47 protein-coding genes and 3 pseudogenes (2 of these 50 running past the window's edge) are annotated in these 57298 nt (G+C 73.7%); 25 read left to right on the top strand and 25 right to left on the bottom strand.

Translation table 11 applies throughout. The features are described 5' to 3' along the window. The 9 genes from ACFYY6_RS07800 to ACFYY6_RS07760 all read right to left on the bottom strand — a co-directional run. Positions 1-1236: the 5' end (the start) of an alpha-mannosidase gene (locus ACFYY6_RS07800; RefSeq protein ID WP_389192119.1), read on the bottom strand. The gene continues 1800 nt to the left of window position 1, outside the view; 1236 of the gene's 3036 nt are visible here — the first part of the coding sequence; its start codon is at positions 1234-1236; its stop codon lies off the left edge, out of view. Between the two features lie 44 nt (positions 1237-1280). Beyond that, entirely contained in the window at positions 1281-2006 is a 726-nt protein-coding gene (locus ACFYY6_RS07795) for a polysaccharide deacetylase family protein (protein WP_351524867.1), read from the bottom strand. Continuing rightward, a complete protein-coding gene (locus ACFYY6_RS07790; protein ID WP_386607698.1) occupies positions 2003-3112 on the bottom strand; it encodes a Gfo/Idh/MocA family protein in 1110 nt (369 codons plus the stop codon). Before ACFYY6_RS07790 ends, ACFYY6_RS07795 begins: the two co-directional genes overlap by 4 nt. Positions 3113-3251: 139 nt before the next feature. Beyond that, entirely contained in the window at positions 3252-4886 is a 1635-nt protein-coding gene (locus ACFYY6_RS07785; RefSeq protein WP_389192114.1) for an FAD-dependent oxidoreductase, read from the bottom strand. A 14-nt stretch (positions 4887-4900) separates the two neighbouring features. Next, positions 4901-6076, bottom strand: a complete 1176-nt coding sequence (locus tag ACFYY6_RS07780; protein WP_351624724.1) for a GntR family transcriptional regulator — start codon at positions 6074-6076, stop codon at positions 4901-4903. 244 nt (positions 6077-6320) lie between these two features. Beyond that, positions 6321-7382 (bottom strand): LacI family DNA-binding transcriptional regulator, encoded by a 1062-nt coding sequence (locus ACFYY6_RS07775; protein WP_351524863.1) that lies wholly within the window; start codon positions 7380-7382, stop codon positions 6321-6323. A gap of 88 nt (positions 7383-7470) precedes the next feature. Then, positions 7471-7686 (bottom strand): hypothetical protein, encoded by a 216-nt coding sequence (locus ACFYY6_RS07770; RefSeq protein ID WP_389192111.1) that lies wholly within the window; start codon positions 7684-7686, stop codon positions 7471-7473. A 145-nt stretch (positions 7687-7831) separates the two neighbouring features. Further along, positions 7832-8815 (bottom strand): PmoA family protein, encoded by a 984-nt coding sequence (locus ACFYY6_RS07765; RefSeq protein ID WP_351524861.1) that lies wholly within the window; start codon positions 8813-8815, stop codon positions 7832-7834. A 208-nt stretch (positions 8816-9023) separates the two neighbouring features. After that, positions 9024-9215 (bottom strand): DUF6381 family protein, encoded by a 192-nt coding sequence (locus ACFYY6_RS07760; RefSeq protein ID WP_073785874.1) that lies wholly within the window; start codon positions 9213-9215, stop codon positions 9024-9026. Positions 9216-9373: 158 nt separating this feature from the next. Here ACFYY6_RS07760 and ACFYY6_RS07755 point away from each other — a divergent pair, with 158 nt between their 5' ends. Together ACFYY6_RS07755 and ACFYY6_RS07750 are read left to right on the top strand one after the other, a co-directional pair. Next, on the top strand, positions 9374-10069 hold the full coding sequence (locus tag ACFYY6_RS07755; protein WP_351524860.1) for a ribonuclease H: 696 nt from the start codon (positions 9374-9376) through the stop codon (positions 10067-10069). A 452-nt stretch (positions 10070-10521) separates the two neighbouring features. Beyond that, on the top strand, positions 10522-11259 hold the full coding sequence (locus ACFYY6_RS07750; RefSeq protein WP_351522289.1) for a CDP-alcohol phosphatidyltransferase family protein: 738 nt from the start codon (positions 10522-10524) through the stop codon (positions 11257-11259). On the opposite strand, the gene ACFYY6_RS07745 is transcribed toward ACFYY6_RS07750, so the two are convergent. Then, positions 11225-11674, bottom strand: a complete 450-nt coding sequence (locus ACFYY6_RS07745; protein WP_351522291.1) for an adenylyltransferase/cytidyltransferase family protein — start codon at positions 11672-11674, stop codon at positions 11225-11227. The two genes, ACFYY6_RS07750 and ACFYY6_RS07745, sit on opposite strands and share 35 nt — an antisense overlap. A 205-nt stretch (positions 11675-11879) precedes the next feature. On the opposite strand from ACFYY6_RS07745, the gene ACFYY6_RS07740 reads away from it, so the two are divergent. From ACFYY6_RS07740 to ACFYY6_RS07730, 3 genes are read left to right on the top strand one after another with little or no spacing between them, the layout of a single operon-like run. Further along, positions 11880-13145 (top strand): glycosyltransferase, encoded by a 1266-nt coding sequence (locus ACFYY6_RS07740; RefSeq protein WP_351624718.1) that lies wholly within the window; start codon positions 11880-11882, stop codon positions 13143-13145. Next, entirely contained in the window at positions 13142-14833 is a 1692-nt protein-coding gene (locus ACFYY6_RS07735) for a lipopolysaccharide biosynthesis protein (protein WP_351522293.1), read from the top strand. Before ACFYY6_RS07740 ends, ACFYY6_RS07735 begins: the two co-directional genes overlap by 4 nt. After that, positions 14830-16083 carry a hypothetical protein gene (locus ACFYY6_RS07730; protein WP_351624716.1) on the top strand — a complete coding sequence of 418 codons (1254 nt, stop codon included), beginning with the start codon at positions 14830-14832 and terminating at the stop codon, positions 16081-16083. The genes ACFYY6_RS07735 and ACFYY6_RS07730 overlap by 4 nt, the downstream gene beginning before the upstream one ends. On the opposite strand, the gene ACFYY6_RS07725 is transcribed toward ACFYY6_RS07730, so the two are convergent. After that, positions 16043-17545 carry a hypothetical protein gene (locus tag ACFYY6_RS07725; RefSeq protein ID WP_389192107.1) on the bottom strand — a complete coding sequence of 501 codons (1503 nt, stop codon included), beginning with the start codon at positions 17543-17545 and terminating at the stop codon, positions 16043-16045. The genes ACFYY6_RS07730 and ACFYY6_RS07725 overlap by 41 nt on opposite strands. A gap of 267 nt (positions 17546-17812) precedes the next feature. Here ACFYY6_RS07725 and ACFYY6_RS07720 point away from each other — a divergent pair, with 267 nt between their 5' ends. Continuing rightward, positions 17813-18973 (top strand): glycosyltransferase, encoded by a 1161-nt coding sequence (locus ACFYY6_RS07720; protein ID WP_351522340.1) that lies wholly within the window; start codon positions 17813-17815, stop codon positions 18971-18973. A gap of 1 nt (position 18974) precedes the next feature. Here the strand turns inward: ACFYY6_RS07720 and ACFYY6_RS07715 are convergent, their stop codons facing one another. The 4 genes from ACFYY6_RS07715 to gmd form a co-directional block, all read right to left on the bottom strand. Then, positions 18975-19802, bottom strand: coding sequence for a glycosyltransferase family 2 protein (locus ACFYY6_RS07715; protein ID WP_351522297.1), 828 nt, complete (start codon positions 19800-19802; stop codon positions 18975-18977). Then, positions 19799-20494 carry a hypothetical protein gene (locus ACFYY6_RS07710; RefSeq protein WP_351624711.1) on the bottom strand — a complete coding sequence of 232 codons (696 nt, stop codon included), beginning with the start codon at positions 20492-20494 and terminating at the stop codon, positions 19799-19801. Before ACFYY6_RS07710 ends, ACFYY6_RS07715 begins: the two co-directional genes overlap by 4 nt. Then, entirely contained in the window at positions 20494-22755 is a 2262-nt protein-coding gene (locus ACFYY6_RS07705) for a LamG-like jellyroll fold domain-containing protein (protein WP_388650531.1), read from the bottom strand. The genes ACFYY6_RS07710 and ACFYY6_RS07705 overlap by 1 nt, the downstream gene beginning before the upstream one ends. Positions 22756-22906: 151 nt before the next feature. After that, positions 22907-23920, bottom strand: a complete 1014-nt coding sequence (gene gmd / locus ACFYY6_RS07700; protein ID WP_351522302.1) for a GDP-mannose 4,6-dehydratase — start codon at positions 23918-23920, stop codon at positions 22907-22909. Between the two features lie 148 nt (positions 23921-24068). On the opposite strand from gmd, the gene ACFYY6_RS07695 reads away from it, so the two are divergent. Continuing rightward, on the top strand, positions 24069-25061 hold the full coding sequence (locus ACFYY6_RS07695; RefSeq protein ID WP_388650533.1) for a GDP-L-fucose synthase family protein: 993 nt from the start codon (positions 24069-24071) through the stop codon (positions 25059-25061). A gap of 21 nt (positions 25062-25082) precedes the next feature. On the opposite strand, the gene ACFYY6_RS07690 is transcribed toward ACFYY6_RS07695, so the two are convergent. The 3 genes from ACFYY6_RS07690 to ACFYY6_RS07680 form a co-directional block, all read right to left on the bottom strand. Beyond that, entirely contained in the window at positions 25083-26627 is a 1545-nt protein-coding gene (locus tag ACFYY6_RS07690; protein WP_389192104.1) for an exopolysaccharide biosynthesis polyprenyl glycosylphosphotransferase, read from the bottom strand. Positions 26628-27020: 393 nt separating this feature from the next. Beyond that, entirely contained in the window at positions 27021-28016 is a 996-nt protein-coding gene (locus ACFYY6_RS07685; protein WP_351522308.1) for an MASE1 domain-containing protein, read from the bottom strand. Between the two features lie 66 nt (positions 28017-28082). Next, positions 28083-28913, bottom strand: coding sequence for a PP2C family protein-serine/threonine phosphatase (locus ACFYY6_RS07680; protein WP_351522310.1), 831 nt, complete (start codon positions 28911-28913; stop codon positions 28083-28085). 232 nt (positions 28914-29145) lie between these two features. Here ACFYY6_RS07680 and ACFYY6_RS07675 point away from each other — a divergent pair, with 232 nt between their 5' ends. Beyond that, complete coding sequence (locus ACFYY6_RS07675; protein WP_351522312.1) at positions 29146-29445, top strand: DUF1876 domain-containing protein; 300 nt, start codon at positions 29146-29148, stop codon at positions 29443-29445. A gap of 340 nt (positions 29446-29785) precedes the next feature. Here ACFYY6_RS07675 and ACFYY6_RS07670 read toward each other — a convergent pair whose 3' ends face one another. From ACFYY6_RS07670 to pgm, 4 genes are all read right to left on the bottom strand, one after another. Beyond that, positions 29786-31486 (bottom strand): acyl-CoA dehydrogenase family protein, encoded by a 1701-nt coding sequence (locus ACFYY6_RS07670; RefSeq protein ID WP_351624701.1) that lies wholly within the window; start codon positions 31484-31486, stop codon positions 29786-29788. A 183-nt stretch (positions 31487-31669) separates the two neighbouring features. Next, positions 31670-32296 carry a TetR/AcrR family transcriptional regulator gene (locus ACFYY6_RS07665; protein WP_351522316.1) on the bottom strand — a complete coding sequence of 209 codons (627 nt, stop codon included), beginning with the start codon at positions 32294-32296 and terminating at the stop codon, positions 31670-31672. A gap of 37 nt (positions 32297-32333) precedes the next feature. After that, positions 32334-34400 (bottom strand): SpoIIE family protein phosphatase, encoded by a 2067-nt coding sequence (locus ACFYY6_RS07660; RefSeq protein WP_389192101.1) that lies wholly within the window; start codon positions 34398-34400, stop codon positions 32334-32336. A gap of 191 nt (positions 34401-34591) precedes the next feature. After that, complete coding sequence (pgm, locus tag ACFYY6_RS07655; RefSeq protein ID WP_351624696.1) at positions 34592-36232, bottom strand: phosphoglucomutase (alpha-D-glucose-1,6-bisphosphate-dependent); 1641 nt, start codon at positions 36230-36232, stop codon at positions 34592-34594. Positions 36233-36413: 181 nt separating this feature from the next. Between pgm and ACFYY6_RS07650 the strand changes: the two genes are divergently transcribed. After that, positions 36414-36731, top strand: a complete 318-nt coding sequence (locus ACFYY6_RS07650; RefSeq protein WP_351522322.1) for a cupin — start codon at positions 36414-36416, stop codon at positions 36729-36731. Here ACFYY6_RS07650 and ACFYY6_RS07645 read toward each other — a convergent pair. Continuing rightward, the gene (locus tag ACFYY6_RS07645; RefSeq protein WP_351624694.1) at positions 36721-37995 is read right to left on the bottom strand and encodes an MFS transporter; all 1275 of its coding nucleotides are present in this window, start codon (positions 37993-37995) and stop codon (positions 36721-36723) included. The two genes, ACFYY6_RS07650 and ACFYY6_RS07645, sit on opposite strands and share 11 nt — an antisense overlap. 79 nt (positions 37996-38074) lie before the next feature. Between ACFYY6_RS07645 and ACFYY6_RS07640 the strand changes: the two genes are divergently transcribed. The 7 genes and pseudogenes from ACFYY6_RS07640 (at position 38075) to ACFYY6_RS07610 (ending at position 46761) form a co-directional block, all read left to right on the top strand. Further along, positions 38075-39004, top strand: coding sequence for a LysR family transcriptional regulator (locus ACFYY6_RS07640; RefSeq protein ID WP_351624692.1), 930 nt, complete (start codon positions 38075-38077; stop codon positions 39002-39004). A gap of 160 nt (positions 39005-39164) precedes the next feature. Further along, entirely contained in the window at positions 39165-40049 is an 885-nt protein-coding gene (locus ACFYY6_RS07635) for an ABC transporter substrate-binding protein (RefSeq protein ID WP_389192098.1), read from the top strand. Between the two features lie 92 nt (positions 40050-40141). Beyond that, positions 40142-41119: a carbohydrate kinase gene (locus ACFYY6_RS07630; RefSeq protein WP_351522330.1), complete on the top strand. Its 978-nt coding sequence runs from the start codon at positions 40142-40144 to the stop codon at positions 41117-41119. Between the two features lie 161 nt (positions 41120-41280). Next, positions 41281-42504: pseudogene (locus ACFYY6_RS07625) on the top strand (beta-ketoacyl-[acyl-carrier-protein] synthase family protein); the annotation flags it as partial. Positions 42505-43072: 568 nt separating this feature from the next. Then, positions 43073-45174, top strand: a pseudogene (locus ACFYY6_RS07620) (acyl-CoA dehydrogenase). Between the two features lie 88 nt (positions 45175-45262). Continuing rightward, entirely contained in the window at positions 45263-45541 is a 279-nt protein-coding gene (locus tag ACFYY6_RS07615; protein WP_351522336.1) for an acyl carrier protein, read from the top strand. Further along, complete coding sequence (locus ACFYY6_RS07610; protein ID WP_351522338.1) at positions 45538-46761, top strand: beta-ketoacyl-[acyl-carrier-protein] synthase family protein; 1224 nt, start codon at positions 45538-45540, stop codon at positions 46759-46761. The genes ACFYY6_RS07615 and ACFYY6_RS07610 overlap by 4 nt, the downstream gene beginning before the upstream one ends. A gap of 448 nt (positions 46762-47209) precedes the next feature. Here the strand turns inward: ACFYY6_RS07610 and ACFYY6_RS07605 are convergent, their stop codons facing one another. Next, entirely contained in the window at positions 47210-48202 is a 993-nt protein-coding gene (locus ACFYY6_RS07605; protein WP_351521786.1) for a PRC and DUF2382 domain-containing protein, read from the bottom strand. A 427-nt stretch (positions 48203-48629) separates the two neighbouring features. Between ACFYY6_RS07605 and ACFYY6_RS07600 the strand changes: the two genes are divergently transcribed. Together ACFYY6_RS07600 and ACFYY6_RS07595 are read left to right on the top strand one after the other, a co-directional pair. Then, complete coding sequence (locus ACFYY6_RS07600) at positions 48630-49340, top strand: adenosylcobinamide amidohydrolase (protein WP_386607712.1); 711 nt, start codon at positions 48630-48632, stop codon at positions 49338-49340. 5 nt (positions 49341-49345) lie between these two features. Continuing rightward, on the top strand, positions 49346-49786 hold the full coding sequence (locus ACFYY6_RS07595; protein WP_389192095.1) for an NAD(P)-binding domain-containing protein: 441 nt from the start codon (positions 49346-49348) through the stop codon (positions 49784-49786). 168 nt (positions 49787-49954) lie between these two features. Here the strand turns inward: ACFYY6_RS07595 and ACFYY6_RS07590 are convergent, their stop codons facing one another. Beyond that, positions 49955-50863, bottom strand: coding sequence for an RNA polymerase sigma factor SigF (locus tag ACFYY6_RS07590; RefSeq protein WP_389192092.1), 909 nt, complete (start codon positions 50861-50863; stop codon positions 49955-49957). Positions 50864-51339: 476 nt separating this feature from the next. Between ACFYY6_RS07590 and ACFYY6_RS07585 the strand changes: the two genes are divergently transcribed. From ACFYY6_RS07585 to ACFYY6_RS07555, 7 genes and pseudogenes are all read left to right on the top strand, one after another. Continuing rightward, positions 51340-52065, top strand: coding sequence for an HNH endonuclease family protein (locus ACFYY6_RS07585; protein WP_351624829.1), 726 nt, complete (start codon positions 51340-51342; stop codon positions 52063-52065). Then, positions 52062-52349: a hypothetical protein gene (locus ACFYY6_RS07580; RefSeq protein ID WP_351521790.1), complete on the top strand. Its 288-nt coding sequence runs from the start codon at positions 52062-52064 to the stop codon at positions 52347-52349. Before ACFYY6_RS07585 ends, ACFYY6_RS07580 begins: the two co-directional genes overlap by 4 nt. 777 nt (positions 52350-53126) lie before the next feature. Next, complete coding sequence (locus tag ACFYY6_RS07575; protein ID WP_351521792.1) at positions 53127-54044, top strand: NADP-dependent oxidoreductase; 918 nt, start codon at positions 53127-53129, stop codon at positions 54042-54044. Then, the gene (locus tag ACFYY6_RS07570; protein WP_351624676.1) at positions 54041-54787 is read left to right on the top strand and encodes a GNAT family N-acetyltransferase; all 747 of its coding nucleotides are present in this window, start codon (positions 54041-54043) and stop codon (positions 54785-54787) included. The genes ACFYY6_RS07575 and ACFYY6_RS07570 overlap by 4 nt, the downstream gene beginning before the upstream one ends. A 16-nt stretch (positions 54788-54803) precedes the next feature. After that, positions 54804-55861, top strand: a pseudogene (locus tag ACFYY6_RS07565) (PP2C family protein-serine/threonine phosphatase); the annotation flags it as partial. A 122-nt stretch (positions 55862-55983) separates the two neighbouring features. Further along, the gene (locus ACFYY6_RS07560; RefSeq protein ID WP_351521796.1) at positions 55984-56640 is read left to right on the top strand and encodes a TetR family transcriptional regulator; all 657 of its coding nucleotides are present in this window, start codon (positions 55984-55986) and stop codon (positions 56638-56640) included. Then, positions 56637-57298: the 5' portion of an SDR family NAD(P)-dependent oxidoreductase gene (locus ACFYY6_RS07555; RefSeq protein ID WP_351521798.1), read on the top strand. 112 nt of this gene lie beyond the right edge of the window; the window shows 662 of its 774 coding nt (coding positions 1-662); the start codon lies at positions 56637-56639; its stop codon lies off the right edge, out of view. The genes ACFYY6_RS07560 and ACFYY6_RS07555 overlap by 4 nt, the downstream gene beginning before the upstream one ends.

Raw genomic sequence — 57298 nt, 5'->3', positions numbered from 1 at the left:
CCCCTCCCAGAGGAACGAGTGGTGGGGAAACCGGTTCGTAGTGTTCCACGAGATCTTCTGGGTGAGGAACCAGCGTGAACCGGAGAGCGCGACCAGCTGCGGCAGCGCCGCCGAGTAACCGAACGAGTCGGGCAGCCACACCTCCTCGGTCTCGATCCCGAACTCCTCCAGGAAGAACCGCTTGCCGTGCACGAACTGCCGGGCCAGCGCCTCCGACCCCGGCATGTTGGTGTCCGACTCCACCCACATCCCGCCCACCGGGACGAACTGCCCGGACGCGACCTTCTCCTTCACCCGCGCGTACAGCTCCGGGTGGTGTTCCCGCAGCCAGTCCAGCTGCTGCGCCTGCGACATCGCGAAGACGAACTCCGGATGGTCGTCCATCAGCGCCAGCACGTTGGAGGTGGTGCGGGCGACCTTGCGGACCGTCTCGCGCAGCGGCCACAGCCATGCCGAGTCGATGTGCGCGTGGCCCACCGCCGAGATCCGGTGTGCGGAGGCGTGCGCGGGGGAGGAGAGCACCGGCCGCAGGACCTCCCGGGCGGCCGGGGCGCTCGCGCCGACGGCGTCCAGGTCCAACGCGTCCAGCGCGCCTTCCACCGCGCGCAGGATCTCCCAGCGGCGCGCCGAACCGACCGGCAGCTGTCGCATCAACTGGTCCAGCACCTCCAGGTCCTGGACGAGTTCCCAGACCTGCCGGTCGAACACGGCGAGGTCCATCCGCTCGACGCGGTACAGCGGCTCGTCGCCCGCGGTCTCCCGGTCGCCGAGCGCGCTGACGCCGTCCAGGATCTCCGGATTGGCGGCCGCCTCCAGGTAGTACGTGAACTCCTCGCCGCCCGTGACCCGTTCGCCGATCCGCAGCCAGGTGTTGCGCGGGTTGAGCGCCTTGACGACACTGCCGTCCGGCCGGTGGGCCAGTGCCTCGGCGGAGAATCCCGGCCGGTCCCGGGCGAAGCCGAGGTCGATCACGGCCTCGACGGTCTCGCCCGCCCAGTCCTTCGGGACGCGGCCGGTCACCCGGAACCAGCTGGTGCCCCAGGCGGGCCCCCAGGCGTCGCCGACCGCGCCCGGCCCGTAGACGGCGCCCACGGCCTCGTCGAAGGGCACGGGCTCGCCGGGCGCGTGCCAGACCTCGAAGCGCAGGGGGACGGAGCGGGGGTGGACGGCGGGGCGGACGCGCTCGCGCAGGACGCGGTCGAGGCGTTCCTCGGTCAGTGTGCGGTCGTCATGCATGAAGGCAGGGTCTCTCTGATGGGTGGGTGCGGCGGGGAGGCGGTTCACGGCAGTTCGTCGAAGCCCACGCAGGGCAGCGACAGCTCCCCGGCCAGGGCCAGAAGTCGCTCCAGCCGGGCCGGGGTCACATGGTTGGCCTCGTGGGCCTCGGCGACGCAGTGGGCGTAGAGCGTGGTGACGCCGCCGACGTCGGCGGTCCGGCGCAGCGCCGCGACCACGCCGGTCAGATCGTCCTCGTACGCCACGGCTCCGCGTCCGGAGTCCACCGAGCAGCCCGGCAGCACCCGCCGGGCGGACAGTTCGGCGGCGGGGACGCGCAGTTCGTCGGCGAGGGTCGGATCGGCGCGGCGGTCCACCGGAACACCGCCGCGCAGCCGCTCGAACAGCGCGAGCAGCAGCCAGTCGGTGGTCTCGTCGCGGGCACTGCACGGATAGGCGAAGCTCCGGGCCGGGAATCCGAGGCGGCGCAGCGACTCCAGGGCGGGCACCACCTCCCGTTCCAGGTAGGCGCCCGCGCCGTGCGCGGCGACGAAGTCCGGCGCCCGCTCGTGCCGCAGACCGTGGCATCCGACGGTGTGGCCGTCGTCCGCGAGGCGGCGCAGCAGCCGCGTCTCGTCCCGGTCGAGCCGGTCGGGTTCGCAGACGAAGAACGTGACACGGGCGTCGTACCGCGCGAACAGCGGTGCGGTGGCGGCCCATTCGCGCACGTGCCGGTCGTCGAAGGTGAGCAGGAGAGCGCGGTCGGTCCGCCGGTCCGCCCTGCCGGTCACCGCCGGGACCCCTCGGGCGCCCAGCCGGGCACGGAGCCGTGCAGCGCCGTGTAGAACGGATCGCCCGGGGCGATCTCACCGGCCAGGACGGGACGTCCGGTGAGCGCGGACTTGTACATCGCGCTGATCAGCTCCAGGGCGCGGCGGCCGTCCCCGGCGCTCGCCCGGGGCCGTCGGCCCGCCCGCATGTCGGCCAGCAGCGAACGGAGCTGTGCGGCGTGCGAGCTGGGGACGTTCTCGGCCGGGCGGGCCCAGGCCGCGGCCCGTGCGGCTTCGATCCCCGGCGCCGGGGTGTAGGTCCAGTCGTCGTTGCCGTGGCCGTACAGGTGGTTCAGCTCGATCGTCGCATCCCGCAGGTCGATCCGCAGATGGCTGGACTGGCGCGGTGAAAGGGCGCTGTTGACGACGGTGGCCAGCGCGCCCGAGGCGAACCGGACGGTGGCGGTGGTGACGTCGTCGGTCTCCACGTCGCGGGCCAGCCGGCCCGCCATGGCCCGGATCTCCGCCCATTCCCCGAGCAGGTCGAGCAGCAGGTCGATCTGGTGGATGCCGAGCCCCAGGGCGGGGCCCGCGCCCTCCGTCGCCCACGTCCCGCGCCAGGGCACCGCGTAGTACGCGTCGTCGCGGTACCAGGTCGTCTGGCAGTGGGCGACCAGCGGCGGCCCGAGTTCTCCGGAGGCGATGAGGGCCCTGGCGTGTTCGGCACCCGATCCGAACCGGTGCTGGAAGACGATCGGCGCGTACGGGCCCTGTTCGCCCTCCGCCGCGGTCATGGCGTCGTACTCGGCGAGACTGAGCGCGGGCGGTTTCTCGCACCAGACCCACGCCCCGGCCCGCAGCGCGGCGACGACCTGTTCCCGGTGGGCGACGGGTGGTGAGGCGACGACGACGAGATCGGGCCGGACCTCGCCCAGCGAGGCGGGGAGGTCGGCGGAGTGGTGCGGGATCGAGAAGTCGGCGGCGAGGGAGCGGGCCGCGGCCGGATCGGTGTCGACGACACCGGCCACACGGAAGTCCGCGGGCAGTTCGAGGAACGCCGGCAGGTGGACGGCGCGGGCGATGTTGCCCGCGCCGACGAGCAGGACACGGTAGGGGGTCACAGTCACGGGGGCCGTCCAGGCTGAGTGCGTGTTTCGGAAGGGAGCGCATGTCGGGAAGAGGGCGGAAAACGCTTTCCATGTCATCGGGGAGGTGCCCTTCCCGAAGGAGGGGCGGGGCGGAGCCCTCCTCGGAAGGGGTGAGGAGTCAGAGCGTGGCGTAGAGCGGCCCGGCACTGGTCACGGGGCCGGTGCGGAGCCGGTCGGGCCAGTCGAGGGCCAGCCCGAGCGTGTCGCCGAGCCTGCCCTGGAAGGAGGCCAGCCGGTGCTCCTCCGCGCGGACCGCGCGCGGCGGCAGCCGGTGTTCCAGGCAGTACGAGACGAGCGCGCCGACGGCCTCCCCGATGCTCCACTGCCCGGCGTGCCCGCCGACGGCGGACGCGCTGACGTGCGTGGCGCCGATGTTCCGCCCGGCCGGGAGCAGATTCTCCACCCGTACGGGCAGCAGCGCGCCGAGCGGCAGCTGGAAGGGCAGGCACTCCAGATCGAGCCCCGCGCCGCCCCCGGTCCCGGGGCCCAGGGTGATCCGGGACCGCAGGGTGCCCACGCTGTCCGTGAAGGTCTCGGCGCCCGCCGTCCCGGCCCGCGCGGACACCGTCAGATGGTGTTCCAGCAGGGTGAACTCGGCCCGGATGCGCCTGGATTCGCGGACGTGCGGACTCTTCGCGAACCCGTCGGGCGTGCCCGTCGCGTCGGGGCGCGGGCGCAGCTCGGGGTATCCGTGGCCGCCGTCGTGACGGGGCGCCCGCGTCTGCATCCAGTACAGGAAGGACCGTGCCTGTTCCCGGGCCTCCCGCTCGGCCAGCGCCCGGGCCTCGTCCCCGGCGCCGACGAGCGGCAGACGGGTGTAGGCCGTCTGTTCCCAGTCGACCAGGGTGATGTCGCTGTCGAAGGTGCCGGGCAGGTAGCGGCTGCGGGCCAGGGCCCTTCGCCGGTGCCAGCGGTCGTTGGGCGGTGCGGCCCAGGGCGGCAGCTCGTCCGGCGCGTGCAGGAAGAGCGGCACCGGACGGACCGGTCCGCCCCCGGGCTCCGCGGTCTCCCACGAGAACGCGTCGGCCCACCGGGCGTAACCCGCCGGCCGGTCGATGGTGTGGTCCTCGCCGGGACGGTGGTCGAGGGCGAAGACCCAGGAGAAGGCCTGCTGGTCCAGTGGATCGGCGACGGCGGCGGCGTGCGGCTCGCCGGTCTCCTCGCGGGACTCGGCGCCGATGACGTGCTCCACGCCCGCCAGGTCGAGCAGATCGCCCAGGTCCGTCGCGTCGACGACATACGGTGCCACGACCGTCACCGGCTCGCCGTCCGGCGCCTCCAGCGTCACCGCGGTCACCCGGTCGCCGTCCGTGCGGGCCGCGACCGGCCGGTGGCCGGGCAGCAGCGTGAGCCGGCCCGCGGCGAGGTGCGGGGCGAGGAGTTCGTGGACGACGGCGAGCGCGGCGCGCGGTTCGTGGCTGAGGTGGCCGGTGGTGCTCAGGCCGGGATCGAGCAGCGGGTCGGCGAACGGCTCGGGGCGCAGCGGGTAGTTGCGCCGGTAGAAGTCGCGTATGCGTTCCCGCAGATCGCGGTAGCCGGGGGAGACCGGGTCCAGTTCGATGCGGTGGCCGTCGGCGAGCGGCACCGCCTGCGCGGTGAGCAGACCACCGGGCCAGTCGGTCGCCTCGGTGAGTACGACACGGTGTCCGAACCGGGCGCTGGTCAGCGCGGCGGCGAGGCCGCCGAGACCTGCGCCGACCACCAGGACGTCGGTCCCGAGTTCGCGGGTACGGGGAGCGGGGGCGACGGACACTGGAGTCTCCTCCCTCAGGGCCGGCGGGCGGCGACGGTACGGAGCCGGACCGGCACGGAATGGCGTGTCCTGATCCGGACGGGGAGCACGATCTGCTCGGCGCTGCGGTACGGGTCCTCGCCCGCCGCGCGCTCCGCGATCCGGGTGACCAGCTGCTCGACCGCGCGGCCGCCGATCTCCCTGGCGGGCAGCCGGGCGGCGAAACTGGTGAGCGGCAGCAGGTCGTAGGGGCCCGCGTCGTCCATGCCGGCCAGCACGATCTCGTCGGGCACCGCGATGCCCAGCGCGGCCAGGTCGGAGGCGGCGGTGGCGACCGCGAAACCGTGCGCGCACAGCAGCGCGGTCGGCGGCTCGGGCGCGGCGAGCAGGTCGCTCAGCAGCCGTCGGCGGTCGCTCTCGGGCAGCGCCGTGTACGAGCGCAGGGCGGTCAACTGCGGGAGCAGGGGCCGGCCGTGGGCGCGCAGCGCCTGTTTGTGCCCGGTCATCCGGTCGTGGACGCTGGTGCACTGCGTCTCGCCCCAGAGTGTGGCGATGCGCTCGTGACCGTCGGCCAGGAGGTGCTCGGTGAGCCGGTGGCCGACGTCGTAGTTGTCGGCGGTGACCGCGTCGATGGCATGGCCGGGGAAATACCGGTCGACCAGGACCATGGGGATGCGCAGCCGTCGGATCTCCTCCAGTACGTCGAGGTCGGGAACCCCCTGGACGGGATACAGGATGATTCCGTCCACGCGGTCCTCGACGGCCTGCCGCAGCGCCTGGTCCTGGCGGGCCAGGGACCCGGCGTGATCGGCGTGGCCCGTGTCCGTCACGTGGACGGCGGAGTCCGAGAAGAACAGCCGCAGACCGCGCTCCGAGCAGCCGGACTCGATCCCGCGCAGCACCTCGGACTGGTAGGGGCCCTGACCGCTGATGACGCAGGCGACCACCCCGGACCTGGGGGCGGAGGAGGCCCCGGCGGCGGCCCGTTCCTCCGGACCGGCGACGAACGTCCCCCGGCCCCGGCGGCGTACCAGCAGTCCTTCCGCGACGAGGTCGTTGAGCGCGCGGACGGCGGTGGTGGAACTGACCCCGAAGCGCTCGCGCAGTTGGTTCTGCGTGATGAACGGGGCGCCGGCCTCGTACTCGTCCCGGGCCACCTCCGCCCGCAACTCGTCCTTGATGCGCTGGTACTTGGGTCCGGACGTGCCCATCCAGCCACCACCCTCTCGGCTTTGACGCGTCAAACCTGCGTTGAATGCAGTGTGGCGGTGATTGACGCGTCATTTCAAGGGGGTTGCGGGGAAAGGGTGGGAAGCTTGATGCGTCAAACCTGGCGGTTGACGGTTCGACGCATCAAGCGGGCAGGAGGCGGGCCGGGGCAGCCGGAAGGGCCCCGACGGCGTGGGGCGGTCCGGGCGGTGGCGGTCCGTTCGGGCGGTGGTGGCGCGCCGCTGGTCAGGCGGGCGGGGGCGCCGTGCTGGCCCGTACCACCAGGCGCGAGGGCACGGCGAGCGTGCGCGGCGAGGGCGTCGCGTCGCCGAGGGCCAGCAGCAGTGCCCGGCGGCCGATCTCCTCCAGCGGCAGCCGCACGGTGGTCAGCGCGGGCGTGACGTCACCGGCCACCGGAAGGTCGTCGAAGCCGACCACCGAGACATCGGTGGGCACGATCCGGCCCAGATCGTCGCGGAGTGCCGCGAGCGCGCCGAGGGCCATCGCGTCGTTGAGCGCGAACAGTGCGGTGACCCCCGGGGCCGCGCGGAACAGCCGGACCGCGGCGGCCCGTCCGCCGTCCCGGGTGAAGTCGGCCTCGACACGGTGGCGTTCATCCACCACCACCCCCAGTTCGGCCGCGCGCTCCAGGAAGCCGTGCAGCCGCTCCTGCACCGAGACCAGCGTGAGAGGTCCGCAGATGACACCGATCTCCGTGTGCCCCAGCCGGGCGAGGTGCTCGGCGACGGCCCGCCCGCCCTCGCGGTTCCCGGGCGCGATCGTGTCCACCGGCAGGTCCTGGTGCGCGACCGCCGTCACCCGGCCGCCCTGTGCCGCGAACGCCTCCACCTCCTGGACGAGCGCCGGATCCGGACCGGTGAAACCCGATCCCGCGAGGACGACGGCACGGGCCCGCTGCGCCCGCAGCCGTGCCACGTACTCCGCCTGGAGCCCGGGCTCGTGGAAGGTGCCCGCGAGCATCACGAGAAGCTTGTGGTCGCGGGCGACCTCCATGACGCCGGAGGCGATCGCGGAGTAGTGGGCGTCGTTCACGTCGTGCACGACCAGGCCGACGATGGAGGTCGTGGACTGCACGAGAGCGCGGGCCGGCGCGTTGGACACGTAGCGAAGCCGGGCGGCGGCCTCCAGGACGCGCTCCTGGAGCTCCCGGGTGACGTTGCGGTCGCTGTCGCTGAGCACGCGCGAAGCCGTGGCGAGAGAGACCCCGGCGTCCTGCGCGACCTGCTGGAGCGTCACGGCGGACGACGGGCGGGGGCGGGCGGAACGTCGATTGACCTGGCTCTGCATAGGGCTACGATAGCCGCACTGAAAGCGTTTTCCCATTGCGCACGCAAGCGGATCCGGCGCTCGGCGGTACTCTCCTCCTGTCCCTCGCTCAGTCCGTCCCCCACCGGCCCGGCTCGGCCGGCGGCATCATGGCCAGGCAGCGGTAGACGGCATCACCGCGGAAGGCGAACCGCCGTTCGGTCTCCGGAGCGAGCCGGACACCGAGTCCCGGCGCACGCGGAGCGAGCAGACGGCCCGACTCGACGCGGAACGGCTCGACCAGCAGCTCGGACCGCCCCGGGGTTGCCGAGCGCGATGTCGGCATCGGCGAGGGCACGGAGCGTCGGCCGCGGAGACCGTCCCCGGCTCGGCGAACCACACGGGCCCGGAACCGAGTTCGCGCAGGCGGGCGCGGCCGGACTCGTCGAGCGGCAGCTCCACGTACAGGGCGGGGCGGTGGCTGCTCGCGTTCACCACGGGTGCTCCGCGAGGTACGCGGCGATCCGCTCCCGGTCCCACTCCCCGTCCGCGACGGTGACCCGGTAGCGGCGGGACAGGGTGTCGCCGGGGGCCAGCACGAGTTCCTCGTGGAACGCGTAGGAGGGGGCGACGGCCGCGAACGGCTCGTTGCGGACGAACCAGTGGGCGGGGTGCGTGCCGCGCGCCCCCGTGTGGTCGTTCTCCGGTGCGTGCCGGAAGATCAGGGTGGCGTGGCCGTCGACGCCGTCCAGTTCGCCGCTGTAGGCCAGCCAGGGGGCCTGCGTCCCCATCAGGCCGGGGCCCTCGCCGTCCGGGCCGAGGATCCGGCCGCCGCGGAAGGCCCGCGGCCCGCGCCAGAAGAGGCCGGTGTAGCCCGCCGCCTCGCGGCCGTGCGTCGTGGGGCTGCCGAAGCGCAACGGCTCGGCGCGGCGGTTGGTGATCGCACTCGACCAGGTCAGTGTCCAGCTGCCGCCGGTGTCCGCCGCACCGGCCCCGTCCCCGTCCGCCCGGTCGGTGCCCGGAGCCGCGTGCTCGACGTCGTGCAGCTCGATGCGACGCAGTTCGTCGGCCCAGTGCGTGCCGTCGTGGTGGTGCCAGCTCAGCCGCTCGGCGATGACCGCGTGTCCGGCGTCCGCCGCCACCTCGTCGAAGCCGAGGTGCGCCATCGACCCGACGCGTTCGGGCAGGGGCTGGTAGTCCTGGCCGTGCACATAGGTGTGGCCGCCCCAGAGGTTCTGTCCGGACAGATGGGAGGCCGTCATCTGGAGGCCCTTGTGCCAGCGGTGATCGTTGGGCCGATAGTCGGTGACAACGTTGTCAGCCAGCGTGCGCAGGGGATGGGCGTAAGGCTTGGGGGCCTCCCAGGCCGCTTCCGGGCGGTAGACGTAGCTGATCAGGTCGACGCCGCAGTGCTCCTCGGTGACCGTGATCCGGTCTCCGAGGGCGTGTGTGACGCGCAGTGCAGGGCTGCTCATGTCCGAAGTCTCCCCGGCTCGGCTGGAAAGCGCTTACCGCAAACTAGGTCCTGAAGCGGGGGACGTCAACACGGGGAGGGTGTGCGACGCGAGGGAGACGCGGGTGAGAGGCGCGGGAGGAGTGTGCGGGCGGGGGCGGACGCGGGAGAGCGGCCGACGCCGCCGCTCGCTCGGAGAGGAGTGGCGTGCGCCGGCCGTTCGCGTGGTACTACCGCTGGGGCGGGCGGTTGCCACCGCCCATGCCGCTCTGCTGTTCGCTCTGTTCCTGAAGCTTCCGGGCCTTCTCCTGGAGCCGCTGACGCTGCTCAGGGTCGGTGGTGCGCTCGGCGGCCTCGGTCATGTGCCGGGCCTTCTCGCGCAGCTGCTGCGCACGGTCACCGGATTCACGTGCAGCGCTCATCATCGCTCCTTGTGCGGTCGGGGAAGAGCGGGCTCCATCAGAGAACCAGTGCGGCCGGGCCACCGCACCTCGAAGGGTCACTCAGCGTGATGGCATAGCGGGGAGGTGGCGCCGGGGTGTGTGCGGGAGGGGCGGTGGGGCGCTGGCATGATCGAGGGATGAACGAGAGCATCATCGCCGCGTGTGACGGCGCATCGAAGGGCAATCCCGGACCCGCGGCCTGGGCCTGGGTCGTGGCCGATGCGCAGGGGCGGCCGCAGCGCTGGGAGGCGGGCCCGCTGGGGACCGCCACCAACAACGTCGCCGAACTCACCGCGCTGCGGGAGCTGTTGGAGTCCACGGACCCGTCCGCGGCGATCGAGGTGCGGATGGATTCGCAGTACGCGATGAACGCGGTGACCACATGGCTTCCCGGATGGAAGCGCAACGGCTGGAAGACGTCGGCCGGCAAGCCGGTGGCCAACCGTGAGCTGGTGGTCCGCATCGACTCCCTGCTCCAGGACCGGTCCGTGAGGTTCGTCCACGTCGCCGCGCACCGGGTGGGCGGCGACCCGCTGAACGCCCTCGCCGACCAGGCGGCGAGCGAGGCCGCGGCGACCCAGCGGCCGGACGGCACGGCGCACGGCGCCACGGGGTTCCCGACTCCCGCCGCCTCGCGCGCGACCGAGGGGCGGAGCGGAAGCGCCCCGGCGAGGAAGACGTCCGGCCCGTCCCGCTCCGGGCGTTCCGGCGGCACCATCCGGGCCAGATATGCCGGCCGGTGCCACTGCGGAAAGCCGTACGCCGCACAGGAGATGATCGCGAAGTCCCCGAGCGGCTGGGGCCACCCGGAGTGCCGCACCGTGTCCTCCTGACGACCTGGGGACCGATAGGGAGTGGGCTCGCGCCGTCATGCGACTCCGCTTGCGGTGTTGTCGTCGGTTGTCGATGCGCCGCATCGACTCCCTCCTCCGCCTTGCAATCGAAGCCGCATGACGACGCTCCCTGATCCACTCCCCATCGCTCCCCAGGTCGTAAGCGCCGCTCACGACGGACCGGGCGCTCCCGGCCGGGCACCGGGGCGCGGGGTCCGTCCGGCGCCCGGGCCCGGCGCGGGCGGCGCCGGACGGACCCGGTGGGCAGGGGTGTCGGCCGGCCACCACCGGGCGCCGCACGCGGGCCGCGTTTGCCGGCCCTTGCCCCCGGACGCCGGACGGTCCCGTCGGGCGGCCTCGTCGAGTACCCCGCGCGAGCGGCGCCCGGCGTGCCATGATGCGGCGGGGCGGCGGTGCCCCGCCGGTGCCGGCACGGACACGCTGGGGGGCGTATGGGAGGCACGGGTACGGTCCTTCGCGAGCTGCGAGGCGCGCAGAAGACGGCCAAGGGGGTGTCGCTGTACTCGCGTCACGTGAACCGGCCGCTGGGTCGGCTGTTCGCGGCAGGCGCGTACCACATCGGACTGACACCCAATCAAGTCACCTTGCTCAGTGCTCTGTTCACCTTCGGTTCGCTCGCGTCGGTGGCGCTCGTACGGCCCTCGTGGGGGCTTGCGGTGGCGGTGTACGCGGGTCTCGTGACCGGCTTCGCACTCGACTCGGCCGACGGCCAGCTGGCCAGACTGACCGGACGGGGCGGCCCGGACGGCGAGTGGCTGGACCATGTCGTGGACTGCGCCAAGATGATCCTGGCGCACACCGCGGTGCTGATCTCCTTCCGGCGGTTCTTCGAGCTGCCGTCCGAGGGATGGCTGCTTCTGCCGCTGGGCTTCCTGTTCGCGGCCGTGCTGACCTTCTGCGCCGGGCTGCTGCGCGAACAACTGGGCAGGGCTGCGGCGTTCGGCCGGACCGCGGCGGGCGGGGGCGCCCCGGCCCGGGCCTCCCGGGCACGGGCCGTCGCGCTCCTGCCCGCCGACTACGGAGTGTTCTGCCTGGTGTTCCTGCTGCTGGGCGAGCCGACCGCGTTCCGTCTCGGCTACGCGGCGCTGGCCGCCGTGCACGCGCTGTTCCTGGTGCTGTTCCTCGTCAAGTGGTTCAGGGAGCTGAGAGCGTTCCGGACTCCGGACTGACCAGCGTGTCCAGCACCCGGCGCAGCTGGGTGCTGGACGTGTGCACGGTGTACGGGAAGTAGACGACGTCGACGCCGACCTCGGCGAATTCCCGCTCCAGCCGTCTGCCCCGCTCCGTGTCCCGCCAGTCGTCCCCCTTGAAGATGACGTCGAACCTGACCTGCTGCCAGGTCTCGACCTTGTCGGGCACGGTCTCGACGAACGCGGCGTCCACGTAGCGGACACTGCGCACGATCTCCAGCCGCTCCGGCAGCGGGATCACCGGCGCGTGGCCCTTGGCCAGCGCGGCCATCTCGTCCGATACGACGCCCGCGACGAGGTAGTCGCAGCGGTCGCGGGCGTGCCGCAGGATGTTGAGGTGCCCTATGTGGAAGAGGTCGTAGACCCCCGGCGCGTAGCCGACCCTGTACACCATCCGTTCTCTCCCCCCACGGTGGACGTGATCCCCCGTTCCCGCGGCGGCCGTCCGGACGAGACGTCCGGTGCCGCGGGACTCCGGCGGTCGGTGCTGATGGTGCAACGACCTTACTGCGGGGACAAGTTGCTCATCTCGTGAACGGATAAGCTCGCTTTTGGGGCCGTTCCGCAGGGGACCGTTCTCCAGGGGGAGGCGAACAACCATGTCCGAAGCCGGCCGTCACCATCCGCTCGAGGGCCGCACCCTGTTGGTCGTCTCGACGAACTACGCGCCGGAGGTGACGGGCATCGGCCCCTACGCCGCGCAGCTCGCCGAGCACTGGGCCGCGTCCGGCGCCGAGACCCATGTGCTGACCGGGATGCCGCACTACCCGTCGTGGCGGACCGAGGAGGACTACCGCGGCGTGTGGCGGGTCACCGAGCGGCGGGCCGGGGTCGTCGTCCATCGGCGCAGACACTATGTGCCGCCCCGCCAGACCGCCCTGCGCAGAGGCGCTTTCGAGGCGTCGGTGCTGGCCCACGGCCTGCTGCCGCCGTCCGTCCCGCGCCCGCCGGACGCGGTGGTCTCCCAGATGCCCAGCCTCGCGGGCGGCGTCCTCGGGGCCCGGCTGGCCCGCCGCCACCGCGTCCCGTACCTGCCGGTCGTGCAGGACCTGATGGGGGCCGCGGCCGAACAGAGCGGGATCAGGGGCGGGGGCCGGGCTGCGGCCGTCGCCTCGGCGGCCGAACGCCACGCGCTGCGCCACGCCGCCCTCGTCGGGGTCATCCACGAGAGCTTCGTCCCGCGCGTCGCCGGGTACGGCGTCGACACCGGACGCATCCGCGTCGTCCCCAACTGGTCGCACGTACCGGCGCCCACGGCCGAGCGCCGGGCCACCCGGGCGCGGCTCGGCTGGGACGAGGGCACCCCCGTCGTCCTGCACTCCGGCAACATGGGGCTCAAACAGGGCCTGGAGGTCCTCGTCGACGCGGCGCGCGTCGCCCCGGACGTCCGCGTCGTCCTCATGGGCGACGGGAGCAGGCGCGAGGCGCTGCGACGGCGCGCGGCGGGCCTGCGCAACATCGACTTCCTGCCGCCCGCCGACGCCCGCGAGTTCACCGACGTCCTCGCCGCCGCCGACGTCCTCGCCGTGACCCAGCGGGCGTCCGTGCTCGACATGAGCGTCCCGTCCAAGCTCACCTCCTACTTCGTCTCCGGCCGCCCGGTCGTCGCCTCGGTGGCCGACGGGGGAGGCACCGCGCAGGAGATCCAGCGGTCGGGCGCGGGCGTCCTCGTCGCCCCCGAGGACCCCGGCGCGCTGCTCTCGGCCGTACGCAAACTCGTCGAGGCGCCCGCCGAGGCCGCCGCCCTCGGCGCGAACGGGCCGCGGTACGTCGCCCGGCACCTGGGCCGGGAGGCCGCCCTGGCCCGCTTCGACGCCCTGCTCGCCGAGGCCCTCGCGGACGCACAAGGGAGAGAGCACCGATGACCCATCCGATCCGCGCCCTGGAGGACCAGGACGAACCCGCGCTGCTGAGGGACCAGTTCCGGCAGCTCCTGCGCTACCGGGCACTGCTGGCCACCGGGGTGGCCACCGGACTGCTCGGCGGCGGATGGCTCGCCCTGAGCGGCGAGAAGAGCTACACCTCGACCGGCGAGGTGGTCGTGCGCTCCGCCACCTCGGACCCCTTCGCGGCGGGCGCCTCCGCCGACAAGGGGATCAACATCGGCTCCGAACGGCAGACCGCGGTCAGCGACACCGTGGGCACCCTGGCCGCCAAGACCCTCGCCCGGAGCGGCGACCCGGTCGAGGTCGGGCCGCTGCTGAAGGGCCTCCAGGTCACCAACCCGCCGAACACCCTCGTGCTCCGCTTCGCCTACACCGGCCGCACCCCCGCCCTGGCCCGGGGACGGGCCCAGGCGCTCGCCGACGCCTATCTGGAGATCCGCCGGCAGCGCACCGAGAACAGCATCGCCAACATGGTCGACGGCTACCGCGCCCAGCTCGAACCGCTCACCGAACAGCGCGACCAGCTCGCCGGGCAGGCCGGCGGCAGCGGCGAGGCGGCCAACGCCCGGGCCGGCCTCCTGGTGACGATCTCCGAACTCAACCGGAAGATCTCCGAGTTGCGCGCCCTGGACACCACCCCCGGCTATCTGACGAAGAAGCCCGCCGAGCCCACCGGGCCCAGCGGTGCCGGGCTGCCCCTGCTGCTCGGACTCGGCGGCGTCGTCGGGCTCGCCCTCGGACTGCTGCTGTCCTGGGTGCGCCTGGTCTTCGACCCGGCCGTGCGCTCCACCCGGGAACTCGTCCGCTCCCTCGGCGCCCCCCTGCTCGGCACCCTGCCCAGGGAACGGACCTCGTCCGGCACCCCGCTCGCCATCGGCAGCGGCGGGAGCCGGCTCGCCGAGGAGTACCGGGCGGTCGCCTTCCGGCTCGCCTACGACCCCTCGTTCGCCCAGCGCCGCAGGCTCCTGGTCACGGCACCGCGCGGGGACGGCGGCGCGGCGGCGGCCGCCGCGGCCAACCTGGCGGCCGCCTTCGCCGAGATGGGCCGGGACGTCATCCTGCTCGAAGCCGATCTGCGCACCCCCTCCCTGGCCGCGGCCCTGGGCCCGGCCGTGCGGGGCCCGGGCAGCGGCCGGATGACACGGGGCCCGCTGCCCTGGCCGTCGGACAGCCGGATGAACGTGGACGTGCCGGGGTCGGGCGCCTTCACCCTGGTGGCGGGCCGACGCACGGACAATGTGGCGCGCGCCCTGACCTCCGTGCCGGTGGGCCGGATCGCCGACGAGGCGGACCGGCCGGGCGCCGTCGTCATCGTGTCGGCCCCGCCCGTGTTGTCCTACGCCGACGCCGTCGCCCTGATCGACCGGGTGCCGGGCGTCCTGGCGGTCTGCGACGCGCGGGAGGTCCACCGCAGCGACCTGGAACGGATCCGCGAGATCGTCGAAGCGGCCGGCGGCACCGTCCTCGGTGCCCTGCTGCACCCCGCCCGGGGCCGCCGCGACCGCCGGACCCGGGAGAAGGCCGCCCGGCGCCGCACGACGGGCGAACGGTACGGCACCTCACCGGGCCGGGGCGAGCACCACGGCCGCGGCGGCCCCGAGCACACCGGCGACCCGGCCGAGACGCTCGGACTGCGCGCCGTCGACCCCACCGCGGGACGGGGATGAGGGCACGCACCGCGATCGTCTGCTCGGTCGCGGACCAGGGCGTGGCGGCACTCACCAACATCCTGGTACTGGTCGCGGCCGCCCGGCTCTCCACCGCCGCCGAGTTCGCCCGCTTCTCGGCGGTCTACCTCGTCTTCACGGTGCTGCTCGGCGTGTCCGGCGCCCACACCGGACAGCCGCTGGTGCTGCGGCGCGGCGAGGGCGACGAGGCGCGCGGCGCGTGCCGGTCGGCCGTCGCCTTCACCCTGCTCGCCGCCGCCGCGCTCGGTCTCCCGCTCGCCGCCGTCTGCCTGGCGCTGCCGGGCGCCACCCCCCGGGCCCTGGCGGTGCTGGGGCTGGTCCTGCCGGTGGTGCTCGGACAGGACGCGGCGCGCTACGCCTTCTCCACCCTGCACCTGCCGCATCTCGCGCTCGTCGGCGACGCCCTCCGACTGGCCGGGGTGCTCGGCGCGCTGGCGGTACAGCCGCCCGGCACCCCGGCCGGTCGGCTCGTCCTGGTCTGGGGCCTGTCCGCACTGCCCGCCCTGCTGCTCTCGGCCGCGCTGCTGCACCGCGCGACGGCCGGAACGCCGCTGCACCCGGGCGACCTGCTGCGGCGCGGCCACCTCGGGCGGCGCTTCGTGGTGGAGTTCGGGGTGGGCAACGCCACGAGCCAGCTGTCCGTGCTCGGACTCGGCGCGGTCGGCGACCCGCTGGTCGTCGGCGCCCTGCGCGGCGCCACCACCCTCTTCGGACCGTTGAACGTGCTGTTCACCTCCGCCACCGGTTTCGGCCCGCCCCTCCTCGGGCGGCTCCCCTCCGCGCGCCACCGGGTCCGCGCCACGGCGACGCTTGCCGTCATGCTCGCCGCGACGGCCGCGCTCTGGGCCACCGGGCTCGCCCTGCTGCCCGAAGGGGCGGGCCGCTCGCTGCTCGGCGACACCTGGCCCACGGCGGCCGCGCTGCTCCCGGCGACCGGCAGCCAGTACGCGGCGATGGCCGTCGGCACCTGCGGGCTGCTGGCCCTGCGGACGCTCGACCCCCGCACCACCCTTCCCGTCCAGGTGGTGTTCTCGCTCGTCTCCGTCGTGCTCCTGGCCGTCGGCTACGCGCTCGGCGGGATACCGGGCGCGGCCTGGGGCCTGTGCCTGGGATCCGTCTGCAAGGCGACGGCCGCCTGGACCGGGGTGGCGCGCCTGCGGCGCCGTGCCGCCGCGCCCCCGGTGAACCTCAGTGCGGACGGCGCCCGGCCCGGCCACCGAGAGCGGTGACCAGCAGCAGACAGAGCACCGCGATCGCCGGTTTGCCCATGGCCTGCAGCAGCGGGCCGCGCAACAGGATGAACGTGTACCCGGCGACCAGCGGCACGACGACGGCCGTCACACTGCCGGGCCCGGCCCGGGAGACCGCGCGCGCGTACCGCCGGTCGGTGCGCGCCGCGGCGTACCCGATCAGCGCGAACGCCCCGGCCATGCCCGGGACGCCGAAATCGACCCAGAGCTCGGCCCAGAGCGGCGCCGACAGGTTGGTCATGTTCATCCCCATCCACTGACCGACCCGCACCCCGGTGTCCTCGGGCTTGCCGCTCCACACCGAGCGGGGCACGAAGAACAGCGCGGAGCCCGCCAGTTGCCGCCCGTAGGTGTGACCCCGGGTACCGACCCAGGTGACGGTGTTGGCGACCATCACCGTCTGGTCGTAGTCCTTCGTCGCCAGCGGCTCGAACGCCGACGACGACTCGACCGGCCGGTATCCCGCGCCCTCGTAGCGGAACCGGTCCGCGTACGGGAACAGCACCAGCGCCCCGGCCACCCCCAGCGCCAGCACCGTCCGGTACATCGCCGCGCTCCTGGGGAACGCGGTGAACAACAGCGAGACCAGCACGGTCAGGAACCAGTAACGGGCATTGGACACCGGGTTGTTGACGATCACGTTGAGAACCGCCAGCGCCCCCCACACCAGTACCGTCGACGGGGTGCGCCGGGCCCGGCGCGAGGTCACCAGGCGACGGGTGTACAGGAGCAGCGCGAGCAGCGCGGGCACCGTGCCGAAGCCCTTGAGGAACGCCGAACCCACGTTGGATCCCTCGGACCCGACACCGCTGACCGCGACCGACGCGCTGATTTCCTGCCGGCTGGTGAAGAAGATCGCGGGCCCGCCCAGTTTCACGACGTAGTACCCGCTCGCCGCGAAGGCCAGCAGCACCAGCAGCCAGAGCCGCGCCCGGTGCGCGGAGGACGGGCCCCGGCCGGGACGGCCCGGGGCCCGCTCGCGCAGCGGACGCCGGGACGCCAGCAGTGCCCCGAGGTCGAACGCGGCACAGCCGACCAGGACCAGGGCGATGGCCGTCACCAGATCGGAGCGCGGGCCGACCAGCGGTGTGGGGGTCTGCCCGATGACCGCCTGCGCGAACGGTGCCACCCCCATCGCGATGTACACGAACATCCAGAACACGCCCTGCAGCAGCCGCCGCCGGGTGGACAGGATCATGGTGGCGAGCCGGATGCCCGCGTAACACGTCAGCACGAGCTGCAACCAGTACGCGGTGTCCCGGACACCGCTGCCCGGCTGGGCGGCGATCACCGCCGGCAGGAAGCACGCCAGGGCGAGGATGAGCGGGACGGCCAGGGCGCGCGACAGCATCGCCCACGACAGGGGACTCGCCCGAGGCCGGTTCCGGGGACCGCTCCCCGGCACGGGTGCGGACGGCGCCGTCCCGCGCACCGACGTCATGGGCTCCCCGTTCCACCGACCTGTGAACACTCTAACGAATCAACCCACTTGGGAAGTCCTGGCGACCAACGACCTCGCCCACGATGGGCCGTGGGAGAAGGAGCGGCGTCTGGGGCCTTCGAATCCAAGGCGGAGGAGGGAGTCGACGCGGAGCGTCGGCAACTGACGACAACGCCGGAGGCGGAGGTCCCGGGCGCCGCGACGCCGCTGACAATCGTGGGCGAGGTTGTAACCTGTGACGGGTCGGCCGAGGTCTTGGGGGCCCTGGTGAGGATCCTGCACGTCGTCACACTGCACACCCCGGACCACGCCTTCGGCGGGCCGACCAGGGTGGCGCTCAACCTCTCGAAGACCCAGCGCGCCCGGGGGGACGACGCCCGCGTCATGGCCCTGGGCGACGGTTTCACGGGCCGGCTGCCGCGCGAGGTCGAGGGTGTGCCGGTCCACCTCTTCCGGGCCCGCCACGTGCTGCCGAGGTACGAGGTCAGCGGGATCACCTCCGGTGCGCTGCTGCTCGCCGCCCGACGCATGATGCGCGGCGCCGATCTCGTCCACGTGCATCTGATGCGTGACCTGGTGACCCTGCCCGTCGCCCTGCTGGCCCTCGCGTCCGGCACGCCCCTGGTCGTCCAGACGCACGGCATGGTCGACCCGACCGAGAACCGGGTCGCCCGGCTGACCGACCTGCTGGGGGTGCGCAGGGTGCTGCGCCGGGCGGACGCGGTGCTCCATCTCACCGAGGCGGAACGCCTCGACGTGAACGCGGTGGCCGCGCCGGTGCCGCCCGTCCGGACCGTGCGGCTGGTCAACGGCGTCCGGCCGCAGGAGCACAAGCCCGCCCGCGAGCCGGGCAGCCCGCCGACGGTCCTGTTCCTGGCGCGTATCCAGCAGCGCAAACGGCCGCGGGACTTCGTCGCCGCCATGCCGGAGGTCCTGGCCGTCCATCCGGACGCCCGGTTCGTGCTGGCCGGGCCCGACACCGGCGCACTGTCCGAGACCCTCGGGCTCGCCCGCGAACTCGGGGTGACGGGCTCCCTCGACCACGTCGGGCCGCTCGACCACGAGGAGGTCCTGGCGGCGGACCGGCGGGCCGATGTCTACGTACTGCCGTCGATCGAGGAGCCGCTGGGAGTCTCCGTCCTGGAGGCGATGTCCGTGGGCACCCCGGTCGTCATCACCCGCACCTGCGGCCTCGCCCCCGACGTGGCACGGGCCGGGGCCGGCCGCGTGATCGACAGCCGGGTCGGCGAGGACGCGGAGAACGCGTCGAAGGTCGCCGGCGCGATCCTGGAACTCCTCGAACCCGGGACCGGCGAGCGGGCCGGCCGGGCCGCCCGGCGACTGGTCGAGGAGCACTTCACCATCGAGGCGGTGACCCGTGCCCTCCGGCGGACCTACGAGGACGTGGTCCGCCGGAGGGCACGCTGAGTCAGACCACCTTCCCCTCACGGGACTTGAGCCCGATCTGCCAGCGGTAGAAGCTCATCGCCAGCGCGAAGTCGAACCCCGCCCGCCCGTCCAGGAACCCCCGCCGGTAGACGTACATGTACGCGAACGACACCAGCGGCTTGAACGGTGCCTTGTGGAACAGCTGACCCTGGCGCGACTTCACCCTGCGCACCTGCTCCTTGACGTCGGGGTGGTGCTCCAGCCACGCCTCCCAGTCGGAGTAGCGGTTGTGCCGCTCGAACCAGGCGGTGACCGGGTCGAGGTCCTGGTGCTCGATCGGATGGCGCAGCGCCCGGACCGATTCGGCGACCGGCTGGTAGTGGCCCTCCACCTCGCCGATGCCCGGCGCGTCGAGATCCCCGACCTCCGGGTAGCGGCAGCGGGTGCGGTCGGTCAGCGAGCGTTTGCGGATGGTGTAGCCGTGCCGCAGGCGCTTCCCGGAGAACCAGTAGCCGAGCGGGATGTCGTACGCCGCCGGTCTCGACGCGCCCGGGTCGGCGAACTCCCGCCGCAGTTCGGCCAGCAGACCGGGGCTGATCCGCTCGTCGCCGTCGAGCAGCAGGATCCAGTCGAGGTCCGTGCGGACGTGGTCCAGGCACCACTGCTTCTTGCGCGGATGGCCGCCGTCCCAGGTGTACGTGATCACCTCGGCGCCGCTCCCGGCGGCGATCTTCGCCGTGTCGTCGGTGCTGTGCGAGTCGACGACGACGACCGCCTCGAAGTGGTCGATGACCGACCGCACGGCTTCGGCGACGTTCAGCGCCTCGTTCTTCGTCGGGATCGCCACGGCGATCGGCAGCTTCGTCATCCGGCCCCTCCTTCGGGCAGCCAGGCGTAGCAGCCGGTGGAGACGAAGGCTCGGGCCGCCTCCGGGACGGTGATCCGGGCCGGCTTCCCGGCGGTGGTGGAGCCCGAAGCCAGGGCCCTGCCGTCGTCGCCGGTGATCTGCCAGGTGCAGGAGGCGGTGGGGGAGACGCCCCGGTAGCGGCCCGGCCGGACCTTTTGGCCCTCGTACGTGCCGTCCGCGTATCCGCGCCCGGCCTCCCGCAGCAGATCGCGGTGGCGGACGCACAGGTGCTCGACGGCCGGTTCGGCGTCGGCGATCTCGCCGGTCACGATGGCGCCGACGGCGGTGTCCCGGTCGGCCTTCACCAGGAACGTCAGCCGGTCGCAGGTCTCCTGGCCGGTCTGCAGCACGGCCGCCGGGTCCGTGCCCCGGGGCACCCGGTCGGTCAGGTACTCCTTCTCCTTCTCGGTGAACGAACCGGTGGCCGGGGTGAGTTCGGCGGCGGGCAGCTTCGGCTGCTCCTCGTCCGGCGCCGCCCGCGGAACGGGGGCCGCGGTGGCGGCGGGTCCGGCCGACGGGGCGGTGACGGGGGGCCGTGACACCGGCGGTGCGGGGGTGCCCGCCGCTTCCCGCCCGGAGGAGGACGAGCCGCAGGCGGCCAGCGCCGCCGCCAGGACGACGGCGGCGGCGCCGGTGCGGAACGGATGCGCCATCAGCCCGTCCTCAGCGCGTAATGGGCACCGACCGTCGAGGCGCTCAGCGCGGTCGGGTAGACGGCGGTCTCGTCGACCTGCCCGGCGAAGAAGTTGCTCGTCGGTCTGCCCGGCCAGTTGTTCAGGTTGTCGCCGCCCACGCGCCAGTAGCCGCTGTATTTCTGGTTGACGGTGTAGGAGGTGTTGGAGGCGCGGAGCTTGCCGTCCACGTACAGGGCCATGCCGCCGGTCCCCTGGGTGGCGACGACGTGGTGCCAGGCGCCGTTGTTGTAGGCGGCGGGCGTGGTGATGGTCCTGGCCCCGCCGTTGTAGACGCCGAAGACGAGGCGGCCGTCGTCGCGCATGTACACGTGCTTGTCGAACTGGGTGCTGTTCTGCATGGTCACGTTGCCGAAGCCGATGATCCTCCCGCCCTTGGCGGTCGTCGTCCTGATCCAGGTCTCGACCGAGAACCTGGCCGGGTGGGCGTGGCGCTTGTTGCTGTACGCGTACTGGTTCGTTCCGTTGAAGCCGATCGCGGTCGAGGGTCCGGCGACCGCGGCGGGCGTCTGCCGATAGGCCGGGGAGTTGCGCAGGAAGCCGTTGTTCCGACCGGAGCCGGTGTCGGCGGCGAAGGTCGAGGTGCCCTCGTCGTAGCGCCAGTACAGCGACGCGCCGTCGGACAGGACCCTGGCGGGGTACTTCTGGGCGGTGGCGGTCACGGTCGCCGACAGGGCCGGCGACTTGGCGCTGGTGTTGGTGCCGTCGCTCGCGCTGATCCGGTACGAGTGCGTCTCGCCGGGGGCCACGTCCGTGTCGGTCCACCTCAGTTGCGGGCGGTCCCAGAACAGCGAGTACCCCGTCGTGGTGTGCACCGGGGTGGCCGCGCCGTCCTTGTAGATCCGGTAGGTGAGCTCCCCGTCGTCGGCGTCGAAGCTCGTCTGCCAGTTGACCTCGATCTTCCCCGGGGCGACCGTGGACAGGCTGACGTTGGGCACCCACGGGGCCCCGGTGTCCGGGCCGTCGGCGAACCGGGTCAGGCCCTGCTGGCGGACCCCGTTGACGGTGGTGAACTCGCCGCCCACCCACAGGTAGTGGTGGCCGCCCTTGTCGGTCTGCGCCATCACCCGCGGCCCGACCGGCTCCCCGATGCCGTCATTGGTGTCCGGGAACCAGGGCAGCAGCTTCGGGTCGTTCACGGACTGGGCCAGCAGATGTCTGCGCGGCTGGTCCGGGAACCCGCCCATACTGGCGCAGTCGTGGGCGTGACTCCCGCTGTACAGCACTCCCTCGTGGACGAGTACGGCCTGCGTCGCCCCCAGGCAGGTGTCCCGCCAGCGCTGGGCGAAGTCGCCGAGGTTCAGCGCGATCCGGCCGTCGAACACACCCCCGCCGGTTCCCTCGTTGGCGGTGTAGAAGCCCGTCGCGTCGGTGGTGATGTCCTGCACCGTGGAGGTGTCGGGGATGAATCCGGCCGGGTAGCCCTTGACGACGGCCCCGGTGGTGGCGTCCACCACCGCCAGGGCGTGCGAGGTGGTGCCGTTGACCTTGAAGAAGTTGCCGCCGAGCAGGACGCGCCTGCCGTCGGGGGTGAGTTCCACGGCCCGTCCCACGTCGTCCGCGTCCGCCTTCCACGGCTTGAGGGCGGCGCCCGTGGTGACCGCGGCGAACTTGTTCCGGGTCTGCCCCGCGACCTTGTTGAAGTCGCCGCCCAGGTAGACCGTGTCCGAGGTGACGGCCAGGGCCCGTACCGTCGCGGTGACGGACACCTTGAAGTCCTGGCGCGGGGTGCACGTCGCCGTGTCGATCGCCGCGATGTTGCTCACCCCGACCCCGTTCACCGCCCCGAACTGCCCGCCGACGTACAGGGTCTTCTGGTCCGGGGAGAGTGCGAGCGCCCGTACGGTCGCCGTCCCCGACGAGAGGGTGAACGACAGTGCGCAGCCGGTCGGTTCACCGGTCGCCGCGTCGAACGCGGCGAAGTTCAGCGCCGGTTGCTCGGAGGTGCCCGCGGCCGCGCCCGGCGGCCGGACACTGGAGAAGGTCCCGCCGGCGTAGACGACACCGGTGTCCGAGGCCGCCATCGACCAGACGATGCCGTTGGTCTGCCAGGTGGTGAGATCGTCCGCCGTCAGGGCCACCGGTGGCGTCAGGGCCGAGACCGGGGAGGTGCCGGACGCGGTGGCGGTCAGCGCCCCGGCGAGCAGGCACAGCGCACCGGCCGCGGCTCGCGCCCGGCGGCGACGTCCGGTGGGTCCGCGCCCCGTGGTTGGGTTCATCATTCAGCTCCGAGAGTGAGAACGGTTTGCGGCCCGGGGGCCGCGGCTCCTGTCCCGCCCGGCGGCGTGACGGGGACGGGCCGCCCCGTCGCGGGTGCGGGGGAGTGGGTGGGGGTGGTGCCGGTTCCCGGCGGAGGGCTGGGGGCGGGGCGGCTCATCGGTCCACCCGCACGGTCGTCCCGGCGAGCTGGTCGGAGAGCAGGCGGATGTCGGCGTCGACCATGATCGCGGCGAGTTCCCGCGCACGCACGGCCGGCTTCCAGCCCAGCAGCTCCTCGGCCTTCGCGGCGTCACCGATCAGCGCGTCGACCTCGCTCGGCCGCTCGTACTTGGCGTCGTGGCGGACGTGCTCGCGCCAGTCCAGACCCGCGTGCGCGAAGGCGTGCTCCAGGAACAGCCGGACGCTGACGCCCTCCCCGGTCGCCACGACGTAGTCGTCCGGGGTGTCGCGCTGGAGCATCCGCCACATCGCTTCCACGTACTCGGGGGCGTAGCCCCAGTCGCGCACCGCGTCGAGATTGCCGAGATGCAGTCGGGTCTGCAGGCCCGCCTTGATCCGCGCCACCGCCCGTGTGATCTTCCGGGTCACGAAGGTCTCGCCGCGGCGTGGGGATTCGTGGTTGAAGAGGATCCCGTTGACCGCGAACATGTCATAGGCCTCACGGTAGTTGACGGTCGCCCAGTACGAGTAGACCTTCGCCACGCCGTACGGGCTGCGCGGATGGAACGGCGTCCGCTCGTTCTGCGGCGGCGGGCTGGCGCCGAACATCTCGGACGACGACGCCTGATAGATCCGGGTGTCGATCCCGCTGGCGCGCACGGCCTCCAGCAGCCGCATGGTGCCCAGAGCGGTGATGTCCCCCGTGTACAGCGGGGCGTCGAACGAGACCCGCACGTGCGACTGCGCACCCAGGTTGTAGACCTCGTCCGGGCGGATGTCCCGCAGCAGGTTCACCAGCGCCACCCCGTCGGCCAGGTCGGCGTGGTGCAGCACGAACGAGCGGTCCGGCTCCTGCGGGCCCTGGTAGATGTGGTCGATCCGCTCCGTGTTGAAGCTCGACGACCGGCGCATCAGTCCATGGACCGTGTACCCCTTGTCGAGCAGCAACTCGGACAGATAGGAACCGTCCTGTCCCGTCACACCCGTGATGAGCGCGGTCTTCGCCATGAATCCCCCAATGTCTTCCGCCCGATGGGCTGTTGGTCCCAACCGATGCCTCCCGACCCGTCTCACGCCCGTCCCGCGCAGGCGCTCCGCGACGGGAGATCCGCGTACGAGGTCACCCTGTCCCGTGGCCGCTGGCACAATCCGAGACATGACGACTGATTTACCCGGCCCTCCCCAGGAACCCGTCCGCCCCCTGCTGCGCCCCGGCGCCCGTGTGTTCGTCGCGGGTCACCGGGGTCTGGTCGGCTCGGCGGTGCTGCGCCGCCTCACCGCCGCCGGACACGAGGTGATCACCCGCGACCGCGGCCTCCTCGACCTGCGCGACGCCGAACGGACGCTTGCGTTCCTCCGCGAGGAGCGCCCGGACGCCGTGGTGCTGGCCGCCGCCCGGGTCGGGGGGATCATGGCCAACGACACCTACCCGGTGCAGTTCCTCGAGGACAACCTGCGCATCCAGCTGAGCGTCGTCTCCGGGGCGCACGCCGCCGGGGTCGAGCGGCTGCTCCTGCTCGGCTCGTCCTGCATCTACCCCCGGCTCGCCCCGCAGCCCATTCCCGAGAGCGCCCTGCTCACCGGCCCGTTGGAGCCGACGAACGAGGCGTACGCACTGGCCAAGATCGCCGGTGTCGTGCAGGTCCGCTCCTACCGCAGGCAGTACGGCGCCTCGTACATCAGCGCCATGCCCACCAACCTCTACGGGCCCGGCGACAACTTCGACCTGGAGACCTCGCACGTCCTGCCCGCGCTGATCCGCCGGTTCCACGAGGCGCGACGGGACGAGGCGCCTTCGGTCACGCTCTGGGGATCGGGCCGGCCCCGCCGTGAGTTCCTGCACGTCGACGACCTGGCCGCCGCCTGCCTTCTGCTGCTGGAACGCTACGACGGCGAGGAGCCCGTGAACATCGGGTGCGGCGAGGACCTGTCCATCGGTGAACTGGCCGACCTCGTCGGGGAGGTGACGGGATATCGGGGAGCGATCGAATGGGACACCTCGAAGCCCGACGGGACCCCGCGCAAGCTGCTCGACGTCACCCGGCTCGCCGCCCTGGGATTCACCCCCCGGATCCCGCTGCGCGACGGCATCGCCGGCACCTACGCCTGGTGGCTGGAGCGGTCGGCCGCGCCGCCGGTGGCCCCGTGATCCGCGCATCATCGCCCGTCCTCAGTAGGCTCCGCGCCCGTCGGCGACGGCGCGCAGCGTACGGGCCATGAGCCCCAGATCGGTGGCCGGCGACCAGTTGTCGACGTACCACAGGTCCAGCGAGACGGTCTCCTGCCAGGACAGGTCCGAGCGCCCGCTGACCTGCCACAGCCCGGTCAGTCCCGGCCGGACCGCGAGCCGTCTCAGCTCGCGCTCGTCGTACCGGGACACCTCGTCCGGCAGCGGGGGACGCGGACCCACCAGCGACATGTCGCCCCGCAGCACATTGACCAGCTGCGGCAGCTCGTCGAGCGACGTGCGGCGCAGCAGACGGCCGATTCCGGTCACCCGCGGGTCCCGCCGCATCTTGAACATCGGGCCGTCGCTGTCGTTCGCCGCCGTCAGCAGACGCTTGTGGCGTTCGGCGTCCACCACCATCGTGCGGAACTTCCACATCGTGAACGGGCGGTTGTGGAGCCCCTGGCGGATCTGCCGGTGGAACGCCGGACCGTCAGAGCCCAGGCGTACCGCCGCTCCGATCAGGAGCAGCACGGGCGCGAGGAGCAGCAGCCCGAGCGCCGCGCCCGCACGGTCCAGGGCGGTCTTCAGGAGCATCTGCGGGCCCCGGCGCAGCGGCGGGGCGATGTGCAGCAGGGTCAGTCCGGCCGCGGCGGCGGGCCGCACCCGTTCGGCCGCGACGCCCGACAGCTCCGACAGCACGGACAGCGGGAGCCCGCCGTCGTGCAGTCCCCAGAAGAGGCGGCACAGCCGCTCCTCGGAGAGATGCGGACCGGGGGCGACCAGAGCGAGGTCCGCGTCATGGGCGAAGGCCGCGCCCAGGACCGTAGACGCGTCGTCCCCGGCGGGTTCCGGGGCGAGCCGTCCGGCCACCCGGACCCCGCACTCCAGCGGCGCGGCCCCCACCGGTACGGCGGCCACGACCGCGTAGGGGTGGCCGGGACGGGAACCGAGCAGCCGCACCGCACGCTCCACCCCCGGGTTCTCGCCGACCACGAGCACTCTGCGCACGGACCGTCGACGCCGCCCCGCGCGGGGCAGCCACCGCAGCGCCGCGCCCACCGGCAGCCCGGGCAGCAGCGCCACGAGACCGTCCACCGGATCGACGGGGTCGCCGGCCACGGTCTGCAACACGGCGAGCACGCCGACCAGAAGCAGCCAGTCGCCGACCGTGCTCAGCGGACGCGGAGAACTCCCGCCGCAACGGTCCTCCGCGTACCGGCCGCGCGCGGCCCGCACACAGGCCCACGCGAGCGCGGCCACGCCCGCCGCCACCACGGCCCCCGGCTGTCCGCCGGCGCGCAGCACCCACCACGCCGGGACCCCGAGCCCGAGAAGCTCGGCCCCGATGAGCACGGGTACCCGGCGGCCGGTCCGACGCATCCTCGCCGCGGCCGGGGAAGGACGCTCACGAGGAACGGCCGACGCCTGCCGCGGTGCGTCGAATTCCGTGCCGTGCGGCCGGGACGCGGCGGTCCGGGGGCGAGGCGTCCCCCACGCCCGCGCGGATTCCGGCCGGTCCGAATCGGATAACTCGACATGCCCCATGAACCCCCCAGTCACAGTCGCATCGTCATGAACAAGGCGCATCCGCCGATCCCGTGGACTGACGGATGCGCCCTCGCCCGGTGCACGATATCCACACACGTGCCATTTCGCTGGAGTTCCGGTGAAGTTCAGACATCCGCACCGACTCGGGACTCGTCCCGTTCCGTGCCGGATCTCTGGCTCTGTGGTCATCTGCTCGTGGGTGGGGGATATCGGGCCCGTCGGCGTGCGGATCTGTCCGTGATCTGTCGCATGGTCCCATCAACCGGCGCGTCCCGGGAGACCGCCCCGGCCGGCCGCGGCCTTCTCCCGGTGTCCCGACGGGGCCGGCCGACCCGGTGAGACACGGTCCGGACGGAAGGCCTCCGCCGCCGTCCGGGCGGGAGGTCCGGTTCAGCGTCCCCCGGCTTCGTCCTCGGCCCGGGACGGCCAGGCCGCCGCCGTTCTCCCCGGCGCCAGCCGGTCCACCACCTCGGCCAGCTCCTCGCAAGCGTGCTCGATCCTCCGGCGGATGTTGCTCTGCTCGGTGACCACGGCGGCGAGCAGCAGCGCGGTCAGGGCCACGGAACCATTGAGGAGGGCCAGATTGACCATCACATGGAGGACGCTGTGACCCTCGAACGGGCCCACGCCCTGCGTCCCCGCGATCGCGGCCATCATCGACACGAGGAACGCGCACGGCGCGCTGCCCGCCAGCCGGAACCTCAGCGCCGCCCAGACGAGCAGCGGGAAGACGAGATAGATCATCTCCAGCGAACTCCTGGTGGCCACCCAGGAGACCGCCACGGTCACCACCGCCAGCGCAACCGCCTCGATCCACCGGTCGGTGAGCCGGGGCATCCGCGCCCTGCGCAGCACCAGCAGCAGCGGGGTGACGACCAGTACCCCCATCGCGTCCCCCGACCACCAGGCCGTCCAGACCGGCCAGAATCCGTGCGCCGGGAGATCGCCGTCCAGTACGAGCACGGAGGCACCCACCGTCGCGCTGACGGTCATGCCCAGCAGCGCGCCGGGGAGGACCAGCGCCAGCCCGTCCCGCAGCCGGTCCAGCTCCCTGCGGAAACCGGCTCTGCGCAGCATGAGGTACGAGCAGAGGGGAGCCAGGGTGTTGCCCGTCACGAGGACGCAGGTGAGGAGCGAGACCGAGTCCTCCAGCGTGGAGACGACGCAGAGGGAACCCAGCGCGATGCCGGGCCAGACCCGCGGTCCCAGCTGGATCAGGGCGCTCAGCGCGATGCCCGTCGGAGGCCAGAGCGGGGTGACGGCCGCGCCGTGGACGGACACCCCGGGGATCAGTCCGAGCCCGCCGGCGGCGTAGTAGGCGGCGGCCACCGCCAGGACCTGCAGGACGGCCCGGGCGGTACGTCTGGTTCTCTCGCTGCGGATCACGCACCTCATCAGACACCGACCCGGACGCGTGACGGCAACATGACACGCTCGGCCCCGGCCCGGTCGTCAGTTCTGGCCGGGTGCGGCCCCGTGGCGCAGGACGAGGACGGCCGCGTCGTCCCGGTGGCCCGTCCGCTCCGCCGCTCGCAGGACCGCGTCGGCCAGCTCACCCGCGTCGGCGGCGACCCGGGCGGACACCAGCCGGGCCACGGCCGCCAGGCCCTCGTCCACGGAGGTCGAGGGCCCCTCGACCACGCCGTCCGTGAGCAGGACGAACGCCCCGGGCGCGGTCAGCCGCCGCCGCGTGACCGGATACCGTTCCCCCGGCCGTATGCCCAGCGGCAGACCGCCCTCGTCGGAGGTGACCCCGGCACGGCCGTCCGTCGTGGCCCACACGGCGGCCACGTGCCCGGCGCGGGCGCTGCACAGCTCCCGGGTGACCGGGTCGAGGCGGACGAACGTACAGGTCGCGAAGAGGTCGGAGCCCACGGACAGCAGCAGGTCGTTGGTCCGGCCCACGATCTCCCCGGGGTCCGAGGCCGTGGCGGCCATCGCCCGCATCGCGACGCGGACCTGGCCCATGAACGCCGCCGCCTCGACGTCATGACCCTGGACGTCCCCGACGGCGAAGGCCAGTGCCCCGTCGGGGAGCACGAAACCGTCGTACCAGTCGCCCCCGATGTCCAGCCCGCTGCGGGCCGGTGCGTAGCGGGCGGCGGTCCGCAGCCCGGGAAGGTCCGGCAGCGACGTGGGCAGCATGTCGCGTTGCAGCGCCTCGGCCAGTTCCACCCGTGCCCGGTGCAGCTCCACCTCACGGCGCGCCCGCGAGGTGAGCTGCTGCAGAGTGGTGAGCAGTTCGCCGGCGCTCGCCGAACGGGGAGGACGACGCCGGTTCATGAGGCGCTCCGCACTCGGTGGAAGTGACTCACGCATCCTATTTCGGCGGTGTGCTTCTCGCAGGGCGAGCCGGAGGAGCGGAACGCCCCCGCGTGCGCGGGGCCGGATGGAACGCGCCGGGACGGACCGGAACGCGCGGACGGACCCGGACGGGTGGATGCTGAGGAGAGAGGCGGCAGCACGGTGCCGTGCCCGGCGACCCGGGGCCGGGCACGGCGGCAGGAGGTGCGCGATGACCCGCACGCTGGAATGGAACGTCCACGTCGGTCTGACCGAGGAGGACGGCACGACCAGGGCCGAGGCGGTGCTGGACACCGGATCGGAGAGACTCGTCGGGCACGGGGTCGCCCGGTGCAATCCGCAGGACGTGGACATCCCCGCCATCGGCGACGAACTCGCGGCGAGCCGCGCCATGAAGGACGTCGCCGCCCAGCTCATGAAGGCGGCCGACGAGGAACTGGAGTCGGTCGGCGCCGGACCCGCGAGCGGACCCGTGGCGCCCCCCTACGCCTGGTCCGACACCACGGCCTGAGCCCGGGTCTCCGGGGCGCGGCGATGCGCTCCCGGAAGCCCGGCCCCGGCGCGCCGGGCTCGGGTCGGCATGCGCCGACACCCGGTGGGACCGCCGTCGGCGAACGCCCGTCCGGGCTCGGCAGGACGCGTCCTGGCCGGAGGCGGGCAGGCCGATCGGGTTCGGGAACGGCAGCAGCGCGTCCGCCACCCGGCGGGCGGGTGCCTCCAGCGCCGTCGGCAGCGCGTCGTCGTGCTCTCGGCCAGTGGGCCCATCAGCCGTCCGGCCAGCCGGCCGGTGGTGTCCTCGATCAGATCGTGCCGCCGACCCGACCGGCCCGGCCAGGTCGCGCGCGGGCCCCTCACGCGGCGCCGGCGTGCCGCTCGACGATCGCCGCGGCGTCGGTACCGCGCGGCAGCACCCCGTACTGGTGGCCGCGCTCCTCCCCGAGCCGGGCGGCGACGAACGCCTCGGCGCTCGCCGCGGGCGCGTGACGCAGCATCAGCGAGGACTGCAGCGCCAGGGCCATGGCCTCGACCGTCGCCCGGGCGCGGGTCTGCGCGGCGAGCGGATCGCGCAGGTCGTCCGCCAGTGCCCGGCGCAGCCGGTGGATGTGTGCGTCCAGCACGGGATGGGCGCCGGACGTGGTCTCCAGCTCGGCCCAGAAGGCGTCCAGCGACCGTGGGGTGCGGCCGATGCCGCGCAGCACGTCGAGGGCGACGACATTGCCCGAACCCTCCCACACGGCCATCACCGGCTGCTCGCGGTAGCGCCGGGCCAGCGGCCAGTCCTCCGTGTATCCGTTGCCGCCCAGGCACTCCAGCGCCTCATAGGCGTGGTGCGGGCCGCGCTTGCAGATCCAGTACTTGGACACCGCGGTGGCCAGCCGCCGGAACATCTCCTCGTCCTCGCCGCTGTCGGCCTCGTACGCGTGGGCCAGGCGCAGCGACGTCCAGGTCGCGGCCTCCGTCTCCAGCGCCAGGTCCGCCAGGACCGAGGTCATGGCGGGCTGGTCGGCCAGCCGGGCGCCGAACGCGCTGCGGTGCCGGGCGTGCCAGATCGCCTCGGACACCGACTCGCGCATCCCCGCGGTGGTGCCCAGCACGCAGTCGAGACGGGTGTGGTTGACCATCTCGATGATGGTGCGGACCCCGTGCCCGGGTTCACCGATCCGTACCGCCCAGGTGCCGTCGAACTCGACCTCGGAGGAGGCGTTCGACTTGTTGCCCAGCTTGTTCTTCAGCCGCTGGACCCGGATGGTGTTGCGGGTGCCGTCGGCCAGCACGCGCGGCACGAGGAAGCAGGTGAGCCCGGCCTCGGCCCGGGCCAGCACGAGGAACGCGTCCGACTGCGGGGCGGAGAAGAACCACTTGTGGCCGGTGAGCAGATGGGCCCGGCCCTCGGGGTCGGAGGCGATCGGCACGGCCCGGGTGGTGTTGGCGCGGACGTCGGAACCGCCCTGTTTCTCCGTCATCCCCATGCCGAACGTCAGCCCGGACTTGTCGGCGGGGGCGAGCGGCCGGGGATCGTACGAGCGACTCAGCAGTCCCGGCAGCCAGTCCCGCCCCACCTCCGGATCGCGTCGCAGCACCGGGACCACGGCATGGGACATGGAGATCGGGCAGGCGTGACCCGGCTCGATCTGGGCGAACAGCATGAACGCCGCAGCCCGCGCCACCGTCGCCCCGGGCCTGGGGTCGGCCCAGCCCGCCGTGTGCGTGCCGTGGCCCACCGCCGCACCGATGACCTCGTGGTACGCGGGGTGGAAGTCGATCTCGTCGACGCGGTTGCCGTAACGGTCGTGGGTGCGCAGCACGGGCGGGGAGGCATGGGCGAGTTCGGCGTTCGCCCGGAACCGCTCGGACCCGACCAGGGCGCCGATCTCGTGCAGTTCCGGTTCGCGCCAGGCCGCGCCGAAGGCCTGCACGGCCTGGACGAGCGGCGGGTTGGCGGCGTACTCGTCGATGCCGGTACGGGGCGGTGCCTGGTTGGTGACCTCGTGGGTGCGGTACGGGGCGGGCGCCTCGGGCCGGGGGCCGGCTGCCTGCGGGGTGAGGGTCATCGCGGATTCCTCTCCTGGGTCGGTGGGCGGGCGACGAGGGCGACGGTCCGGCGGGGGGAACGCGTGCGGAGGAACGGGACCGGACGATCGACTGCGGGACTGCGGGACTGCGGGACTGCGGGACTGCGGGTGGTCGGTGCGGCGGTACGTCGTGAGGTGCGCGGTCGGGGCGGTGCCGAACGGTCACCGAGGGCGTGGTGGGGCGGTGTCGGCCCCGACCGCGCGCAGGCACAGCGCGGTGATCCCCGCCACGACCGGCTCGGGGTCGGTCCGCTCACCGACCGGCGACAGCGGACCGAGCAGGGCCTCGCCGACCGCCCCGATCACGGCCGCGGCCGACAACCGGGCGTTCTGCTCGGGCAGTTCACCCGCGGTCACCCCGGCGGCGACGACCGACTCGGCGAGTGCGTGGTAGTCGCGCCGGTAGGCCAGGCGCTCCTGTTCGACGAGGGGATCGACCGGTTCGGCGAGCAGCGCCCAGGCCGTGCGCGGGGTGCGCAGCGCACGGTGGGAGAAGACCTCGACCAGGGCGCGCAGCTGTCCGGCGGCCCCGGTCCCGGCCCCCACCGCCTCCCGCACCGCGCTCAGCTCGTGACCGGCGACATGGCGGAAGACGGCGGCCAGCAGTTCCTGCTTGGAGGCGAAGTGGTTGTAGACGCTCCCGGTGGCGACCCCGGCCCGGTCGGCGAGCGCGGAGACGCTCGCCGCCGCGTACCCGCCCTCGGCCAGGAGTTCACGGGCGGCGTCCAGCAGCCGTTCGCGGTGGGCGAGCCGGGTCGCCTCCGTACGGGCGGTGGGTCGGTAGGCCACGATGCTCTGAACCTCGATTCATATCTTTGTGTGGCACTCAACCATGCTTGTGCGCAGGGGGCAATGGCCCTGCGGCGGACGCGTCCGGGATCTCCTGCTCGGTCCACAGCGTCTTGCCTTCGGCGCCGTACCGCACGCCCCAGTGCGCGGCGAGCCGGGAGACGATGAACAGGCCGCGCCCGCCCTCGTCGACGGTGCGCGCGTAGCGCAGATGGGGTGACACCCGGCTGCTGTCGTGCACCTCGCAGGTGAGCGTGCGGTCCAGGATCAGCCGCAGGCGCAGCGGAGGGGCGCCGTAGCGGATCGCGTTGGTGATCAGTTCGCTGACGATGAGTTCGGTCGCCTCCGACGTCTCCTCGTCGAGGTTCCAGCCGTCGAGCCGGTCGCGCACGAGCGTGCGCGCGATGCCGGGGGTCGTCCGGTCGTGGGCCAGGTCCCACGCCGCGACCCGGTCGTCCGGTACCGCTCCGGTGCGGGCGACCAGGAGGACGGCACCCTCCGCCCGCGTCTCGTCCGGCAGGCCGTAGACCACGTCGTCGCACAGGTCCTGGACGCTCCGTCCGGGCCGCGCGAGCGCCTCCCGCACCCGGTCCGCGGTCTCGTCGCCGGGAAGGAGGGGCCCGGTGAAGAAAGCCAGGACGCTGCCCTCGGCGAGCCGGAGAACGGCCATGGCGAACGGGGAGCCGTCGGTGTCGAACAGCGCGGGACCCTCCGGGACGTCCAGGGCGGTCGCGGTGCCGTCGGGCGTGACGAGGACCGGCGCCGGGTGTCCCGCCCGGGCCACGGTGCAGGTGCGGGCCAGGGGGTCGTAGACGGCGTAGACGCACGTCGCGGTCAGCGGCTGGGTGTGTCCCCGGCCGACGGGCGGCGGCTCCGCCTGCTCGGCGGCCAGCCGGACGGCGGTCTCGGCGAGCCTGGCCAGGACCTCGTCGGGCTCCAGGTCGAGACCGGCCAGGGCGTGGATCACGGTCCGCAGCTGTCCCATGACGACGGCCGCCCGCAGCCCGGAGCCCTCGACGTCGCCGACGACCAGAGCGGTGCGCGCGCCGGAGAGATTGATGGTGTCGAACCAGCTCCCGCTGCCGCGGCCGGGCAGCAGTACGTGCGCCGTCTCGACGGCCACCCCGCCGCCTTCGCGCTGGGGCAGGAGCCTGCGCTGCACCGCCGACGCGATCACGTGGTCGCGCACGTAGCGCCGCGCGTTGTCGACGCTCAGGGCGGCGTGCGCGGCCGCCGTCAGGGCGAGCGGAAGATCGCTCTCCTCGTACGGGGCCGTGCCCCGGCACCGGTAGAGGCTCACCAGACCGAGCACCGCCCCGCGCAGCGTCAGCGGGACGACGATCAGGGAGTGGGCCCCGGTCGCCCGGACCAGCCGGGCGGTGTCGGGGGCGGCGTCGAGCCATGGCGTCCGGTCGTCGATCGGTACGAGGCGGGCCCGCAGGTCGGACGCCGCCAGGGAGTGCGGCGTACGGGCGGGCAGCCGGCGCATCTCCGCGACGAGGCCGTCCAGGCGGTCCTCCGCGTCGGGGCCGCGCACGGCCGCGCGGCGCAGCGGGACCGCGGCCCCCAGGGGGCCGGGCGGTGGATCCGAGCCGCGCACCACATCGTCCACCACCTCCACCACCGCGAGGTCGGCGAACGTCGGAACGACGGCTTCCGCGAGCGCCTCGCAGGTCGTCGCGATATCGAGTGACGTACCGACCTTCGTCCGCACGGCCGCCAGGCACGCCGCCCGTACGCGTTCCTTCTCCCGTTCGTCGACGTCGACGACGGTGGCCAGCAGCCCGAGTACACGGCCGTCCGCCTGCTCCAGCCGGTGGACCGACACCACGAGGCTGCGGTCCGGGCCGGGGGTGTCCGCGAGCCTGCCCCGGATGACGTGGTCGTACACGGAGGCGCCGGTGTCCAGCACCTCGCGCAGCAGCCGCTCCTCCCTGTCCGGCCGCTCGCACCGGTACACGTCGGTGAAGTGACGCCCCACCAGGTGCTCGGCGGCCCCGGCGCCCGACAGACTGGCCGCCCGCAGCAGGCGCAGCCGGGTGTCCAGCACGTACAGCCCCACGGCCGACTGGGCGAACAGGGCGCGCAGGAGCGCCGCTCCCATGGCGTCGGGCCGTGCCGACGCTGGGTCCGGTGCACCGGCATCCGACACGGGTTCACCCCCACGAGGCTCCGCCTCCGCGCGGACCGGAGGCTGGTGACCAGCGTCGGTCCGCTTCGCGCGCCTCGCCACCGGCGGGCGTTGTACGGGTGAACCGCCGCAGGCGTGCCCCGCCCCGGCCGGGGGCGGGGGGCTCAGGCGTCCAGGGCCGCGGAGACCACGCCCCGGGCCTCCTCCTGCACCCGGCCCAGGTGGTCGGGGCCCAGGAAGGACTCGGCGTAGATCTTGTAGACGTCCTCGGTGCCCGAGGGACGTGCGGCGAACCAGGCGTTCTCCGTGGTCACCTTGATGCCGCCGATCGGCGCGCCGTTTCCGGGCGCCTCGGTGAGCACGGCCGTCACCGGCTCGCCGGCCAGGGTGCCGGTGCCGACCTGCCCGGGGGAGAGCCGGGCGAGCACGGCCTTCTGCTCGCGGGTGGCCGGGGCGTCCGTCCGCGCGTACGCCGGCTCACCGAACCGGGAGGTCAGCGCCGCGTAGTGCTCCGAGGGAGACCTCCCCGTCACCGCGAGGATCTCCGAGGCGAGCAGCGCCAGCAGGATGCCGTCCTTGTCCGTCGTCCACACCGAGCCGTCGCGGCGCAGGAACGAGGCCCCCGCCGACTCCTCGCCGCCGAACCCGAGAGATCCGTCGGCCAGCCCGTCGACGAACCACTTGAAGCCGACCGGCACCTCGACCAGCCGCCGCCCGAGACCGGCGGCGACCCGGTCGATCATCCCCGACGAGACCAGCGTCTTCCCGATGCCCGCGGCGGCCGGCCAGCCCTCGCGGTGCGCGTACAGGTAGTCGATGGCCACGGCCAGGTAGTGGTTCGGGTTCATCAGCCCGCCGTCGGGGGTGACGATGCCGTGCCGGTCGGCGTCGGCGTCGTTCCCGGTGGCGATCTGGTAGCGGTCGCGCCGGTCGATCAGCGAGGCCATCGCGAAGGGCGACGAGCAGTCCATCCGGATCTTCCCGTCCCAGTCCAGCGTCATGAACCGCCAGGTGGGGTCGGTCAGCGGGTTGACCACGGTCAGGTCGAGCCGGTGCTCCTCGGCGATGCGGCCCCAGTACGCGACCGAGGCGCCGCCCAGCGGGTCGGCGCCGATGCGCACCCCGGCGGCGCGGATCGCGTCCAGGTCGAGCACGGACGGAAGGTCGCCGACGTAGGCGTCGAGGAAGTCGTGGGTCCCGGTGGTCGACGCCGCACGCGCGCGGGCGTACGGCAGCCGGCGCACGTCCTTCATGCCCGCCGCGATGATCTCGTTGGCCCGCTCCTGGATCCAGCCGGTGGCTTCGGAGCCGGCCGGTCCGCCGTTCGGCGGGTTGTACTTGAAGCCGCCGTCGCCGGGCGGGTTGTGGGACGGGGTGACCACCACGCCGTCGGCGAGGCGCGAGGTCCGGCCCCGGTTGTGGGCGAGGACGGCGTGCGACACCGCCGGGGTCGGGGTCCAGCCGTCGGCCGGGTCGACGAGCACGGTCACGTCGTTGGCGGCGAACACCTCGACGGCGGTGATCCGGGCCGGTTCCGACAGGGCGTGGGTGTCCGCGCCGAGGAAGAGCGGCCCGTCCGTGCCCCGGCGCGCCCGGTACTCGACGATGGCCTGGCTGGTGGCGGCGATGTGGTCCTCGTTGAACGCGGTGGCCAGGGACGACCCCCGGTGTCCGGAGGTGCCGAACGCCACCCGCTGGTCCGGTACGGCCGGATCCGGGTGCAGCGTGTAGTACGCCGTCACCAGCCGTGCCACATCGGTGAGATCCTCCGGCCGGGCCGGCTGTCCCGCTCGTTCGTGCGGCATCCGTCAGTCCTCCGTATCGGTCGGTCGTCGCGGTCTTCCCCCGTGCCATCTTCCCGGGTCGTGCGCGCCGGGCCGTGGGCACCCCGCCGCAACGGCACGGTGGGACGCGGCACCGCGTGCACGGCGGGCGGAAGGGGCCCGCAGGATCGCGCGGGCCCAGGACCTGCGGCACAGTGGGCACATGGACGACCTGACTGCCCTCGCCGACGAGCACCTGGCCGCGGCCCGCGCCTCCGCGCACGGCCGCAGCGCCCACCGACTGCTGCATCAGGAGCCCCTGCGCCAGACCGTCATCGCCCTCACCGCCGGCACCGTCCTGGACGAGCACAACGCGCCCGCCGCGGCCTCCCTCCAGGTGCTCCGCGGCCGGGTGCGTCTGACCGCGGCCTCGGGGGACGTGGAGGTGGGAGCCGGAGGGCTCCAGCCCGTCCCGAGGGAGCGGCACGGGCTGGCGGCGCTGGAGGACGCCGTGGTGCTGCTGACCACCGTCAACGAGTGACGGCGCCGGGAACGGGACGCGCACCGCCGTTTGTCCCGACCCGCTCCAGCACCCACAGCACCAGGCTCGTCGCGGCCAGCAGTCCGCCGAGCAGGCAGACACCGCCCCAGCCCGCCCACGACCAGACCACCGAGGCGAGTGCGGAGCCGAGCGCGCCGCCCAGGAAGAACAGCGTCATGAACCCGGCGTTGATCCGGTTGCGAGCCTCCGGGCGGAGCGCGTAGATCACGTTCTGGCAGCTGTTGAGCCCCGCCTGCTGGGCGATGTTGAGCGAGATCACCCCGACCGCCAGCCACGGCAGGGACGACTCCCCGGCCAGCAGCGGCAGCCACGAGAGGGTGAGCAGGGCGCCCGCCGTCCCCGACACCGCCTGCACCCGGCCGCGGTCGCCCAGCCGGGCGGCGACGTTCATGCCCAGGACCCCGATCACCCCCAGCAGTCCGAACAGCCCGATGGCGGCCGCGTTCCAGTCGAACGGCGACCGGGTCAGCAGAAACGTCAGCGCCGTCAGCTGCACGCTGTACGAAGCCATCGAGAACGCGCCGATGGCCGCCCTCCAGCGCAGCAGCGGCTCCTGCCGCAGCAGCGCCAGAGTGGACCGCAGCAGACCGGTGTACGACATCGCGCCGGCCTCGCGCGAGCGCGGCAGCCGGGGCAGGCGCAGCTGAAGCAGCACCGCCATCACGGCCATGAGCAGGGCGTTCACCCAGTACGCGGTGCGCCAGCCACCCAGTTCGGACAGGGCTCCGGAGGCCAGTCGGCCGAACAGTCCGCCCAGCAGCACCCCGGACATGACGACGCCGACGACCCTGCCGCGTTCCGCCGGAGCCGCGAGGGTCGCCGCGAAGGGAACCACGACCTGTGCCCCCACGGAGGTCAGCGCGACGAGCAGCGTCCCGGCGATCAGCAGCGGGCCGCCCGGGGCGGCGGCCGTCAGCAGCAGGAACAGGGCGGTGAGCGCGAACAGGGACACGGCGAGCCGCCGGCGTTCCAGCACGTCCCCGAGCGGTACGAGCAGGATCAGACCCAGCGCGTACCCGGCCTGGGCCGCCGTCACGATCAGGCCCGCCGCGGTGGCGCCGATGTGCAGATCCCGCTGGATGACGTCGAGCAGCGGCTGCGCGAAGTAGTTCCCGGAGGCGGAGAGCCCGGCGGCCAGGGCCATCAGCGGCACCGAGCCGCGGGCGAGGGCGGGGAGACCGGCAGGGTCGGGGAGTGGGCGGGGGACGGCCCGGTTTCGGGTCCCCGCTGTGGAGTGAGCCATGTGCCCAGCGTCGGGGTTCCGCCATCCATGAGTCCAACACATGTTTTTCATTCCATCGATCGTGATTCACGATGGATGGATGGAACTTCAGCAGATGCGGTACGTCCTCGCGGTGGCGGAGCTGGGGAGCTTCACCCGCGCCGCCCAACAGTGTCTGGTCGTTCAGTCCGCGCTCAGCCACCAGATCGCCCGCCTGGAGAAGGAACTCGGCGCCCGGCTCTTCGACCGCACCAGTCGCCGGGTGCGGCTCACCCCGGCGGGCGAGGCGTTCCTGACGCACGCCGGACAGGCGCTGGAAGCGGCGGAACGGGCCCGGAGCGAGGTCGCCGCCGCGGTGGGGGAGGTCCGCGGCCGTCTCGCGGTCGGTGCCATCCCCACCATCGGCTCGGTCGACCTGTCGGCCGCGCTGGGGGCGTTCCGCCTCCGCCATCCGAAGGTGCGCGTCGTCCTGCGCGAGGGGGCCAGCAAGGACCTGGTCCAGGAGGTGCGGGACGGCGCGCTCGACGTGGCGTTCCTGGGGGTGCTGCCGAGCTACCGGCCCGCGGGCGTGAACGACCGCGAACTCGCCACCGGCGAACTGGTCGCGGTCGTCGCCCCGGACCACCCCCTGGCGGGGGAGACCGAGGTGGGCCTGGACCGGCTGGCGCGCGAGACGTTCGTCGACCACCCCGCCGGTACCGCCGCCCGGGCGCAGTCGGACGAGGCCTTCGCGGCGATGGGCCTTACCCGGGAGGTGGCGTTCGAGGTCGGCAGCACCGACTTCATCGTCCGGCTGGTCCGCAGCGGGCTCGGCGTCGCCCTGCAGCCGGCCGTCTTCGCCGAGCAACTGACCGGCGTGCACGTGCTGCGCGTCCGCGAGGCGCCCGCCCGCACGGAACGGCTCGTCTGGAGCCGCTTCCGCCCCACCCCCGCGGCCGCGGCGTTCCTGACCGGACTCGGTGTGGACCCGACGGCCGGGACCGGGGAGGCGGCGGGTGGCACCCCCGGCGGCCGGGAAGCGGATTGCTGACGGGATGTCATATTCGTTCGGGCAGAGGCGACTTCGCGCCAACCGTGCCGAACCGGCCGACGCGGAGGATGTCGCACGCATGTGCTGGGCAGGTACTGATGTACGACATGTGGACGGACGGGCGAAGACGCCCCGGCGAACGGGCCGCAGGGCGTGCGCGGTGAGGGAGCGGATTGTGTGGGAGTTCACCGACGACCGTGGACAGGTGGCGACCGCGGCGCGGCGCCCGACACGGGTGCTCGCCTATGTGCAGGCCGGAGCGACCCTGTGGGACCACGGGACACGCCCGGCCGCGATGTTCGGCTCCGACCACGACGACCCCACCGTGCCGGACGCGGCGAAGACCGGATCGCTCCCGATGGACACGGTCGCCTACGTCGGGGCGGGCAGCTCCCTGGACGCGGACACCCTGCTCGGCGGTGAGCCGGACCTCGTCGTGGCCGTCAGCTACGGCGGCGGACAGGTCTACGCCCTTGCCCCGGAAACCGCCAAGCACCTGGAGGAGCACGTTCCGGTCGTCGTCCTCGACGTGGGTCGGGCGCGCTCCTTCGCGCAGGTCACCGAACGGTTCGCGGCACTCGCCCGGTCGCTCGGGGCCGAGGCGCCCACCACGGGGACGCGGGACCTGGAGACCGCCCGGGACCGGCTGCGCACGCTCTGCGCCGGGGCGGGCCGGACCCGTGTCGTCGCGCTCTCCCCGGCCGGACAGGAACGGACGCATCTGGCTCGCCCCCGCATGTGGCCGGAACTGCGCGTGCTCGCCGAACTCGGCGTGGACCTGGTGGAACCGGCCGACGGGCCGGGCGCGAGCTGGTCGACGGTCGGTTGGGCCGAGGCGGCGGCGCTGCGCCCCGACATCGTCCTCGCCGACATCCGGGTCAACGCCACGCCGCTCGACGACCTGCGGACGAACCCGGAGTGGGCCGCGATCGAACGGGCCGCCCGGGTGGTCCCGTGGAACCCGGAGCCGGTCTGCGGCCCGCGGGCCCACGCGCGCTTCCTGGACCTCGTGGCGGACGCGGTGGGGGGCGCCGCCGCCCGGTGAGCGCGGCCGGGGCAGGATGGGGGCCCACCGCGACCGCACGCCGCGCCGTCCGCCGGGGCGCCTCGGCCCCGCACGCCAGGAGAGCCCGCCCCATGCCCGACCCCCTCGACCTGCTCGTCATCGGCGAATGCGTCGCCGACATCGTCCGGCTGCCGGACGGGAACGTCCACGTCCACCCGGGCGGCAGCCCCGCCAACGTGGCCCACGGCCTGGCCCGGCTCGGGCACGCCGTCACCCTGCTCACACAACTGGGTCCGGACGACCACGGACGCCTGATCAGGAGTCATCTCACCGAGGCAGGGGTCGAGGTGCGCACGGACGGCAGCGCGGACCCCACCCCGTCGGCCGTTGTGACCCTGGACCGCGAGGGCCGGGCCGCGTATGCCTTCGAGATCGCCTGGACGCTCGCCCCGGTCACGCCGGAACGGCCGCCCCACCACGTCCACACCGGTTCGATCGCCACCGTGACCGACCCCGGCGCGGCCACCGTCCTCGCCGCCGTCGAGTCGCTGCGCACCTTTGCGACCGTCAGCTACGACCCCAACGTGCGGCCCGCACTGATGGGCGACCACGAAGCCGCCGTCCGCAGCGTCGAGCACTGCGTCGCGCTGAGCGACGTGGTCAGGGCCAGCGACGAGGACCTGGAGTGGCTGTACCCCGGTGAGGAGCCGGAGACGGTCGCGCGGCGGTGGCTGGGCCGGGGGCCGGCCGTCGTCCTCGTCACCCGCGGCGGCGACGGCGCCCTGGCCGTCCTGCCCGGCGGGCGGGTCACGGTCGACGCGTTCGCCACCGACGTCGTCGACACCGTGGGGGCGGGCGACGCCTTCATGTCCGGCACCCTGCACGCCCTCGCCGCGCACGGGCTGCTCGGCCCGGACGGCAGGGAGCGGCTGCGCGCGACGGACCGGTCCACTGTCGCCGACGTCCTGCGCCACGCCGCCGCCTGCGCCGCCGTCACCGTGGCACGGGCCGGGGCCAACCCGCCGGACGCGGTCGAACTGCGGGCGGCGCTCGCCCGCGACCGGTCGCGGCGCCGCGACATCCCCGGGCCGGCCGTACGGCACCCGTGACGGATGGCGCGAGCCGGTGCGACGGACGGGTGAACGCGTCACCCGCGCATGGCCCGGACGGCCGAACCGTGACCCGTTCGGCTCATGGAGCGCATCCTCCCCGGGGCTACGGCCGTTCGACAACCGGTAGGCGTGATCGATTACGGAGGAGGGGGCGGAACATGGGGCGGGCCGACACGGGTGTCGCGGTGACCGGCGTGGGGATGGTGACTCCCGCGGGAGCGGACGAACGGACCTTCTGGAAGGGGCTGTGCGCCGGGGTGTCGCTGGCCCGGCGCTGTGAGCAACTGGCCGGACTGCCGGTCGACTTCGCCTGTCCGGTGGATGGGATCGACCTGGACGAGGCCGTCGGCGGGCGTTCGGTGTGGCGGATGGCGCGGTTCGTGAAGATGGCGCTGGTCGCCGCCCGCGCGGCGGTCGCCGACGCCGGGCTGTCACCGCAGCGGTGGGACGGCGGCCGGGTGGGCGTGGTGCTCGGGGTCGGCGTCGGCGGGGTGGCCGTGCTCACCGAGAACGCGCGCAGGCTGGAGCACGACGGACCTGAGGCGGTGTCGCCGCTCCTCGTTCCGATGATGATGCCCAACGCAGCCGCGGGGGAGGTCGCCATCGCGCTGCGGGCGCACGGCCCCAGCCTCGCCCCGGCCACCGCGTGCGCGTCCGGGGCGACCGCGATCTCCCTGGCCCGCGACCTGCTGACGAGCGGTCGGTGCGACGTGGTGGTGGCGGGCGGCGCGGAGTCGGTCGTGACCCCGTTGGTGGTGAGCGCCTTCGCGGGCATGGGCGCGCTCTCGCTGCGGACCGCCGACCCGGCGGGGGCATCGCGCCCGTTCGCCGCCGACCGGGACGGATTCGTGATCGGTGAGGGGGCCGCCGTGCTGGTGCTGGAGCGCACGCGCGACGCGTATGCCCGCGGCCGTCGTCCGCGCGCCCTGCTGACCGGCACGGGATCCGGCACCGACGCGCACCACCCCACGGCCCCCTCCCCGGACGGGGCCGGTGCGCGCCGGGCGGTGGAGGCGGCGCTGCGCGAGGCCGGGTGGGCCGCCCACGAGGTCGACCACATCAACGCCCACGGCACGTCCACCCGTCTCAACGACGCGATGGAGGGCGGCCTGATCTCCGGTATGTTCCCGCACCGGCCGTCCGTGACCGCGCCGAAGGGCGTGCTCGGACACACCCTCGCGGCGGGAGGCGCGATCGAGGCGGTGGCCACCGTACTGACCCTGGAGCACGGTCTGGTGCCCCCGGTCGCCAACCTGGACTCGCTGCCGGACGGCTCCGACCTCGACTGCGTGGTCGAGGAGCCCCGGGCGCAGGACGTCGAGCGCGCGCTCAGCCATTCCTTCGGCTTCGGCGGGCACAACGTCGTGCTCGCCTTCCGGCGCGTCGACGAGGACCGTCCGCTGCCCCGGCGAGGGCGTCCCGACGCGGGGCGCGACGGCGTACCGGTCCCGGTGTCTTACGACCTGGCCCGCGATTGGCAGTGGGGGAAGGAGCGGTGTCTGGGGCCTTCGAATCCAAGGCGGAGGAGGGAGTCGGATGGGGTCTCCCCTGCTCGAAAGCAGCTGAGAGCTCGGGGAAGGAGCGTCGGGGACTGACGACAACGCCGGAGGCGGAGGTCCTGGACGCCGCTGACAATCGTGGGCGAGGTCGTTAGTGCCGTGACCGGCAAGGTTTGCCCGGAAGGAGCGTCGTCCGGTGCTTCCCCGAGCTCTCAGCCTTGTTCGAGCAGGGGAGACCCCATTGATCGCAAGGCGGCCGAAAGCCCTCGGATGCGGTCTTCCCTGCTCGAACGAAGTCGAGAGCTTGGGGAAGGGCTACGTGGACTCTCGGCCAACGCCGAAGGGGGTCCTCCCTGGCCCTTGAGGCCTTGGGGGAGTGCGTGCCGGACGGTGCGACGGGGCAAACGTTGCCGGGAGCGGCACCAGCCGTTGACTGAATCGTTGATGTCTCATGACCGCAACGATCGACAGCCCGTTCACCGAACGGTCCACGGAACTCCTCACCGCAGTGCTCCTCGGAGAGGACCACCACCGCGAACACGGTTTCTGGCGGCGGCTGATCGCCACAGAACCGTTCCGGCGACCGGACCGCCCCACCACCGGGCAGCGTCTGCGCCTCGCGTACGACCGCCTGCGCGCGCTCAACGACGGTCTCGTCCACGGCCTCGACGGCGACGTCGACGACGGCCTCGCCACCGGCCCCGACGGCGGCGCGCGGCTCGCCGCCGACCCGCGCGCCCTCGCGGCCCTGCACGAATGGCTCGGTCCGGTCGACCCGGCGCTCACGACCGTGGCCGGTATCCACTACAACCTCTTCCTCGGCAGTCTCCTCGACCACGACGGCCCCGGCCGTCGCGACCTGTCGGACTTCCTCCGGCTGCGCAGCACCGGCACCTTCCTGTGCACGGAGGTGGCGCACGGCAACGACGCGGCGGCCATCGAGACCATCGCCCGCTACGACCGCGCCCGCGACGGGTTCGTGCTGCACACTCCGCACGCCGGAGCCCAGAAGTTCATGCCCAACACCAGTCCGGCGGGCGGTCCCAAGGCGGGGCTCGTGGCCGCCCGGCTGCTCGTCGACGGCGCCGATCACGGGGTCTTCCTCTTCCTCGTACCGCTCACCGACGCCGAACGCCCCCTGCCCGGTGTGCGGGTGCGCAGGCTTCCCGCGCGCATGGGGAGCCCGGTGGACCACTGCCTGACCTCCTTCGAGCGGGTCCTCGTGGGGCGTGACGCGCTGCTCGCCGGGGACCACGGGCGGATCGGCGACGACGGTGTGTTCAGCAGCGCGATCGGCAACCGCAGGCGGCGCCTCCTCGCGTCGATCGGGAGGGTGACCGCCGGAAAGATCTCGATGAGCGCCTGCGCGGTCGGCTCCGCGCGGGCCACGCTCGCCGTCGCCGTCCGCTACGGCGTCCACCGCCACGTCTCGGGACCCCGCGGCACGGGACAGGTGCCGGTGATGGCCCACCGCAGCCACCACGGGCCGCTCGTCCGCGCCATGGCCACCGTCTTCGCGATGAGTCTGCTGCACCGCAGGGCCCTGGACCACTGGGAGGCGGCACGGGGGGACGCGGCGGAGACCTGTCGGGAGGACGCGGAGCGGCTGGTCGCCGTCGCCAAGGGGTGGATCACCTGGCAGGCCAGGTCGGTGATCGTGGAATGCCGCGAACGCTGCGGCGCGCAGGCGCTCCTGGAGAACAACGGCATGAGCGCGCTGCTCACCGGGGTGGAGGGCGCCATCACCGCGGAGGGCGACAATCTGGCGATCCACGCCAAGGCGGCCGCGGAGATGCTTCTGGCCGCCGAACCGGCCGGCCGCGCGGTCCCTTCCGGCGGCGAACCGGGCGAACTCTCCGACCCGCGGTTCCTCGTCGGGCTGCTGGCGGCCCTGGAACGGATCTGGTTCGACCGTGCCGGGCGGCGCATGGGAAGCGCTCCGCACGGCGATCCGCTGGCGCGGTGGAACGCCGCCTCCGGGCCCGCCCTGCGAGGCGTCGAGGCCCATGCCCACCGGCAGGCGGCCGAGGCATTCACGGACGCGGCTCAGCGGCTGCCGCAGGGCCGCGCCCGCGAACAACTCACATGGCTGCAACGGCTGTTCGCGCTGGACCGGATCGCCCTCGGCAGTGGCGACCTGCTGGCCGCCGGATATATGACTCCTCATCAGGTCCGCGAACTGCCGGACGCGGCAGACCGGTTGATCGCCGCCCTCGTCGACCGGCTCCCCGAACTCGCCGACGCCTTCGCCCTGCCCGCCGAACTCCTCGCGGACTGGCCCATCGCCGGGGAGGGCTACGTCGACGCCTACGACGACCCGGAGGCCGCCTGGCACCGGAACGGAGGAGGGGACCTGGCCACGGTCGCGGCCGAGCGGCGGGAGCGGTGAACGACACGAGGACCACCGGCCGTTGCCATCGGGTCGGGGAGGCGGCCGGTGTCCTCGTGGTCCGTGTCGTGCTGCTGGTCTTCTGGGGGACGCCTGCCGTTCTGGTCCGCTGGCACGTGTCGCCGCCGACCGGCCGTGCCGAATCGGTTCGCCATAAGGCGTAACTGGATCGACGTCACTCAGTTGATCCGGCGTCGGGACGATGTCGTCCCACTGCGCCGACAGTCGTACCGAATGATGGAGAGGAAGCTCATGAGTACGATTCATCCGCGGATCACCGAGGTCCTGACCCATACCTTCAAGGTGCCGCCCTCCGAGATCCACCCGGATTCCACCATGGACAGCCTGGAGATGGACTCCCTCGCCGTCGCCGAGTTCGCCGTCCTGCTCAGGGAGACGACGGGGGGCGAAACGGACCTGGACAGGATCCCCAAGGGCGCCACGCTGGCCGAGATCTCGCGCTTCATGGACCCGCCGCGCGGGTGCGCGACACCGGCCCGCCCCGAGGCACACCTGAGCAACGCCCGATGAACAAGCCGGACATCGCCGTCACGGGCCTGGGAATGATCACCCCGGTGGGCAACGACACGGAGTCCACCTGGAAGGGCGTGTGTGCCGGGGTCTCGCCGGTGCGCACCGTCCCGGAACTCGACGGCTGCGCGATCGACTTCGCCTGCACGGTCGACGGGATCGACCTCGACGCCGCGATCGGCGGCCGTACGTCCTTCCGGATGGGAAAGTACGTCAAGCTCGCCGTCGTCGCGGCCCGGGAGGCCGTCGCCGACTCCGGACTGGACCCGCAGCGGTGGGAGGGCGACCGGGTCGCGGTCGTCGTCGGCACCAGCAGCGGGGGTTCCGCGGCACTGACCGAGCAGGCCGTGGTGCTCGACCGGCACGGGCCCGACGCCACGTCGCCCTCGGGGATCCTGCTCACCATCCCGAACATGCCCGCGGCCGAGATCGCGATCCAGTTCCGGGCCACCGGTCCCAGCCTGGCACCGTGCACCGCCTGCTCGTCCGGGGCCACCGCCCTGTCCGTCGCCCGCGACCTGCTGGCCACCGGGCAGTGCGACGTCGCGATCGCCGGGGCCACCGAGTCGATCGTCTACCCGGTCGCCATGACCGGATTCGCCCGGTCCGGTGCCGCGGCCCGGGCGGTCGGCGACCCGGCCCGGCTGTGCCGTCCCTTCGCGGCCGACCGGGCCGGACTGGTCATGGGCGAGGGCGCCGCCGTCATGGTGCTGGAACGCGCGGACGACGCGGCGGCCCGGGGCGCCGCGCCGAGGGCCCTGCTCGCCGGCACCGGCGCCACCACCGACGCCCACCACCCCACCAGCCCGCATCCGTCCGGCGCGGTGGCTCAGGCCGCCGTCGAGGCCGCGCTGCGGGACGCGGGCTGGGCGTCCGACGACGTCGACCACGTCAACGCGCACGGCACGGCGACACCGAGCAATGACGCCACCGAGGCCGCCCTCATCGGCCGGGTCTACCCGCACCGGCCGCCGGTCACCGCGCCGAAGGGCGTACTCGGCCACTGCATGGGGGCGGCCGGGGCGATCGAGGCCGGGCTGACCGTCCTGACGCTCCAGCGCGGTGTCGTGCCCCCGATCGCCAACCTGGACGCCCCGGCGCCCGAGTTCGACATCAACTGCGTCGTCGGGCAGCCGCTGCGGCGGCCCGTCCGGCGGGCCGTGAGCCACTCCTTCGGTTTCGGCGGGCACAACGCCGTGCTCGCCCTCCAGCGGCCATAACGACCTCGTCCACGATTGTCAGCGGCATCGCGGTGTCCGGGACCTCCGCCTCCGGCGTTGTCGTCAGTCCCCGACGCTCCTTCCCCAAGCTCTCAGCTGCGTTCGAGCAGGGGAGACCCCATCCGACTCCCTCCTCCGCCTTGGATTCGAAGGCCCCGGACGCCGCTCCTTCCTCCACTGCCAATCGTGGACGAGGTCGCAAGGCCGGGGCCGACACCCCGCACGGCCGACCGCGCGGCGGCGCACGCCGACCGGGTCGTGCCGGACCCGGTCACGACCACCACCCCGGTGCCCGGCATCGGCGCGATCCGCCCGTGCCGGTCACCTCACGCCCCGGTCCCACGGGGCGGCAGCCCGCGGGCGCGGAAAGGGCGGACCCGTGACACACCCGGGTCCGCACCCCTCGCCCTCCGTCTCCCGGCACGGCGGCCGGGTGCGTCGGGCCGGCTCAGCGGTGGCGTCCCCGGCCGGACCCACCGCCGGGGCCCTCGCGGCCGATGTTCTTGGCGTCCGTGTAGTCGATTTGTTCCTTGCGGAGTTCGGCGGAGATCTCCTTCTGCTCGGTCACCCGCTCGGTCTCCAGGCGCACCCGCTCGACGGGCACGGTCTCCTTGCGCGTGGTGGCGCGCTCGGCGTGCAGAGTGACCTCGACGTCCTGCTCGCTGATGTTCGCGGGTCCCGTCGTCCTCTCTCCGGGCTGCAGCGTCTCGCGGACCACCCGTACCTCTTCGTGCGTCAGCGGCACCGTCCTGGTGACGTTCTCCGTGACGACGTACTTGTGCAGGCGGGCCCTGCCGCTCTCGTACTCCTCGGTGTCGACACGCAACTGCTCCTCGGAACGGATCAACTCCTCCTTGCCGCGGAGTTCGGCGGACCGCTCGGTGCCCGCCCCGGCGCCGACCAGCGGTCGCTCGGCCGTTCCGGCGTCACGGCGCCGGCCCGTGCCCGATCCGGCTCCGGCCATGCCGGACGTGCGCGGCGTGGTGCGGGAGGTGTCCGTGCCCGGGGCGGAGGTGCCGGTCGTGGCCGATGTCCCGCGCCCGGTTCCGGCCGCGCCCATGGCCCCGGTCCCGGTCGTGGTTCCGGTGCCCGCCGGGCCGCCGAGCCTGCCCTTGGTGTTCCTGGCGAGGCCGTAGTGACGGTAGAGCTCCTCCTCCTCCGCCACGGACAGATGCGCGTCCGCGTCCACCCGCGGGGCTTCCTTGACGCGGTCCTTCGGATGTGAAATGTGCAGGTCGGAGCCCACGCGGCGGGCTCCGGCAAGGGGCACGAAACTCTCCTTCATGCCGAACAGGCCGGTCTTCACCGTGATCCAGTCCGGGCGGCCCGTGTTGTCGTCGACATAGACCCGTCCCACACTGCCGACCTTCTCGCCCGCGGTGTCGTACACCGTCAGACCGTCGAGTTCTCCGGAATCCGTGAATCCGTCAGCGGCTCCCATGACCGATTCCTCCTCACCCGGGCGCGTCCTGTGGCTGGGTCCATCAGGGGAGGCGCGTCCGATTCCCATCGCGCCTCACCCGGATGGACGCTGCAACCGCCCCGTCCCCGGAGGCCGGACGTCGCACGCGTGCGGCGTCGGCGGTTGCGGCGTGGCACGGCGGTGGGCGGGCCGCACCTTCGTTAGGCCAATCGGGTGAGGGTGGCTTCCGGCGGGTCCCACGACGTGGCGCACCGGCGCGGCGGGGCGGCACGGACCGGGCCCGGGGACGCCACGGGCCCGACCCGTATGATCGTCCGGCCGTCCGTCGGCCCCGTCCCGCCGTACCACCCGGGGGTGTCCCATCAGTTCCGTACGCATCCGGCTGCCCCAGCAGCGCGGTGAGCTGCTCGCCCGACGCGAGGACGGTCTGGACCTCCACCATCTGGTGTGGCGGCTGGGACCGGGATGGCGGGTGTGCAGCAGCGCCGTGCTCGGCGGAGGCATCGGCCCGCGCGGGTGGATCCTCAACGCCCAGGTCCCCGGTGGCTACCCGCGCATGGACCCGGACCGCCACCTCGCCGAGATCGCCGCCGCGGAGCGCCTCACCGGGCCGGGCGCGGGCCTGATGACGGCGGCCGACGTAGCCGCGTACGCCCTCGCCACCGACGAGGGGGTGACGGCCACCGCCACCTGCGGCCTCGGCGTGCGCGGCTGGGCCGCCGCCCCCGCCCGGGAGACCGGTGCCGCCGACGGGGACGCCGGGCGACCGCCGCGGCCGGGCACGGTCAACATCGTGGTCACCCTGCCGGTGGCGCTCTCCGACGCGGCACTCGTCAACGCGGTCGCCACGGCCACCGAGGCCAAGGTGCAGGCGCTCCTGGACGCGGGACTCGACTGCTCGGGCACCCCCACCGACGCCGTCTGCGTCGCCGCGCCCTGCCCGGGAAGCGCCCCGGGCGAACCCTTCGCGGGACCGCGTTCCCGCTGGGGCGCGCGACTCGCCAGGGCCGTGCACGCGGCCGTCCGCGAAGGCGCGCTCGGGCAATCCTGGGAGTCCACCGTGGAGCGGGCCGACCGGAGCGCGGCAGGCGAACCCGCTCCGGACGCGGCAGACGAAAGGGAGTGCCCTCCTCACGCTGCCGAACACCTCCGCTGACCCCGGTGCCACCGGTCCCGGGGCCGACGCCGCCGCTGCCCCGAACACCGCCGGTCCGCAGCCGGCCCGATGCCGCCGCGAGGCCCGCCCCCACGCTCCGCGTCGCCGTCCTGGGGACCGGGATCACGGGCTCCGCCATGGCCCGGGGCCTGCTCCGGGCGGGTCTCGACGTCCATGTCCGGAACCGCACGCGGGCCAATGCGGCCTCGCTCGCCGCCGACGGCGCCACGGTCGCAGAGAGGGTGGCGGACGCCGTGCGCGGCGCGAACGTCGTCCTCACCATGCTGGTCGACGGCCTCTCGGTCGCCGCGGCACCCGCCGCCGAGCCGGGGCTGGGCCCCGGCCAGGTGCTGTTCCGGAGGGACCCCGAAGAACGGCACCGACGGCCCGGCGCGGGACTCCGGCGCGAAGAGCGCGGAAGCCCTCCGCGCGAGCGGCGTGGCTGACGGTCACGGTCCGCGCCGCATGGAGAGAAGTGGAAGCCGTCCGCACGAGGGGCGTGGAAGGAGGGCGGGGGAGCGGGCCGACGAGGGGAGCGGCGAGGAGGGCGCGGGGAAGGACGCCGGGTACGGTCCCCGGAGGTACCGCCGCCGACGGCCCTCCGCGTCGCCGGGTCACTCCTCCACGCACATCCCGCTGCGCAGCTTCCGCAGGATCCGGCTGATCAGCCGTGATACGTGCATCTGCGAGACACCGAGCTCCGCCCCGATCTGGGACTGCGTCATCTCCTGGCCGAAACGCATGTCGACGATGCGGCGCTCGCGGTCGTCGAGGCCGCCCAGCAGCGGCGCGAGCGCGTGCAGGTTCTCCACCGTCTCGATGGCGGGATCGGGGCCGCCCAGGACGTCGGCGAAGGTGCGCCCCGGACCGCGGTGCCGACACGTGCCCACCGGTTCGGCCAGCATGTCCAGCGAACCCGCCGTGTACCCGTTGGCCGCCACGAGCCCCTCGCCGACCTCGTCCTCGCCCAGCCCCAGCTGTTCGGCGAGCTCGCGGACGGTGGGTTCGCGGTCGAGCTCCGCGGCCAGCGACTCCGTGGCCCCGGCGATGTCGGCCCGCAGCTCCTGGAGCCGGCGCGGCACATGGACGGCCCAGCCGGTGTCGCGGAAGAAGCGCTTGATCTCCCCGGTGATGTAGGGGACCGCGAAGGAGGTGAACTCGACCTTCCGGGAGAGGTCGAAGCGGTCGATGGCCTTGATGAGCCCGATCGTGCCGACCTGGACGACGTCCTCCATGTCGCCGCCGCCCCGGCTCCGGAACCGCCCCGCGGCGAACCGGACGAGGGAGAGATTCATCTCGATGAGGGTGTTGCGCGCGTACTGATGGGCCGGGGTGCCCTCCTCCAGGGCCCGGAGGCGGTCGAAGAACAGCCGGGACAGTTCCCGCGCGTCCGACGGGGCGAGCCTGCCCGCGTTCTCGATCCACGGCAGCTCGCCGTCGTCGGCGGCGCTCTGCGGGCCGCTCTCGAACCTCCCGGCTCCCGCACCGTCCGTACGGCCGGTCCGCGCGGTGTGCGCCGTCATCTCGTCACACTCCCCTGGTCGTAGGTGAGGAGTGAGCGCCTGCCCCCGAAAGCGGGCGCTCATGCGGAGGAGCGGAGGCCGGACGGCGGGAGCGGCGGTCAATGGCCGGGAACCGTCGTGATGGCCGGTCAGGAGCACGGAGGACGGACCGTGCCACGCGCGGGGCCGTCGGCCGCGCCGGGCATCGGAACCGCCCCACCGGTACGGGGGAGCCCGGTGGGGCGGCCGTCTCCAGACTGCCACAGCCGAGGGCCCGCCGGGGCCGACCTCCGTACATCCGCTGGTAGTTGAGTCGAAATCGACGGTGACCGAACCACGCACCGCCGGTCCGGGGCCCGGTCGCGAGGGTGCCCCCGGAGAACCGGAACAATCCGTTCGAATGGCCGGGAGTTGCGCGAGCCGAGCGGGGGACCGGAGTCGATAGGGTGTGCAGGAACGTTTCTTTGCTGCGAGTCTTCGAGGGGTGCGTCCAGGTCATGGTGGGTCAGCGGCGTTGGTGGGGGCGAGGCTTGGCGACCGTGGCCGTTCTCGCGGTGGCCGGGTGCTCGGTGGTCGACGAGGCGACGTCGCCCGCCACGACGGACGGCAAGCCGACCGCCACGGCCTCGGCCGGTTCGGGCGGCGGCCGGGCCGACGGGCCCGCCTCGACCCTGCCGGGCGTGCCGACCGCCGAGCGGGCGCGGCAGGACCTGGCGGGGCTGAAGGTGGCCGCACACGGCTCGATGTCCGGCTACAGCCGCTCCAAGTTCCCCCACTGGGCCTCGCAGGGCGAGTCCTGCGACACCCGGGAGACGGTGCTGGGGCGCGACGGGACCGGCGTCGAGCGGGACGACAAGTGCCGGGCGGTGTCCGGGAAGTGGGTCAGCGTCTACGACGACGAGACGTTCACCAACGCCTCGGACCTGGACATCGACCACACGGTGCCGCTGGCCAACGCCTGGCGTTCCGGGGCCCGCGCCTGGACGCAGGACCGGCGCAAGGCGTTCGCGAACGACCTGACCCACCCGCAGCTGCTGGCCGTCTCGGCGGCCTCCAACCGCTCCAAGGGCGACCAGGGACCGGACGAGTGGCAGCCGCCGACCAAGACGTACTGGTGCACCTACGCCCGCTCCTGGGTCTCGGTGAAGGCGACGTACGAGCTGTCGGTGACCGCGGCGGAGAAGGACACGCTGGGCGAGATGCTGGACACCTGCGGCTCATGAACGCGCACGAACCGGCAGGCCCGGGCCGGCTCGTGGACGATGTCGTGGCGGGTCCCGGCGGGGCGATGACCGACGAGGTCGGTGTCATCACAGGGGAGTTGACCGTCGCGACCGTCCCGCGGCCCGACGGGCGCGCCGACATCGCCGTCCAGTACACCGAAGCCGACGAGTGGTACACCCTCACCGGCAGTCCCGTGCCGCTGCCGCCCGAGGGGCTGGAGGCCCTGCACCGGGACGTCCTCGCCCGGATCCGCCACGGGGGCGCCGCGCGGGCCACGCCCTGAACCGGTCGTCCGCCGGCCGATGTGGGCCCACGGCTCCCGCCGATCCTCCGGCTCGTCCGCCGGGCGGCGGGGGGCGGCTCGCCCGTGCGATCGGCCGCCCACCGTGCCCGGACGCGCCACGAGGCGCGGGGTGCCCAGGGGGAGAGGATCTGGCCGACGACCCGCGTCCCGGCCCGGCCGACCGCGCGGACGCGGAATTCGGCGCCGCTGCCGGGTCGAGGAATCCCAGGGGCGCGGCGGACCCGGAGTGCTCCGCCGCGTGGTCCGGCGAGCGCGGCCGCGCGCACGAGGCGGGGACCGGCGCGACGACGGTGGGGGAGGAGGAGCGGCGGCCGGCGGTCGTGCACCGCTCGACGGCGCACCCGCCGCCGGACACCGGCATCGGATCGCCGATCCGGTGATCGCCGCGCCGCACGGCCGTACCGTCGCCGTCAGCGGCGAAGCGACCGTCCGCGCAGGGGATCCGCGAACGCTCCGTCGGATCGGCGGGCCGACGCACTTCCGTACCGGGTGCCCACCCTGGCCCCGGTCGACGGCGGCGGCCTGCTCGTCGGCTTCGGCGAAGAACTCCCACTGCTCGTCGCCCGACCCGCCGACCGATGCCGGAACGCCGTGGTCCGGACAGGGTCGTCCCGATCGTCGCGCCCTCGTGAACATTCGCCCGGCCCGGGAATACGGGCGCCGGGAACGGCCTTCCCGCTGCTGGGGCGAGCGGTGGCCGGACCGGCCGGGAGCACTGCGGCCCCATGACCAGCAGGAGCAGGAGAGAGGGAACCCATGCCCAAGGCTTACGTGTTCACCCGTAACGGCGGTCCGGAGGTGGAGGCACTGGTCGACCGGGACATGCCCGTACCCGGCCCCGGTGAGCTGCTCGTCGCCGTCCGGGCGGCCGGGGTCAACCCGGTCGACTGGAAGCTGCGCAGGGGCTACGTGAGGCCCGGCAGCGAGCGGCAGCCGTTCCCCACCGTGCTCGGCAGCGAGGCGGCCGGTGTCGTGGAGGGCGTGGGGCCGGGCGTCGAGGGGTTCGCGGTCGGGGACGAGGTCTTCGGCAACCCGGTGGCCGGCGGGTACGCCGAGTACACCCTTCTGCCCGTCGCCGTGACCGCGCACAAGCCGGCCGAGCTGTCGTTCACCGACGCGGCCGTGCTGCCCGTCGCGGCGGCCACCGCCTACGACGGCGTGCGCCAGATCGGCCCGGCCCCCGGCTCGACGCTCCTGGTCACCGGGGCCGGGGGTGGCGTCGGATCGGCCGCCGTACAGCTCGCCCGGCACGCGGGCGCCCGGGTGATCGGCACCGCGAGCGCGGACAAGAAGGACTACGTCGAATCGCTGGGCGCGGTGCACGTCGAGTCCGGCGACGGAATCGCCGACCGGGTACGGGCCGCGGCCCCGGACGGCATCGACGCGATCTTCGACCTGGTCGGCGGCGACACCCTGCGGGCCGTGGCGCCGCTGGTCGACCCGGCCCGGCTGATCAGCGCCGGGGGCAAGCCGCTGGCGGTGGAACTGGGCGGGGCGGCCGTCGCCCGGGCCCGGGACGCGGTGGTCCTCGAGGCGGTGGGGGACCTCGTCGTGCGCGGAGTGCTGCGCACCCACGTGACCCGGACGTTCCCGCTCGCCGATGCCGGGGCGGCCCTGCGTGCGGTGGAGAGCGGGCACACCCGCGGCAAGATCGTGATCGAGGTGGCCGGGTGACCGTCCCCGATGCCACGCACCCGCTGGACCGTCCGGTGCACGCCGCGCTGACCGGTCCGCACGCCTCCTTCGCCGAACGGCGCGGCCGTGTTCTGCGCTACCCGGCGGACGTGGCCGCCTGGTGCGCGCTGCCGGACGCGCCGGAGGCGGAGGACTGGGCGGACGCCGCGGCCCTCGCCGGACCCGGTGGGCTGGTGGCCCTCACGGCCTTCCGCGAGCCGCCGCCCGAGGACTGGGAGGTCACCTTCCACGCCGAGGGCGTCCAGCTGGTCGACGCGGGCGTGGAGGCCGCGCCGTTCCCCGAGGCCGTACGGCTCGGGCCCGCGGACGTACCCGAGATGCTCGACCTGGTCGCCCGGACCCGCCCGGGACCCTTCCTGCCCCGCACGGTGGAGCTCGGCACCTACCTCGGGGTGCGGCGCGACGGGGTGCTCGTCGCCATGGCGGGAGAACGCCTGCGCCCGCCCGGCTGGAGCGAGATCAGCGGCGTGTGCACGGACGAGTCCGTACGGGGCCAGGGGCTCGGCGGCAGGCTCGTCCGGGCCGTCGCCCACGAGATCGGACGACGCGGCGAGACGCCGTTCCTGCACGCCTCCGCCTCCAACACCGGGGCCGTCCGCCTGTACGAGTCGCTGGGATTCGTGCTGCGCCGCCGCACGTCGTTCCTGGCGGCGCTCGTGCCGGGGAACCCGCCGGCGCGCCTGCCGGACCCCGCCGCCGCCCGCGCGACCCCCGTGGGCTGACCCTGCGGCAAGGGTCGGCGACGACATGCATCTCGTACCGCTGCTGGTGGTCGTGCCCGCGCTCGTCTCGGTGTTCGGCACCATCCGGCAGACCACCGGCGTGGCCGTCCGGGTCACGACCTTCGTCGTGTGCTCGCGGCTGGTGACCGGGGGAGGACTCTGGGACATCACCAATCAGCCTCGGCTTCACCGTGCTGGCCTGTTTCCTCGGCGTCGGATCCTGCGCGCTCAGGATCCGCCGCGCCGCCGAGACCGCCAGGCCGCGCTACGCCGCCGTCGCGCTCCAGCGGCAGATCCTGCGCCCGCTGCCCATCGCGACCGACCAGATCCTCGCCCAGGGCGTCTACGTGCCGATCGAGGAGGACCGGCTGGTGGGCGGCGACATCTACGAGGTGGTCCAGTCGCCCTACGGAACCCGGTGATCATCGGGGACGTCCAGGGCAAGGGGCTCGCCGCGATCGGGGCGGGCTTCGCGGTGCTCGGCGCGTTCCGGGCGGCGGCCACCCGCGAACCCACGCTGACCGGTGTGGCTGATGTCCTGGAGGACACCGTCGCCCGGCACAACTCCTTCGCCGCGGAGTCCGGTGAGACGGAACGCTTCGTCACGGCCCTGGTGCTGGGCGTCGACGACGAGGACCGGTTCGGCGTCGTCAACTGCGGACATCTGCCGCCCCGGCTGCTGCACGACGGGGTGACCCGGCCGGTCCCGTTGCGCCGTCCCTCCGTGCCGCTCGGTCTGGCGGAGCTGAGCGGGGAGCGAGGGCCGAGGAGCGGTTCGACTTCCCACCCGGTGCGACGCTGCTGCTCCTCACCGACGGCGTCACCGAGGCCCGCGACGCCTCCGGCGCCTTCTACCCGTTGGACGCCCGGCTCGGGCGGTGGGCGCGGCGCCGTCCGCGCGAGGTCCTCGACGCGCTCCGCGGCGATCTGGAGAGCTTCTCCGAGGGCGTCCGCCGCGACGACATCGCCGTGCTCGCGCTGAGCCGTACACCGGCCGGAAGTCGGCACCGCCCGGCGCCCGCCGGACAGGGCGCCCGGCGGGCGGCGGAGACCTTCGGCGCGCCGGGGGCGTAGCCGCCGCTCGACCGCCCCTGCGGACGGCGGACGACCGGCGTCGGCAGGAGGCGGGGCCGACGATCCGATGTCCCGACGGGACTTCTGTCGCGTCGGGACATTCTCAGGTGTACGGTGCAATCATGGATCCGGAACGGAAGCCTCCGGAACGGCGGAGCCGCAAGGCGCGCAGGACCCGGGACGCACTGGCGCAGGCCGCGGTCGAGCTCGTGCTCGACCGGGGGCTGAAGGAGGTGACGGTCGAGGAGATCGCGGAACGCGCGGACGTCGACCGGCGCACTTTCAGCCGTTACTTCACGGGCAAGGAAGCCGCGGTCCTGGACTCGCTCCGGGACGACGGCGACCGGATCAACGCCGCCCTGCGCGCGCGGCCCGCCGACGAGCCCCCGCTCGTCGCCTACCGCCGCGCCGTCCTCGACTGGCTCGACGACCTCCGGGCGCGGGCGTCCCACCACTGGGAGCGGATCTTCGCCCTGCTGGTGCTCGCCGAGCGGGAGCCCACCCTCTACGCGGCGTTCCACCACATCCGGGTGGACGCGCAGGAGGACTCGATCGTCATCGTCGCCGACCGGCTCGGCGTCGACCCGCGGCTGGACATTCGCCCGGCCGTCACGGTCGCCGCCGGTGCCGGTGCGCTCCTCGCGGCCCAGGCCGCGTGGGTACGCGGCGGACACCCGGACGACCTGCCCCGACTGGTGGGACAGGCATTCGACGCCCTCTCCGGCGAGCTGTTCACCGGTCCGGCACCGCACCGCACCACGGAAGGAACCACTCCATGAGCACCCCTCTCACCCCCGTCGACCAGGAGTTCGCGGGCCGGACCGCCCTCGTCACCGGCGGCGCCTCCGGCATCGGACTGGCCCTCGCCCGCCGACTGGCCGCGGGCGGCGCGTCCGTCGTCGTCGCCGATCACGACGAGGCGGGCGCCCGCGAGGCGGCCGCCGACCTGGAGAGCGCGGGGGCCAAGGCCGCCGCCGTCGCCGTCGACGTCACCGACCCCGCGTCCGTCGAAGCCGGTGTCCGCTTCGCCGTCGACACGTTCGGCGCCCTGCACCTCGCCGTCAACAACGCGGGCATAGCGGGCCCGAGCGGCCCCACGGGCCAGTACGCGGTCGAGGACTGGAACCGGGTCGTCGCCACCAACCTCAGCGGCGTCTTCTACTGCCTGCGCCACGAACTCCCCGCCATCGTCGAGGCGGGCGGCGGCGCCGTCGTCAACATGTCGTCGATCCTCGGCACCAACGGCTTCGCCGGTTCCCCGGCCTATGTGGCCGCCAAGCACGGCGTCGTCGGCCTCACCAAGACCGCCGCCCTCGAATACGCGGCGCGGAACGTCCGGATCAACGCCGTCGGCCCCGGCTTCATCGACACCCCCCTGCTGCGCGACGCGGACGCGGCGGCCCGCGAGCACCTCATCTCGCTGCACCCGGCCGGACG

This window comes from Streptomyces sp. NPDC001750, assembly GCF_042892615.1.
In the GTDB taxonomy this organism is placed as follows: Bacteria; Actinomycetota; Actinomycetes; order Streptomycetales; family Streptomycetaceae; genus Streptomyces.
Note: the sequence above shows the minus strand (reverse complement) of the source record. Positions and strands in the feature narration are given on the sequence as shown.

Bases quoted from the DNA above. Each gene is read 5' to 3' on its own strand.
- ACFYY6_RS07650 (WP_351522322.1), top strand. From the start codon at position 36,414: ATGGACGACCTGACTGCCCTCGCCGACGAGCACCTGGCCGCGGCCCGC.
- ACFYY6_RS07675 (WP_351522312.1), top strand. From the start codon at position 29,146: ATGACCCGCACGCTGGAATGGAACGTCCACGTCGGTCTGACCGAGGAG.
- ACFYY6_RS07730 (WP_351624716.1), top strand. From the start codon at position 14,830: ATGAGGGCACGCACCGCGATCGTCTGCTCGGTCGCGGACCAGGGCGTG.
- ACFYY6_RS07725 (WP_389192107.1), bottom strand. From the start codon at position 17,545: ATGACGTCGGTGCGCGGGACGGCGCCGTCCGCACCCGTGCCGGGGAGC.
- ACFYY6_RS07765 (WP_351524861.1), bottom strand. From the start codon at position 8,815: ATGAGCAGCCCTGCACTGCGCGTCACACACGCCCTCGGAGACCGGATC.
- ACFYY6_RS07770 (WP_389192111.1), bottom strand. From the start codon at position 7,686: ATGCCGACATCGCGCTCGGCAACCCCGGGGCGGTCCGAGCTGCTGGTC.
- gmd (WP_351522302.1), bottom strand. From the start codon at position 23,920: ATGGCGAAGACCGCGCTCATCACGGGTGTGACGGGACAGGACGGTTCC.
- ACFYY6_RS07775 (WP_351524863.1), bottom strand. From the start codon at position 7,382: ATGCAGAGCCAGGTCAATCGACGTTCCGCCCGCCCCCGCCCGTCGTCC.
- ACFYY6_RS07705 (WP_388650531.1), bottom strand. From the start codon at position 22,755: ATGATGAACCCAACCACGGGGCGCGGACCCACCGGACGTCGCCGCCGG.
- pgm (WP_351624696.1), bottom strand. From the start codon at position 36,232: ATGCCGCACGAACGAGCGGGACAGCCGGCCCGGCCGGAGGATCTCACC.
- ACFYY6_RS07640 (WP_351624692.1), top strand. From the start codon at position 38,075: ATGGAACTTCAGCAGATGCGGTACGTCCTCGCGGTGGCGGAGCTGGGG.
- ACFYY6_RS07615 (WP_351522336.1), top strand. From the start codon at position 45,263: ATGAGTACGATTCATCCGCGGATCACCGAGGTCCTGACCCATACCTTC.
- ACFYY6_RS07670 (WP_351624701.1), bottom strand. From the start codon at position 31,486: ATGACCCTCACCCCGCAGGCAGCCGGCCCCCGGCCCGAGGCGCCCGCC.
- ACFYY6_RS07715 (WP_351522297.1), bottom strand. From the start codon at position 19,802: ATGACGAAGCTGCCGATCGCCGTGGCGATCCCGACGAAGAACGAGGCG.
- ACFYY6_RS07645 (WP_351624694.1), bottom strand. From the start codon at position 37,995: ATGGCTCACTCCACAGCGGGGACCCGAAACCGGGCCGTCCCCCGCCCA.
- ACFYY6_RS07580 (WP_351521790.1), top strand. From the start codon at position 52,062: ATGAACGCGCACGAACCGGCAGGCCCGGGCCGGCTCGTGGACGATGTC.
- ACFYY6_RS07755 (WP_351524860.1), top strand. From the start codon at position 9,374: ATGAACGAGAGCATCATCGCCGCGTGTGACGGCGCATCGAAGGGCAAT.
- ACFYY6_RS07745 (WP_351522291.1), bottom strand. From the start codon at position 11,674: ATGGTGTACAGGGTCGGCTACGCGCCGGGGGTCTACGACCTCTTCCAC.
- ACFYY6_RS07690 (WP_389192104.1), bottom strand. From the start codon at position 26,627: ATGGGGCATGTCGAGTTATCCGATTCGGACCGGCCGGAATCCGCGCGG.
- ACFYY6_RS07560 (WP_351521796.1), top strand. From the start codon at position 55,984: ATGGATCCGGAACGGAAGCCTCCGGAACGGCGGAGCCGCAAGGCGCGC.
- ACFYY6_RS07575 (WP_351521792.1), top strand. From the start codon at position 53,127: ATGCCCAAGGCTTACGTGTTCACCCGTAACGGCGGTCCGGAGGTGGAG.
- ACFYY6_RS07585 (WP_351624829.1), top strand. From the start codon at position 51,340: ATGGTGGGTCAGCGGCGTTGGTGGGGGCGAGGCTTGGCGACCGTGGCC.
- ACFYY6_RS07695 (WP_388650533.1), top strand. From the start codon at position 24,069: ATGACGACTGATTTACCCGGCCCTCCCCAGGAACCCGTCCGCCCCCTG.
- ACFYY6_RS07630 (WP_351522330.1), top strand. From the start codon at position 40,142: ATGCCCGACCCCCTCGACCTGCTCGTCATCGGCGAATGCGTCGCCGAC.
- ACFYY6_RS07680 (WP_351522310.1), bottom strand. From the start codon at position 28,913: ATGAACCGGCGTCGTCCTCCCCGTTCGGCGAGCGCCGGCGAACTGCTC.
- ACFYY6_RS07780 (WP_351624724.1), bottom strand. From the start codon at position 6,076: ATGGGCACGTCCGGACCCAAGTACCAGCGCATCAAGGACGAGTTGCGG.
- ACFYY6_RS07590 (WP_389192092.1), bottom strand. From the start codon at position 50,863: ATGACGGCGCACACCGCGCGGACCGGCCGTACGGACGGTGCGGGAGCC.
- ACFYY6_RS07610 (WP_351522338.1), top strand. From the start codon at position 45,538: ATGAACAAGCCGGACATCGCCGTCACGGGCCTGGGAATGATCACCCCG.
- ACFYY6_RS07605 (WP_351521786.1), bottom strand. From the start codon at position 48,202: ATGGGAGCCGCTGACGGATTCACGGATTCCGGAGAACTCGACGGTCTG.
- ACFYY6_RS07750 (WP_351522289.1), top strand. From the start codon at position 10,522: ATGGGAGGCACGGGTACGGTCCTTCGCGAGCTGCGAGGCGCGCAGAAG.
- ACFYY6_RS07710 (WP_351624711.1), bottom strand. From the start codon at position 20,494: ATGGCGCATCCGTTCCGCACCGGCGCCGCCGCCGTCGTCCTGGCGGCG.
- ACFYY6_RS07735 (WP_351522293.1), top strand. From the start codon at position 13,142: ATGACCCATCCGATCCGCGCCCTGGAGGACCAGGACGAACCCGCGCTG.
- ACFYY6_RS07660 (WP_389192101.1), bottom strand. From the start codon at position 34,400: ATGGGAGCGGCGCTCCTGCGCGCCCTGTTCGCCCAGTCGGCCGTGGGG.
- ACFYY6_RS07740 (WP_351624718.1), top strand. From the start codon at position 11,880: ATGTCCGAAGCCGGCCGTCACCATCCGCTCGAGGGCCGCACCCTGTTG.
- ACFYY6_RS07760 (WP_073785874.1), bottom strand. From the start codon at position 9,215: ATGAGCGCTGCACGTGAATCCGGTGACCGTGCGCAGCAGCTGCGCGAG.